Genomic DNA, 56,774 nt, shown 5'->3' on the forward strand with positions numbered 1-56,774 from the left:
TCTCAGCCGGGCAGGTCGCACATCGACGCCCCAGACGACGTCACTGCTGGTGACCTGGACCGGTGCTCCCGGCTTCAGTCCCGACATGCTTCTCGACCGGTTCCTCCTCAGCCTCCACGACACCGGCATGCCAACCGGCTCCCTCGGGTCCCGACATGTCCTCGACCACGCCACCGCCGTCCTCCGCGGCGCGGCGCTCACCGCGGACAACGGCATCACCTTCTCCGTGGTTCGCACGGGCCGCTGGCTGGAGCAGTCCGCCGTCGTCGAGCACGGCCTCGAGCTCGTCGCGTTCGACGCTCGAGTGCCGCGCGCGGAACTCGACGGCCGGCTGCCAGCCGAGAGAGGCGTCCCTGCCACGCCAGGCTCGACTGCCAGTACTGGAACCGAGCCGGCCCATCTCCGCTCGGCTGACCAGTCCGCACCGGTCAGGGACGAGGTCACGCCACGCGAGCCCGTTGCGCCGTCGGTGTCGAGCAGCACAACTGGACGAGCTGGGTCTGAGCATCGCGCGGCGCGGCTGCTGCGGCGGCGTATCGGCTCTACCAACGCACACGATCCGCGAGGTACATCGTGACCGGAACACAGCGACTCCCGGCCCTGTGCGGAGACGCGCTCGGCCGATGGCGACGGGCTACGGCACGCACCCAGCAGCAACGATCGCGACTCCAGGTTCGCAGGCGCGCAGACGGCCGCATCGTGCGGCCCGTCCGATTCCGCGGCGACACGTACTACCAGGTTCTGCGCGGAGCCGACAAGTCTGGAGCCAACGGGTCTCGGCAATACCCGTGATCGGACCACCGCACCCCTTGTCCGGCGGAGGATCGGGCTTCGACCCGCGCCGCGGGCACAGCATCAGCGACACCACGCCTGTTCAATACCCTGAGGGGGTATGACACTTTGGGGTCCTGCCGTATCTCCTTGGAGATAGGACTGTGTCTCGATCAGCTGCAGTGCGGTGACCCCGCTGTCGGGATCGACGCTGAGCGCCACGAGCTCGCCGCTGCCCGGAGTGGGGGAGACGACCTGCGCGGGGCGGCCCAGCACGGTGGGGAAGATCAGGGTGTCCAGGGCGCACCAGGTGTAGAGCGCCTGGCCAGCGACGGTGAACTGGTGCGGGGTCTCGCGCAGGGTGATGCCGTGCCCGACCACCGCGCCGTGCTCGTCGTACTCGGTGTCCGAGAGCCCGGCCAGTCCGTCGCGGACCTCCCCGGCGCCGCGCCCGGTGGTGTGGGCGAGGTCGTCGACGGTGACCGGATGCCCGCGGGCCAGCTCACGCAGCAGCGCCGGCCACAGCCAGCCCATCGCGTCCCCGGCGGCGCCGGGAGTGGAGCAGATGGTCTCGCTGAGCCGGGTGGCGAGATGCTCGGCGTCGATGCTCATGACAGAAACGTCCCTTCCGACGAGGGGATCGGGGAGGGGTGGGCTGGGGGTCAGGCGCAGCAGGAGGTGGGCATCTGGTTGCGGAACTGTCCGGCGGCGATGCGCAGGCCCTCGGCCATGGTCAGGTACGGCGCCCAGGTGTCGGCGACGTCGTCGACGGTCATGCCGGCGGTGATCGCGTAGGTGGCGGCGAGCATGATCTCCCCGGCCGCCTCGGCGGCCGCGTGCACCCCAAGCATCCGCCCGCTCTCGGCGTCGGCCACCACCTTGATCACCCCGCGGGTGTCGCGGTTGGCCAGCGCCCGGGGCACATCGGCCAGGTCCAGCACCCGGCAGTCGCAGCGGTACCCGGCGGCCAGCGCCTGGGTCTCGCTGAGCCCGGCGGAGGCCAGCTGGGGACGAGTGAACACGACCGCGGGCAGCCCGGTGTAGTCGACGATGGCCGGGCGGGGCCCGGCGGCGTCAGTGGCGTTGAGCGCCGCCACGCGTCCGGTGGCGGCGGCAACGTAGACGTACTGCGGCGCCCCGGACACGTCCCCGGCGGCGAACACCCGCGGGTTGGAGCTGCGCTGGGCCTCGTCGACGGCGACGAAACCCCGCTCGTCGGTCTGCACCCCCGCCGCGTCCAGGCCCAGCCCGTTGGTGCGCGGGGTGCGCCCGGTCGCGACCAGCAGCCGGGCCCCGCTGGCGCGCTGCCTGCCTCCGGTCACCACCGTCGCCTCGCCGGTACCGACGTCGACCTGCACCGCCCGGTCCTCGATGACGGTGATCGAGTCGTCGGCGAACACCCGGCGCAGCGTGTCAGCGAGTTCGGGCTCAGCCGTCGGCGCGAGGCGTCCCACGAGGGTGACCTGGGCGCCGAGGTGGGCGAACAGCTGGGCCTGCTCCATCCCCACATAGCCTCCGCCGATGACCACCAGCGACTCGGGCAGCTCGGTCTGCTCCATCGCCGTGGTCGAGCTCAACCAGTCCACCTCGTCTAGGCCGGGCAGCGGCGGGCGGGAGGGCTCGGACCCGGTGGCGATCAGGTAGGCGTGCGCAGCCAGCGGTTCATCGTCCACGAGCAGGGTGTCGGGGTCGGCGAAGCGGGCGTGCCCGGGGCGGACCTCGAAGCCGTGGGCGGCGGCTACGTCGGCGTACTTGGCCTGGCGCAGCCGTCCGGTCAGCTCGTCCTTCTGCTCCACCAACGCGCCCAGGTCCACCGGCCCGGACGAGGTCGGGGCACCGGGAAACGGGTTGCCCAGCGCGCCGTGCCGCGCCCCGGCCGCGGCCAGCAACGTCTTCGACGGCACACACCCCACGTTGACGCAGGTCCCGCCCAGGGTTGCGTGCTCGACCAGCACCACGGTCTTGCCGGCGCCGCGGGCGGCAATCGCGGCGGCCATCGCCGCCCCACCCGAGCCGATCACCACCAGGTCCAGCGCTGCGGTGTCCTCCACGTCGTCGTCCACGTCGGGGCCTCCTGACCTCCGTTGAGCTCGTCTGAACCGTCCAATCCGGCTAGACGAATACATGCTAGCGTAGTGGCATCCGTCAAGGCGGATGCATGACACGATGGAGGGAGCGCAGCGGATGGTCACCAGCTCGAGGACGGCACCAGGCCCGCCGACCGAGCCGGCCGCGCAGACAGGCGGCGAGGTCCCAGCACCGGTGGCGGGCGCCGAGGTGTCGGCGCCCCCGCTGCTCGGGCAGGCCGGCGAGCAGGCGGGGGTGGTGGCGAAGTTCTTCCGCGCGTTGGGTGACCCGACCCGGCTGCGGCTGTTGGAGTTCCTGCTCGCCGGCGAGCACACCGTCAGCGAGTGCGTCGCGCACGTCGGGCTGGCCCAGGGGCGGGTGTCGACGCACCTGGCGTGTCTGGCCGACTGTGGCTACGTCGCGGTGCGCCGCGAGGGCCGGTTCTCCCACTACCGGGTGGCCGACCCGCGAGTGGCCGACCTGGTGGTGCTGGCCCGCTCGCTGGCCGCGGACAACTGCTCCGCGCTCTCGGCGTGCGCGCGCATCGACCCCCGCCCCTGACTCGATCCCGCCCTGACCTCGCTGGGGACCAGGATCCTTCATACCTGCCGACCGACCCGACCGCGGCCCCACCAGCGGCTCCGACACCGAACGCGCCGACACCGAACACACCGAGGTCGAGCGCGCTGGCGGGGCCCGCGGCGTTTGGGTGTCGCCGCCCTGCTCGTGCGGCTGGTGATGTTGCTGCGCGGGGCCGGCGTTGCTCGCCGCCGGGGCGCTAGGAGCGGCCGGCTCCGAGCTCGCCAATCCCTGGCTGATCGGCGCTGGCGTCGTGCTACTGCTGGTTGCGCTAGACCGGGCCCTGCCGGATCGACCGCCGCAGTCGTGACGGCCGCGACCATGGGATGTCTGACTCTCGGGAAGTCGACGGGCCTTGCGGTGTCGGATGCGGTGACCCCGCGACCCCGCGGTCAGCCGTTGCCGGGGTCGGCCAGGTCAATGAGTTGCCACGGCCGGGCCAGGTTGTCCTCCAGCCCCTGCGGAGACGAAACGCGCGCGCCGCACCGCGTGCCGCTCCCGGGAACGCGTCCTCACCGACCGCGAGGACGGCCTGGCCCTCAATTTATCGCCGGTCCAGTCGTTGCGGGTCGAGGATATCGAGTGCGCCGGACCTTCGGGCAGCACTACCCAAACATATCGATGGCCGTTAGAATGTTTGTATGGCCATGGATGACGCATGTGACCTGCTCTGTCTCGATCTTCCGCACGCCGAACGGATCCGTGCCGCACTGCCGGACAGCACTCGTGTCGAACCGGCGGCCGGTATGGCCCGCGGGCTCGGGGATTCCACCCGGCTGCGGATCGCGGCCGCCCTTCTCCAGGGTGCCGAGCTGTGCGTGTGCGACACCGCCTGGGTCGTCGGTGCGTCGCAGGCCCTGGTGTCACATCACCTGCGCCAGCTGCGCACGGTCGGGGTTGTGACCTCGCGCCGGGACGGCCGGATGGTGATGTACCAGCTCTCCGACCGGGGACGCGCCGTCCTGTCGGTGCTGGTCGAGGTCGACAACGGCACAGCCGTCGACACCGATGGCGACGGCGACGCGGTGCTGGAAGGAGCGGATCGTGTCTGAGTCCGGCACTGCACCCGCACCCGCGAACGACAGCGCTGCCGGGGGCGACGAGGGGCCCGGCCGTATCTGGCAGGTCCGTGAGCTGCAGCTCGCCGCGGTCGCTGCGGTGCTACTCGCCGCCGCCTGGGTGATCGATCTCGTCGCCGGTGGGCCGGCGCTGCTGATCGGCGGGGTCGAGTTGGTCGCGGCCGTGGTCGCGGCGTCGACGTTCGTGCCCGACGCGCTACGCAATCTGCGCCACGGCCGGATCGGTGTCGGCACCCTGATGACGATCGCCGTGATCGGCGCCGTCGCACTCGGACAGATCGCCGAGGCCGCCCTGCTCGGGATCCTGTTCTCCATCGCCGAAGGGCTCGAGCACCATGCTGTGACCCGGACCCGCCGCGGCCTGCGTGCCCTGCTCGGGCTGGTCCCCCCGACCGCCTCGGTGCTGCGTGACGGCGACGAGGTCACCGTCTCCCCTGACGACCTCGTCGTCGGCGACGTCCTGATCGTGCGCCCCGGCGAGCGGGCCGCGACCGACGGCACCATCCGGACCGGGCGGACCAGCCTGGACACCTCCGCGATCACCGGTGAGTCGGTCCCGATCGAGGCGGGACCGGGTGACGACCTCTACGCCGGGACGATCAACGGCGGTGGCGCGATCGAGGTCGTGGTCAGCGCCCCGGCCTCGGACAGCTCGCTGGCGCGGATCGTGCACATCGTCGAGCAGGCCCAGGAGCGCAAGGGCTCCGGTCAGCGCCTCGCCGACCGGATCGCTCGCCCGCTGGTTCCTGCGATCATGGTCCTGGCCGTTCTGATCGCCGGGCTGGGCGCGCTGTTCGGCGACCCGGTGCTCTGGCTCGAACGAGCCCTGGTCGTGCTCGTGGCTGCGTCACCGTGCGCGCTGGCGATCTCGGTACCGCTGACCGTGGTCGCCGCGATCGGCGCGTCGAGCCGGCACGGCGCGCTGGTCAAGGGTGGTGCGGCGCTGGAGGAGCTCGGCCGGATCCGCGCCGTCGCCCTCGACAAGACCGGCACCCTGACCCGCAACAGTCCCGAGGTGGTCGAGGTTCTCGCCGCGCCCGGCGAGGACCGCACCGACGTGCTGGCCACCGCCGCCGCGCTGGAATCCCGGAGCGAGCACCCGCTGGCCCGGGCGGTCCTCACCGCCGCCGAGGCGGCACCGTGGTCGGTCGCGGTACGGCCCGCCGACGACGTCACCGCCGTGCCCGGGCACGGCCTGATCGGCGTCCGCGACGGGGTCGAGCTGCGGCTGGGCAGGCCCGGCTGGGTCGACGCCGGCCTGTTGGCCGAGGACGTCGCGCGGTTGCAGGACCAGGGGGCGACGGTCGTACTCCTCGAGCGCGGCGGCACGCTGCTCGGCGCCGTCGCCGTCCGGGACGAGCTGCGCCCCGAAGCCGTCGAAGCCGTTCGCCGCATGCGCGCGCTCGGGATTGACGTCGCCATGCTCACCGGCGACAACCGGCGCACCGCGGCCATGCTCGGCCAGCAGGCTGGGATCGGCGTCGTGCACGCGGAACTGCGCCCGGAGGACAAGGCTCGTCTGCTGCCCGAGATCGCCCGGGGTCGCCGGATCGCGATGGTCGGTGACGGCGTCAACGACGCCCCGGCGCTGGCCACCGCCGATGTCGGCATCGCGATGGGCGCCATGGGCACTGACGTCGCCATCGAGACCGCCGACGTCGCGCTGATGGGTGAGGACCTGCGCCACCTCCCGCAGAACCTCGCCCACGCCCGCCACGCGCGCACGATCATGCTGCAGAACGTCGGCTTCTCACTGCTGATCATCGGCACGCTGATCCCGCTCGCCGCGTTCGGCGTCCTGGGCCTGGCCACCGTCGTCGTGATCCACGAGGCCGCCGAAGTGCTGGTTATCCTCAACGCCGTCCGCGCCGCGCGGACACGGCCCCTGCCCGGTCTGACCGCCGCTCCGGCCACCTCGGGGCGACACCACATCGCGGTCGAGCCCGCGCCGGAACCGGACGACCCCTGCTGCGCGCCGGCACCCCGACCGGCCACACCCCACACGGTGGCCACCGGACCGTCGCCGCTCGACGCCGATCCGGGATCCGCTCCGGCACAGCCGCCGCACCAGAGCGGTTGTGCGGACGGATGCGCATGCTGCAGCCCCGAACCGTCCGCTGCTGAACAAGAGATACAGGCACACCAGAGGTCTCACCCATGACCACGGCCGACCGGGCGGCACGGCTGGCCAACACCGTCCTCACGGTTGCCGTGATCCCGCTTCTTCACCGGATGCAGAACGAGCTCGACCGCAACGGAACCCTGCGGCGGGGAACCCAGATGATGATGTGGGCTGCCTACGCGACGTTCGGAGTCCTGCTCACCGAGTCCCTCGCCCGCCACCGCGACGTGCCGACCGGCCGCCGCGGGACGACTCTCGCAGGAGCCGGCATGACGCCGTTCGACAGCCCGCAGTAGCTCAACGGCGGCGAGACCGGTGAGCTGATCACCAGTGGGATCTACCACTACAGCCGCAACCCCCGGTACACGGGCTTCGTGGCCGCCACGGCCGGGCTCGCCGTCGCCCGAGGCTCACCGCGGCCGCGCTGCTGGCCATCGAACTGACCGTAGTGATGCGCGCCTGGGTAGCGGTCGAGGAAAGCCACCTCCGGCGACAGTTCGGAACGGCCTACGGGCGCCTGTGCAGCCAGGTTCCGCGTTGGATCGGCGTTCGGTCATAGGGGCGGGGTCTCGCGTCCCGCCCTTGGGCTCTGAACATGTGACCAGGGGGTCAGCACCATGCTGGTACAGCATCTACGGGCGATACTGCTCGGTCCGGTAACGGTCACGATCACGATCACGATCATCATTCCACTGGTGATCGTAACGATCATGGGTTCCGCTCCGGGTCGATCTCAGTCCGGTACTCGGCTACCTGGCCCTGACTGCCGGCGCCCTGCTGATCGCGGGCGGTGTCGCGATGCTCGCCTGGACGATCAGGCTCTTCGCCCGGGAGGGCGAGGGAACATTGTCGCCACAGGACCCACCGCGCACCCTGGTAGTGCACGGGCCCTATCGACACGTGCGCCACCCGATGTTCAGTGGAGTCCTGGCCATCCTCGTCGGCGAGACGATCGCAACGCGGTCCCTGAGCCTCCTGGCATGGCTTGTCGTGTTCGCGCTCTTCGTCACCATCATGGTCCCCCGTGTTGAGGAACCGCGGCTAGCCCGCGGCTAGCCCACCGGTTCGGCGACGACCACGCGCGCTATCGGGACAACGTCCCGCGCTGGATACCCCGCTTACAGCCCTGGGACCCCTCACCGCCGCGAAAGCCAACCGAATGATCCGGGAACGTCTGCTCACGTTGCCGGCGCGCTAGGGCGTGTCTCCGAAATAGGTGGGTCGGGGTGCGCGATGCTGTAGCGGTGTCGCGCACTGCGGTCCTGACCGACGTTCAGTGGGCCCGGCTGGCCCCGCTCCTGCCCTCGTCGGAGGGTCGTCGCGGGCGCCCGTTTCGAGACAACCGTCGAGTACTCGAGGGCATCATCTACCGATACCGGTGCGGCCTGGCCTGGCGGGATGTCCCGTCCGAGTTCGGGCCGTGGCAGACGTTGTGGAAGCGGCACCGCCGCTACTCCGGCCCATGAGGAACAACGGAACGGGTTCCATCGGTAGCGCTGGCGCGGTCGCTACTGGGCCCGGCACTCCGCGAAGCTGACCCGAGGGGCAGAGCAGGACGTCAGGACGCGGACGGTGCAGCTGGGCGTGCGCGCTCGATCGCCCGGTAGACGGTGGAGCGGGCGACGGAGAACAGCTCCGCGAGCTCGGCGCTGGTATGCGCGCCGGCGTGGTGCAGCTCGACGAGGTGGGACTCCTGGCGCGGGCTGAGCTTGGGCTTCTTGCCACGCAGCCGGCCCTTGGCGCGGGCGACCTTCATGCCCTCCCGGGTCCTCATCTTGATCAGGTCTGACTCGAACTCGGCGACCATGGCCAGCACGTTGAACAACAATCTGCCGACCGGGTCGGTCGGGTCGTGGACCGACCCGCCGAGGCTGAGCTTGACCTCGCGGGCGGTGAGCTCGGCGACGATGTCGCGGGCGTCGGGCAGCGACCGGGCGAGCCGGTCGAGTTTGGTCACGACCAGCACGTCGCCGCCGCGGCACGCGGCCATCGCCTCGCGCAGCCCGGGCCGGGCCCGGTTGGTTCCGGTCAGGCCGTGATCGACGTAGATCCGCTCGGGCGCAACGCCGAGGGTGGTGAGGGCGTCGCGTTGGGCGGTGAGGTCTTGTTCGTCGGTGGAGACCCGGGCGTAGCCGATCAGTAGTCCGCTCACCGTGCGAGTGTCCCAGTAAGCGCCCCTTCATCGGGCATTTCATCGGGCGGGTCTTACGGGAATCGCCGAGCAGCAGCGATCTTCGGTTCGCGGGCGGGGCCGGGGTGTCCCGGTGGGGGTTCGGTCTACGAGACGAGGTCGCGATCCGTGCGCCGCGACGCCTGCGTCGTCGACCGGAGAGAAGATCGTGAGAGGGTACGGCCGAGCAGCCGACAGCGCATGGTCGGTCGACGCCACGTGTGGCGTGGTCAGCCCGGTGTGTCGGCCAGCGGTTGAACCAGTCGGTACTTGCCGCCGGTGGCGGGTGGGGGGAGCTGCTCGGCGCGTCGAACGGTGATCTGGGCGAGGCCGTGGGCGGCGAGCAGGTCGGTGAGTTCGCGGTGCACGTGGGCCCAGGCCTGCTGCGGGGTGGCGCCGGGTGCGGGCTGGATTCGCACCGAGAGCTCGGTCGGGGAGATCTGCAGGATCTGGAACAGCGCCACGGAGGGCAGCCGGTCCAGGCGGGTCGAGAGGGTCAGCGGGGTGAGTGTCACGGTGGTGCCGTGGGTGGTGGGGAGGGTGAGTAGGTCCGCGGTGCGGCCCTGCACCCGGATCGCGGGCAGTGGGCTGCCGCAGTCGCAGGGGTCGGGGCGGGCCAGGACGCTGTCGCCGAGGTCGTAGCGCAGGATCGACTGGGCCCGGTTGGCCAGGTTGGTCAGCAGCACGGTGTGGGACTGCTGGCCGGGCGGGGTGGGCCGGTGGTCGGCGTCGACGGGTTCGAGGATGGCCCAGTCGGCGTTGACGTGCAGCCAGCCGTGGTGGCAGCTGTAGGACAGGAACGGGCACTCGGTCGCGGCGTAGGAGTTGCCCACCGCGGAGCCGAACGCGGTGGCGATCCGCGCGATCTCTGGGTCGGGCAGGCCTTCGGCGGCGAGCGCGACCAGGGCGGGGCGGATCCGCAGCCGCCCGGCCTGTTGTTCGGTGGCCAGCAGCGCCGCGGTGGTGGCGTAGGGGGCGAGCACGGCGGGTGGGAACGCGTTGAGCTGGGTCACCAGTTCCGGCAGCGGGGTGTGTACCGACAGCGCCTGGACCCGGCGGCGGCCGCGTCTGGTGCGGCGCAGGCGGGCGGCCGCGGCGGTGGAGGCGAAGTGCCCGCCGGTGGCGGTGACCATCGCCAGTCGTCCCCGCCCGGCGATCAGCCGGGGCAGCGCGCTCGCGTTCAGCCAGGTGCTGAGCATGCGCGAGCTCAGCGCGGTGGTCACCGCGAGTGCCCGCTCGTCGAGCAGGAACATCCCCCGCGTGCCGGTGGTACCCGACGTGGTCGCCACCGTGTAGCCGGCTCGGGAACCGCCGCGGTAGCCGGGTGGGATGGCGAGGAACGGCTGGCCGATCTGGGCGGGGTCGGCCACGAACGCCTGCACCCGCTCCCTGCTCGCGCGCGGGTCGGTGACCCAGTCGTCGAACCGTGCCATCAGTGCCGCCTTGCTGGTGACCGGCAGCAGGCGCGGGTCCTCCACCCGGCCGGGCAGGTCCTGGTAGAGCTCGCGGTACACGCTGCCGTGGCCGCGGGCGAAGTCCACGAGCTCGGCCAGGCGGGCGCGTTGGCGGGCGTCGATCGCCTCCGGGCCGTGTCGGTAGGTCCGGCGGGCGTCGAGCAGCAGCCGCAACGCCCCGTCCTCGCCGGCGGGGCTCACCGCGGTGCGGCGTCGCTGTACGGGCGCTGGGCCACCCCGAGCAGGTAGTGCCCGCGAACCCGGGTGCGCCACCGGGACCCGACCTGCAGTCCCTGGCGCTCCAGTTCGGCGACGAACTCGCTCGCGGTGAACCGGTCCTCGGTGGGGTGGTCGAACAGCCACCGGTAGCCGCGGGTGGCCAGCGCGGCGGCGGTGACCTCGTCGAAGTAGAACCGCCCGCCCGGCTTGAGCACCCGAACGATCTCCGCCAGCGCCGCTCGCCAGTCCGGGACGTGGTGCACGATCGCGAAGTCGAACACCGCGTCGTAGCTGTTGTCCTCGGCGTCCAGGGCGGTGCGCAGGTCGGTCATGTCGCCGGTGGCCAGCCGCACCCGCTCCCCGTAACCAGCCAGCCGGCGCTTCGCCCGAGTGACCATGGCCGGGTCCAGGTCGATCGCGTCCACACGAGCCGCGGCGAACCGGCGCAGGATCAGCTCGGTGCCGTACCCCGCCCCGCACCCCACCTCGAGCACCCGCGCGTCCGGGGATAGTGCCCCGCCCAGCCGCAGCAGCGTCGGGGTCTCGTAGAACCGCTGCAACGCGCGCCGCGGCGGGCTGTTCACCAGGGCCGTTTCCACCCGGTTCATCAACACGACAGACCTCCCAGTTATCGACGATATGCGGTTACATCGTTGGCTAGCGATGGATACCAGAGGTGTCGCGGCGGTGTCCAGGGCTGCGACGATCGAGGGCGTCGAAAAGCTGGCGCCGAACATGGGCCACATGCGTTATCATCGCCGCATGACGATGCCAGATGCGGTGGCGGTGTCCCCGCGCCAGGAGTTGATGCCGGCTGCGGCGTTGTTCCACAGCCTGTCCGACCCGACCCGGCTCGCGATCGTGCAGCACCTCGCCCGGGGCGAGGCGCGGGTGGTGGATCTGACCGAGCGGCTCGGGTCGGCGCAGTCGACGGTGTCGGCGCACCTGGCGTGCCTGCGCGACTGCGGCCTGGTGATGGGCCGTCCGGAGGGCCGGCAGATGTTCTACTCGCTGACCCGCCCGGAGCTGCTGGACCTGCTCGCCGCCGCGGAGAGGTTGTTGGGGGCGACCGGGTCGGCCGTGGCGCTGTGCCCGAACTTCGGTACCGGCACCGTGGGGGTGCGCGGTGAGTGACGCGTGCGGGTGCGGCCCCGATGAGCCCCGCGTCGACGCCGAGACCGGTGAGGTCGTGGCGGAGCGGGAGCCGGAGCGGTTGTGGGAGGTCTCCGAGCTGCGCGCCGCCGCGGTGGCCGGGGTGCTGCTCGGCGCGTCGCTGGTCGTGGGCTGGTCCGGTGGGCCGGCGCCGGTGGAGCTCGCCCTGCAGGTCCTCGCGCTAGCGGTGGGGGCGTGGACGTTCGTGCCGTCCACACTGCGCCGCCTGGCCAAGGGCAAGATCGGGGTAGGCACCCTGATGACCATCGCCGCGGTCGGCGCCGTCGCGCTCGGCGAGGTCGGCGAGGCCGCGATGCTGGCGTTCCTGTTCTCCATCAGCGAGGGCCTGGAGGAGTACTCGATCGCCCGGACCCGCCGCGGCCTGCGCGCGCTGCTCTCGCTGGTCCCCGAGCAGGCCACCGTGCTGCGCGGCGGCCTGGAGATCGTGGTCGCTCCGGGCGAGCTGCGGGTCGGGGACACCATGCTGGTGCGCCCCGGGGAGCGCCTGGCCACCGACGGGACCGTCGGGACCGGGCGGACCGCGCTGGACGTCTCGGCGATCACCGGGGAGTCGGTGCCGGTCGAGGCCGGCCCCGGCGACGAGGTGTACGCCGGGTCGATCAACGGCACCGGCGTGCTGGAGGTGCAGGTCACCAGCACCGCCGCGGACAACTCGCTGGCCCGGATCGTGGCGATCGTGGAGGCCGAGCAGTCCCGCAAGGGCGCCGCGCAGCGCCTCGCCGACCGGATCGCGCGTCCACTGGTCCCGGGCGTGCTGGTCGCCGCCGCACTGATCGCCGTGGTGGGCAGCGTGTTCGGTGACCCGCTGGTGTGGATCGAACGCGCGCTGGTCGTGCTGGTCGCCGCGTCACCGTGCGCGCTGGCGATCTCGATCCCGGTGACCGTGGTCGCCGCGGTCGGCGCGGCGAGCAAGATGGGGGTGCTGGTCAAGGGCGGCGCCGCGCTCGAGGCCCTGGGCGCCGTGCGCCAGGTCGCCCTGGACAAGACCGGCACCCTGACCCGCAACCGGCCCGTCGTGATCGAGGTCGCCACCACCGGTGGCGCCACCCGCGAGCAGGTCCTCGCGCTGGCCGCCGCGCTGGAGGCGCGCAGCGAGCACCCCCTGGCCCGCGCGATCCTGGCCGCGGTCGACCAGCCCACCCCGGCCGCCGACGTCGAGGCCGTGCCCGGCGCCGGGCTCACCGGCCGCCTGGACGGGCGTGCGCTGCGGCTGGGCCGGCCGGGCTGGATCGACCCCGGTGACCTGGCCGGGCCGGTGCGCGGCATGCAGGAGGCCGGGGCGACCGCGGTGCTCGTCGAAGCCGACGGGACGGTCCTCGGCGCGGTCGCCGTGCGCGACGAGCTGCGGCCCGAGGCCGCCGAGGTCGTCGCCCACCTGCAGCGCGACGGCTACCGGGTCGCGATGCTCACCGGGGACAACCACGCCACCGCCGCCGCGCTCGCCGCGCAGGCCGGCATCCGTGACGTGCACGCCGAGCTGCGACCTGAGGACAAGGCTGCACTCATCGCGACGATGCGCGCCGAACGGCCCACCGCGATGGTCGGCGACGGCGTCAACGACGCCCCCGCGCTGGCCACCGCGGATCTGGGCATCGCCATGGGCGCGATGGGCACCGACGTGGCCATCGAAACCGCCGACGTCGCCCTGATGGGTGAGGACCTGCGCCACCTGCCCCAGGCCCTCGACCACGCCCGACGAGCCCGGCGGATCATGCTGCAGAACGTCGGGCTGTCGCTGGCCATCATCGTCGGACTGATGCCGCTGGCCCTGCTCGGCGTGCTCGGCCTGGCCGCGGTCGTCGCCGTGCACGAGCTCGCCGAGATCCTGGTCATCGCCAACGGGGTGCGCGCCGGCCGCACCCGCGCGCTGTCTCCCACCGCCGCCACGGTGCTCCCGCCGTCGGCGCCGACGCGCCCGCAACCGCTCGACGCCGCACATCGCGGCTGATGCCGGTGAACACCGGACGGATTCCCGAGGTTGAGGGGTAGGTGCAGGACGTGGTGAGGGACCAGACGCTGCAGCTGCTCCGTCAGGGGTACCGCTGGGCCGGCGGGCTGCGGCCAGACCCCCCGACGGCCCCGTGGGCGGTACCGACCCGGCTGCTGGGCCGCCGCGCGGTGCTGATCGACGGCCCGGCCGGGGTGCGTCGCTTCTACGATCCGCGGCTACGCCGCCGCGGGTCGCTGCCGGCCCCATTGAAGCTGGTGCTGTTCGGCCGGGACACGGTGCACGGCCTCGACAATGCCGAGCACCACCACCGCAAGGCGCTGTACCTGCGGGTGCTCACCGCCGACGCGGTGGCCGACCTCGGTCGGTGTGCCGAGCAGGAGTGGCAGGCGGTCACCCGGCGCTGGGCGGGCGGGGCGCCGGTGCGGCTGTTCGACGAGGCCGTGCAGGTCCTGGGCGCGGCCGTGCTGCCGTGGGCCGGGATCCCGATGGCGTCCGCGGAGCTGCCCCGGCGGGCGCGGCAGCTCGCCGACATCGTCGACGGGTTCGGCACGCCGGGGCGGCCCTTCGCCCGGGCCGCCCTCGCCCGCGCGCGGCTGGGCCGGTGGGCGGCCGGGCTCGTCCGCCGGGCCCGCCTCGGACAGATCCACCCGGCGCCCGGTACCGCGCTGCACGCGGTCGCGACGGCCCGGGACCTGCGCGGGCGGCCGTTGCCCGCCCGCGTCGCCGGCGTCGCACTGCTCAACTTCGTGCGCCCAACCGTGGCCGCGGCCTGGTACGTGGCCTTCGCCGGCATGGCCCTGCACGAGCACCCCGAATGGCGCCACCGCCTCGCCGACACCGAGCCCGACCAGGGCGCTGTCGCCGCGTTCGCCCAGGAGGTGCGCCGGCGCTACCCGTTCGTGCCGGTGCTCGCCGCCGTGGCCCGCGAGGACCAGGACGTCCTCGGCGTCCCGGTCCCGCGCGGCGGGCTGGTGGTGCTCGACGTGCACGGCACCGACCACGACCCGACGCACTGGCCCGACCCCGACCGCTTCGACCCCGACCGCTTTCTCGCCGGCCCGGTCGACCCGGACACCCTGGTACCGCAGGGCGGTGGCGACGTGGCCACCGGGCACCGCTGCCCCGGCGAGGACGTCGTGCTCACCATGATCGCCGTCGCCACCCGCACGCTCGCCCGGCTGGACTACACGCTGCCACCCCAGGACCTCGAGGTCGACCTGTCCCGGGTCCCGACCCGCCCCCGCAGCGGCGTGCTCCTCACCCCCACCGCCCGCTGACGCATCGCACCCGGCCCGCGCATCACCCTGGTCGCCGCAGTGTCGGCGGCTGGTTCGGGTGCGCGGTCGCCAGGGCCGCCGCTCACGAGGTGCCGTGGGGTTCACGAGGTGCCGTCCGAGGGGGGCCGCCCTGGTCTGCCGATTCCTGCTCCGTGGCGTGTCCTGCGACGCTGCGGTTCTCGGTGCGCCACGACGCCCACAGCAGGGCGAGCACCCCGAGGGTGATCGCGGTGTCGGCCAGGTTGAACGTCGGGAACCAGCCCAGCCACAGGAAGTCGGTGACCGCGCCGTCCCCGGCCCGGTCCACGATGTTGGCCATCGCACCGCCCAGCACGAGGCCCGCCGGCACCGGCGGGCGCAGCCAGCCGGCGACGATCGCGACCAGCACGCCACTGGTGATCACCCCGGCCAGCGCGAGCACGGCCCAGGTCGGCAGCCCGTCGCCCAGACTGAACGCCACCCCGGTGTTGTAGCTGAGCTGTAGGCGCCCGATCCCGAGGTCTACCGGCGCGCCGGGCAGTCGGGTATCGGCCAGCCACTTGGTCACCACATCGACCAGGACAGCGACCGCCGCCGTGACACCGGCCGTGGCGACCGAGCGTGATCTCGGCCAGGCACTCATCGGCGCGACTCCGCCCGATCGCTCGGGTCCCCGTCCGACCTCGCACCAGCGACAGCAATCGGCATAAGGCGATGATAAACGGCGGAGCCGATGACAGCGCACCGGCTCCGTCTCGCCGCGGAGAGGCGGTGCCGCCAGCAGTACGCGGATGCGCCGCCTCAACAGACCGCAGCCGCGGCACGCCGGCACCTACAGGCCGAAGGCGCCGCCCTCGACCAGGATGACGATGCCCAGACCGATCAGCACGATCGGGAACAGCACCTGCTCCCAGCGCTCCAGCACCTCGGCGATCGGTTTGCGGGTGGCGACGAAGCGCGCCGCGGCGACCAGCACGGCGACCAGGGCGAGGAACACGATCGAGTAGGCGATGATGCCGCCGGTGCCGACGGTGGCGAAGACCGGTACGTAGACGCCGATGTTGTCCCCGCCGTTGGCGAAGGTGATCGCGGCGATGGCGGGCACGCTGAGCGCCTTGCCGCTGAGCTTGCCCTCGTCGTCATCGTCGTCACCGTCACACCAGGACCGCCAGGACCGCCAGGCCGCGAGCAGGCCCAGGACCAGCGGGATCAGGCCGAAGTACGGGATGACCTCCTCGGGCAGGAAACTGCGCGCGCCCAGGGCGACGAGCACCGCCGCGGCCAGGATGGCGCCGAAACCGAGGTACTGACCACCGAGGATCCTGGCCGTGGTCCCCGGGACGCCGGCACCTCGGGCATAGAACAGCGACAGCACGATGACGTCGTCGATGTTGGTGACCATGAACAGGCCGATGGCCTGCAGGGTCCACGTGAGGGGTTCCATGGCTGCTGCCTTCTTGGTGGTCGCCGACATCGTTCGGTCGGCGAGAGTCGGCCGCCGGGGAGCGGGCGGTACGGCGGTTCGGGCACGCCGCTCCAGCGGAGCGTGGTCCCGGTGAGCTACGACATGACATGCCGACCGAGCGGTGGGGCACCGCGAGCGGGGTGAGGACCGCTACGGCGGCGCCGGCGCTCGCGCGCGGTCCGACACGCTGTCAGCGTTCCGGGCACGTGACGCAGCGCGGGCGTGCTCGTGTGACCCAGAAACGGCAGACGAGCCGTGAATACGCTGAAGACGCTTGGTCGGGCACGCAGCATCGTCATACGACGATGCTATCATCGTCCGCCGCTGTCATAGTCAATAGCCGATGCAAATTCTCGCCGCGCTTTGCCGGCGTCGACCGGCCGCCGGGTACCTCGCGCTGCAGCGTGGACAGCGGCGTGACAGGTCAAGGCGCGATCGTAGGTCGGCGCCTGCGGACCACCGTCACCGAGAACCGGTGACGGTCGGTCACAGCGGTTTAGTGTCCTCCGGTGCACAGCACGATCAGCAGCATGAGCGGCGGCGACGATGTGGACCTGGGGTCGACCTGCCGGAGCCGCCATCACGTCAGCACTGCGCGGCGCGATGTCGGCGGCTCGACGCCCGGTAGAGCGGCGGTCAACGGTCCTCGTCCTCGTCGCCGGTGTCGGGATCGCGCAGCGTACGGCGGGCCCCGGCGAGGTCGGGGAGCTGGAACGAGTAGTGCCCGTGCACGTTGAGGTGACGGCGCATGTAGGGCGAGAGCCGTACAACGTCCTCGCCGCGCACTGGGCAGCCCTCCTGGCGCAGTTGGGCGAGGGCGGCATCGAGGTAGACGGTGTTCCACAGCGTGATGCAGTTCAGGACCAGCCCGAGCGCGCCGAGCTGGTCCTCCATGCCCTCGTGGTAGGCGCGGCGCAGATCGCCGCGGCGGCCGTGGAAGACGTGCCGGGCCAGGTCGTGGCGGCCTTCTTGCAGGTTGCGCATGCCCTTGATCTCCGCCCGGTACGGGGCTTGATCGACATACGACAGCACGTGCAGGGTCTTGAAGATCCGCCCGTAGTGGGCCAGGGCCTCACCGAGCTGGGTCGGGTTGCCGCCGTGGGCGAGCATCCGCAGCACGTCGTGCGCGCTGACCGCGCCGGTGTGGATGGACCCGGCCAAGCGCAACAGGTCGGGCCAGTGCGCCCTGACCCGACCGAGGTCGATCTTCCCGCGGGCGGCGGTGGCGAGCGGGCCATAGTCCGCGCCCGGGTTGATCCGCCACAGCTTCGCGTCGGGCAGGTCGGCCAGCTGGGGGCGGTAGTCGAACCCGAGCAGCCGCATCAGCCCGCACACCATGTCGCTGTACGAGCCGGTGTCGCTGATGATGACCTCCGGGCGGCGGCCGCCGTCCTGGCGGTAGATCAGGTCGATCACGTGCAGCGAGTCACGCGGGGTGCCCGACACGACCAGCCCGGCCAGCCCGACGGCCTGGTCGTTGACCAGATTGAGCAGCGTCACCCCGCGCCTGCGCCCGAAGTAGCGCGGGTTGGGACGGGCGTCGATGCTGCGCACCGGCACCACGAACCGGACACCGTCCACCGCCGCGAGCAGCCCACCACCCCACGCCTGGGCCAGCGGAATGTCGGCCTGAGCGGTGATGAGCGGGGCGTTCGCTGCGGCGTAGGTCTCCGCGCGCAGGTAGTTCTGGTCGACGTGGCTGATCCGGTGCCGGGTCAGCGCCGCCACTCCGGGGCTGAGGACCGGCGTGAACCCGACGTTGAGCGCGTGCGCGGTCAGCGCGGCCGCCACGCTCACCGACAGGTCGTCCAGGCGGGCCTGGCCGCCCGAGGCCGGAGTGAACGCCGCCGCGAACTCCGGGTGCCAGGACATCACCTCCAGCACCACCTCGCCGATGTCGACCCGCGGGAGCATCGCCTCGCACCGGCGCCGCAGGTCGGTCAGGCTCGGCGGATCGGAGACGGCGTCGATCTTCCCGGCGTGCAACCGGCCTTGCTCGTCGATGGAGACCTCGGTGTTGGCGATCAGGCGCCCCGCGACGTGGCGCAGCGCGGCGTCGAGGTCGCTCGCGTGCTCGGCCAGCAGCGGGTCGGAATCGTGCGGGAGCTGCAGGGCGTTGAGCACCGGGCCGCGGGCGGCCTCCCACGCCGGGCCGTCCAGCAGCTGCGCGCGCGGGTCGGCCCAGCGACCGGAGGCAAGCGCGAAGATGTCGCGGCGGCGCAGCCGATGGTGAAATAGCTCTAGTACGCAGAATACGTAGCCGGCCCGGTTCACCGTGGTCTCCGGTCGCCCGGGGGTGAACACCACCCGCGCCCAGCCTGGCGGGACCAGGTCCACCGCGACCTTGCGGGCGTCGAGGTACCCCGCCGGTACCCGCGCCGTCGGGCGGGCATCGAGCAGGTCCGGCAGGGCGCGCAGCGCGTCGAGGACGGGGGTGGCCTCGGCGGTGGCGTCGAACCGAATGGCCGTGCACAGCATCGGCAGGAACGGGCGCACCACCGCATAGCGGTCGGCCAGGGTCGCCCGCCACTCCGTGTCGGGATCTGTGCCCGGGGCCGGCACGACGTCGGTGATGTTCGCGACCGCGGTGCGCAGCTCGGCCCGGGAGACCACGTTCTCGATCGCGTCCCAGACCAGCTCCAGCGTGATCTCCGGGCCCCATGTCGTGGCCTCGAGTAGTACCCCGACCGCGGCGGCCAACTTCCCGGCGTCGCGGCTGACCCGCGGATACCGCCGGGCCTGCTCGTCACGGGTCTGGCGTTGCGCACGGGCCAACAGCTCCGTGGTCATCAGCACGTCGAACAGCTCCACCGCATCGTCGGTGGCCCTAGCCTGCAGCCCCACCACCGTGGCCAGCAGCGTCGCCAGCCGGCGGGCGTAAGGGTGGCGGCGCAACGCCGGCGCCTTCCCCGCCATGCCGTAGCGGGCCAGCTCGATCACCCGCCGCCGTGGGACCGCCCCCAGCTCGATCTGACCGACGCCGATCGCGGACAGCTCGCTGACCCGATCCAACGCCGCTGCCATCGCGCGGCCCGACGCCCGGGTCGGGCCCCGGCGCAGCCGTTCCAGCTCCGAGGTTCGTGCCCCGTCAGGGATCTCCAACAACAGATCCAACGCAGCGGCCTGCGACGCAGTCAGCGGGGCGGCCAGGGTGTCCCACAGCCGCGCCATCGCCGCGTCCCGGACCCGGGCCACCAACCGAGCCAGGGTGGACACCCCGGGCAGCAGCACCCGGTGCTCCCGAAGCCAGACCACCGCGCCGTCGAACAGCGCCTTCGGGCCATCCCCGGTGGTCCACGCCCGGTCATCCACCCACCGCGCAAGCTCCTCGGCCGCCGCGGTGAAGTCGACGAACCCGTACGCCTCGCGGATCTGCGCTGCGTGCTCGAGCCGGGTCATCTCCCGGACCCGGTAGTCCTTCACACACGACGGATCAACGATGTCGAGCTGCTCGGCCAGGTAGTCCACGACCTCGGTCGGAACATCGGTCGGATCGGCCAGGAACCGGCCGATGAACAACAACGTCGTGAGCTGCACCGCGAACCCCAGCCGGGTGTGCGGCAGCCGCTTCGCCTCGACCAGAGCGCGGGCCTTGTCATCGAGCAGGAAGCAGCGGTCCAGCTCCGCCGTCGACGGCGGTCTCGCGTAGCAGCCGTACGTCGCGGCCTGCGCGTCGGTGAGGAACTCGACGGGCACGGAGAACCCCCAGCACGCCACGGACTCGAACGTCGAGCCCAGACCGTTCCCCGAACGCGGCGACGCTACCGCGAGCCCCGGGCTGGCGCCGCTCTACCGATGGATCCCGTTCCGTTGTTCCTCACGGGCCACTCCGGCGATGGCACCTGGGACCACGTTCTCGCGGCTCTGCTGACCGACGCCGACACCGCCGGGATCGTGGACTGGGCGGTCAGTGTGGACTCCACGATCCTCCGCGCCCACCAACACGCCGCGACCCTGGCCCGCGACACAGGGGCAGGATCGAATTACACGAATCTGCTCGCCGAGCCCGGCGATCACGCCTTGGGTCGGTCTCGCGGCGGGCTGTCGACGAAGATCCACCAGCTCGTCGATGGTCACGGCCGGCCGCTGGTGGTCCTGCTCGGACCGGGCCAAGGCGGGGACTCGCCGATGTTCCCGCACCTGATGGCGCATCTGAGCATCGCGCGAGCGGGCCCGGGACGTCCCCGAACACGGCCGGAACGACTGCGCGCTGACAAGGCCTACTCCTCGCGCGCGATCCGCCGCCATCTACGCGAGCGGCGGATCGTCGCCGTCATTCCCGAGCCCGCCGACCAGCAAGGACACCGCAAACGGCGAGGGGCACGCGGCGGCCGCCCGCCCGCGTTCGACCGCGCCGATTACCGCAATCGCAACGTCGTCGAACGCGGGTTCTGCCACGTCAAGCAGTGGCGCGGGCTGGCCACCCGTTACGACAAGCTCGCGCTGACCTTCCGCGGCGGCGCCGTCCTGAAGGCGATCGTCACCTGGCTCCGCGCTTTAGGAGACACGCCCTAGTGGTGTCGGCGCTGGGGCCAGGGACCGTGACCGGCACGCTGCTATCCGCCGCTTGCGCTGGAGCCGCCGGCTGGCAGCTCACCAGTCCGACATGGGCGGCAGGATCTCGCACCGCTAACCCCCACAAGCGACACGAACGGCCCCGGCGCGCCGCCGGGACCGTTCGTGTCGTCAACGGGTTCAGGCCGCCGGTCGTGCCACGCCCGCGGCCACCACCACCAGGATCGTGCAGAACATCGACACCGCGGCAGTGGCCACCGAGCTGATGGCGGTCAGCACTCGGTCGAGCAGCTGCGCACTCCGACACTGCCGCTCCGGGTGCCGCGACCACACCGCGGTCAGCACCACCAGCACCACCAGCACGGTCATCAGCAAACCCGTGATCGGGACGACGTTGTGCAGCACCCCCGCGGCGAGCTCCGCCGCCGTCGGCAACATGATGATCATCTTCGCTCCTCCGGATCGAACCGGCGAGTGAACCTCCTGGTCACACCCGGTACGAGACGAAGAGTGCCGAGGAGCGCGACCCCCCTGCAACGCCGGCTCGACACGGGATAGACTGCCCCCTTAACGCGCATCGCACCTGGAGCGAAGCGTCAAACGAGCAGTCAATCGCGTACAGGCAATCGCTCAAAAGTCGGATTTGAGATAGTAGGTCTCATGGCGCGGACGGTCGACGATCGGTTGTCGAAGCGCCTCGACCTCCTGGCCCGCCTGCAGTACGGGACGGGCCGCGAGGGCTCCGCCGACGCCGTTGCCCGAGCTGTCAGGCAGCGCCTCTGGGCGCAGCGCCCGCAGTCGGCCCCACCGGTCGTCCGCCTCCGGGCACGTCTTGTACTGCGCGGAGGCCGGGAGATCAGCCCGCTGCGGGAGCTCGCCACATCGAAGGGGGTGGCGGTGCAGATGCTGCTCGTCGCGCTGTTCGTCGAGCAGTGCCGCAAGCCGACCAACACCATCGGCACACCGACCCCGATCCCGCTGGCGTACCCGGTGGTGGCCGGCGACCCCTGCTGGCGGCACCTGATCGCGCTCCCGACCGAACGCCGGCCGGGGCGCCGTACGGGCACGTCTCGCGGCCTGGCGAACAGCCAGCTCGACCAACTACGCGCCGCGCTGGACAGGCTCCACGACTTCGGCAAGGTCGATCTAAAGGAATCCCGTCCGCGGTACGAGGAGTTCACGGTGCGCGACGAGAGCGTCCTGCGTGGTGCTCCGATCCAGCCTTACAAGGTCCCGGCGCCGGCGCGCGAGCTGGTGATCGACGTGCCTCCAGAGTTCTTCACCTGCGGGTGGGTTCATGCCCTCGGCCCGGACGAGACGGTCGCGTACTTGTTCCTGCTCTACCGGAACCAGTTGAGCCAGGAGAGCAACGACGACGGGCTGAGCGTGAACGACGACCTGTGGGGACTGGCCTTCGAGCGGCCCCGAGCGCAGCGGGAGGCCTACCGACGGCTGCACCGGATGGGCCTGATCAGCGCCGATCGCAGCGATCTTCGCAACCAGGACGGCACGATGCCCGACGGGGCGGACAACACCCTGGGAGTACGGCCGGTCAACGAGATGACCTTCCGCGTCGATCTGGAGCGCCTCACCGACGACGGCGTCAGCGCGGCGATCGACGCACTACGGCGGCAACTCGACGGCGAAGGGCTCGATGACGCGTCCCTCGCCTCATGGACCGAGCGCCACGGAGGCGTCTGAGGTGGCTGGGGCTCCGAAGCCCAATGCCGTCCGCGAGGCGATCGCGGACTCCATCGCGGCGAACCTGAAGTCCTACAACGTGGCCGCGTTCTGCGAGCGGCTCGGGCTGGCGGCTCAGGGCAAGGATGACGATCCGTCCCGCAGCAAACGGCTCTACGTCCAGGCCCGCCTGCAGGGCCACGGCCTGCCGGAGCTGCTGCCGGTCGCTCGCGTGGTGCTGTCGGAGTGGGACGACCCGCAGTTGCAGGCAACCGTCGATCTGCTCGGCGTGACCGGTGTCGCGGGTGAGCTGAAGAATCTGATCTTCGCCTCAACCGGTCCGAAACCCGAGATCGTCCTGCGGGACGCGTTGAACAACACCATCGAGATCACCAAGGGCGCCGGGACGTGCCTGGTCTACGACCGCCCCCTGCCTGACGACGGGCTCACCTGGGGAGCCCTCGTGGAGTGGTGGGCCACCGAGATCCTGCACGAGACCAACCTCGACGTCGCCGGCCGCCACCTCTACCGGCGACTCGCGCAGTCGACCGCCACCAGCAGCAGCCCTCCGGAAAGCCTCCTGCTGCGCGCCTACGCACACCGCTACACCGATCGGTCTGTCCCCGCGCTGCTGCCGCAGGTGTACCTGCACTACGACCCGTACCTTCGGCCGGATCCGCTGCTGCGCCCCGGCTCGGTGGTCCGTCAGCGGATGGATTTCCTGCTGCTGCTGCCCGGACGGCGGCGCGTCGTGCTCGAGGTGGACGGCCAGCACCACTACGCCACCGACGACGGACGCCCGAGCCCCAGGCGCTATGCCGTCATGGCTGCAGAAGACCGCCGCCTGCGCCTGGCCGGCTACGAGGTCTATCGCTTTGGCGGCGCCGAGCTCGCTGATCCCCAGCGCGGCCGGACTGTGCTGGACGACTTCTTCTCCAAGCTGCTCGACGACTCTCCAGCAGAGCTCTGACCGGGCACGGCCGCGAGGAGGCGGCTCGGTCGAGCGCATCATCGACCGCCCCAGCGCCAGTCATCCGCTCGCGGACGACGATGCTCAGGTGGCTTACCGAACTGGATCCCGTCGATGCTCGCCACGGCCGGCGCACGCCGACCGGTGGGTCTACGCCCCTCCGCGATCAGGCAACCGCCCTGAGGCCGGATGGTGCCCTGTCCGGCCTAGCCGATAACGAATTATGACAGTTCACTCAGGAGTCGGGTCGGAAGCCGTGGAGAACGGGACACTAAGGTCTGCTCATGTGGTCTTTTGTTGTCGACTTGTCCCAGGTTGTCGGAGCTGCACTAAGCCTAGTCGCCCTCATCGTCGCACTCTACGCTCTGTATAAGTCGAACCTAGATCTAACCCGCGAACGCACCAACCTTCACGAGTTAGAAATCTTGCGTCAGATCGGGAGTCGCCTACACCCAAAAGCTGACCCACTTGAAACTGCCGCACTAATAGTGCTACTTCCAGATACGGATTTCCCGTTGGCTAGAGCGGGCCTCACGCACGACGGAACCGAAAAGGGACAACGCGCATTCGATGTGGGGTTTCAGCAGTACATGACCGAGACAGATGATTCAAACCAGGACGAAAAAGCCGAGTGGCGATACCTCGGTCGCCGGGTTTGGGGGTCCGCAGATTCACGTTCAATCCTGCGACGAGAGTTTGATGACGCCGTCTCCCGCAGAGTAAAGAACCCCAACAGGTAGCACGCCCTCATCCCCACACAGCCTGATCTCCACCGGTCCACGGGACTACCTCATACCGTTGAGCACCGGCGATAGTCGTAGGGACGTACCCAGTGCCAGCGGTGACCCCGAGCGTGCGCATAGCACCTGCCTGGGTCGCGATCAGGCCGCCGGCCGCGACGTCCCATAGGTGCAGGGTCTCGGTGTGCGCATCCAGGCGCACCACGACCCGGCACCGGCCCAATCGGCCGCGGTGAGCGGCTACCTGATGAGGCGTCCGCGCCGCGGATGCAGGGGCGCGCGCATCACCGGTGTGCGTGAAACGCTGAAACCGGATTCCTCGTACATTCGACGACCGTCATCGGTGGCGAGCAACTCCGCGCGGCCCGCATCAACGGTGTGACTCCAAGCGAGCACGGCGTCGAAGGCTGCGCGGCCGTGACCCCGACCCCGAGCCCCAGGATCAGTGCATACGTTGCTGATCAGCACATCGCCCTCGGTCGAGTGCGGTGATGGGGGCGCTTCTCGGAGTGTGCCCAAGGCGGTCGCGACGACCGCGCCATCCACCTCGACGACCACGATGCAGAAGCGTGGGTCCTCCAGCCGCCGCGTGAACCACTCCGTCGCCGCGGCCTGCCAATCGGCGGAGCCATGCTGCGGGACCCCCATCGCCCGGAACATCTCGACACGAAGCCGTACAACGGCCTCAACGTCGTGTGCCCTCGCCCTACGGACACGCCGGGTCGTCACGACCTCGAGCGTAACGATCACCGGGCGACCATCTCCTGTGTCGGCACCGGCTGACCCGGGTTCGCCGTCGGCGCCCCCCGCTACGGTCTGAGGTGTGTCCCAGACCGAGCCGGAGATCACCGAGGGCCTGGTCCGCGAGCTGCTGCAGGACCAGCACCCAGACCTGGCAGGGCTGCCCCTCAGCGAGGTCGAGGGCGGCTGGGGTAACCAGATGTGGCGCCTCGGGGACGAACTCGCGGTGCGGATCCAACGCATGGACACCACCCCGGAGCCACAGCTCAAAGAGAGGCGTTGGCTACCCCAGCTCGCGCCACGACTGCCGTTACCGATCCCCGTCCCGGTCCGCGCCGGCACACCGTGCGAGCGCTTCGGGAAGCTGTGGACCGTCATGACCTGGGTGCCCGGTTGCCCGCTGGACCACGGGGTGATCGCCCGGCCCGAGCACGCCGCCGACACCCTCGCCGCGTTCCTCCAGGCCCTGCACGTCCCAGCACCGGGCGACGCACCCGGTGATGACATGGGAATCGGAGCCCACCCTCGCGAGAGCACCGGAGGCTTCGAGCACTTCCTGGGCTCGATCGACACAGCCGCGTTCGATGTCGATACCGCCGGAGCTCGCGCGGTCTGGCAGGACGCCGTCGCCACCCCCGGGTGGGCCGGGCCGCGGATGTGGGTGCACGGCGACCTGCACCCCGCGAACGTCGTCATCGCGGACGGGACGCTGGCCGGGGTGGTCGATTTCGGGGCCCTGTTCGCCGGCGCCCCCGCGGTGGATCTCGCGGCCGCCTGGGTGGTGCTCCCAGCGGGCATGGCCGAGCACTTCTTCTCCGCCTACGCAGAGGTCGACGAGGCGACGATGCGGCGTGCTCGGGGGCTGGCTCTGCTCAAGAGCCTGTTCCTGATGCTGATGGGCCAGAACGGCGACCGGGGCCTACCCGGCGGCAAACCGGCCTGGGGACCGGCCGGCCGGAAGGCACTGGACCGGGTCCTGAACCATGAGTGACCCGGCGAATCGATCGACGACCGATCGTGCGAGTCCGGCGCCTGCCGCATCACCGCCCCGGGACGCCGCCGGTGCCGGCTACGGCCGGGAGTGGGCGTTGTTCTGCGACTACGCCGCCGCGACCGGGCAACCAGCTCTGCCGACCACGGTGCCCACACTGGTCGGGTTCTTCGCCGCGCTGCCGGCCCGCCCGGCCACCCAGGCTCGGCGGGTGCGCGCGATCGCCGCCGTTCACCGCCAGACCGGGTATCTACTCCCTCGCCCCGAGACCGGGCCCGCCGCGCTTCCGCGGCCGCGGGCTGCTCGCGCGGGCGTCCCTGATCCGGGCGAGATGATCGCTGCCTGCGCGACCCGCGGCTGGCCCCACGGGCTCCACGGCCGCCGCGACGCCTTCCTCGTCGTCGCCACCGTGGTCCTGGACCTGCCGCAGGCACGGGTGCGGGAGCTGGTCCCCGCCGCGGTCATCGTCGACGACGAGGGCGTGCGGGTCGGGGCACAGCCGGTGCCTGTCGACGTCGACCCGCGGCGCTGCCCGACGTGTGCCGTCGTGCGCTGGCTGGAGCTCCTCGGCGTCCTCGACGGGCTGGGCCGCGGATCGGCCCGCATGGACCTCACCCGCGCCCACGCCCCGACCGCCACCGGCCCGCACCGTCACCAGTGCCGGGCCCCCCAGCGGTGGTGCGCCGCCGCCACACTCCTGCCGGCCATCGACCGCTACGGCTGGCACGACGACTACCGCCCCATCACCGCGCGCACCATCCGTACCCGGCTCGCACTCACCGCCGCCCGCGCATCACAGCCCGGCGAGCACGACTCGCCGCCGGACGTCCCCACCGTGCGCACCCGGGCGGCCGCGGGGCGAGAAACACCCAGTCTGGACCAGGTCCTCACCCTCCTCGACAGCATCGCCGACGACGCCGACGCGCTCAACGACCGGATCATCGCGCTGCTCGAGGGAAACCCGTGAGATCCCTACGCCCTCGCCGGCCACTCTTCGCACACCCCCAGTACAGGAAGGCAGCCATGACCAGAACCGCACCCAGTACGGTCACCGCTCGCCCCACCCCGCGCCTCATGATCACCATGGCCGGGCCCCAGGCGGTGTGGACCGCGGTCGAGGACCCCACCGCGCACCGAGGGCGACGGTCGTGACCGGCCCGCAGGCGGGTGATCCTCGGATCGAGGAGCTGCTCGAAGCGGTGACCGCACTGCGCGCCACACTGCGCGCTCACGACGAACGCCACTCCTACACCGAGCGCAGACTCGGCGAGCTCGATCAATACAGCCGGGAGCAGGCCGCGGTCCTGGCAGAGCTCGCACCCCAGATCGACGAACTCGCGGCCGCGACTGCCCCAGGCCCGCCCGACCGCGACGGGGCCGGGCCAGTGGTGTGGGCGCGACTGTCCGCCCAGGAGGCTGCAGCCGCGTGGGACGAGCTGGCCCGCTGGATGGACACCATCGCCATCCCTACTCTCGCCCCGACCTGCCGCCAGATCCCGCCTTGCTGGCCCATGCACCACTGGGGCCGCGAAACCCTGTCCTGGCTCCACCAGACCCACGTCCATGCCTACGGCCCCGAAGGCTCCCCGGTCCTGGTCGCGGACTGGCACACCCGTTGGGTCCCGACCGCCTACGCCATGATCGACACCAAACACGCCGCCCGCGCCGGCTACTGCTCCACCAGTGAGCATCGCTGCGACCGGGTCGAGAACGCCGAACCGTTGCGTACCCAGGACTGGGCGCCCTGGCTCATCCAGGCCCGTAACGACGACATGGCGGTGCGGGCCACCCCGCACGCACACCGAGACAAGTCGCCGCCCACCCCGCCCAGCCCAGCGGAGGGAGCCCGGCATGACTCGCGCTCCAAGGACGCCTCGCCCACCGGTAGCGGCGACGACTAGGAAGGTCGGTGGCGCACGCTGGGTGACACTCCTGACGGGGCCGCGGCCCGGGCTCGCGCTGCGGTCCCGGCCGTGCTCACCGATCCCGGCACCGGGACGGTCGGGCGGGACGTTGGTGGGGCGTTGTGACCGAAGACGCCGTTCACGGTGTGGCCGCGCCGTCGCGATCGGACTGACGCTCGATGATCCGGTCGGTGAGTTCGATGGTGGCCAAGTACCACCAGAACATCCAGTTGAGGAACGCCGGGTCGTAGTCGCTGTGCTGACCTCGACGCTGATGACGGACGGAGAACTCGTTGGCCAACTGGAACAGGGCCCCTTCGTCCTTGCGACCGAGGTCGGTGCGGATGAGGTCTCGTCGTTCCTCGAGAAGACCGGCCAGGGTGATGACCGCGGAGCGCTTGTCGTGCTCGGTAGCAGTCCGGCCCCGGAATGAAGCGATGGCGTGCTCGACCCGCCCGACGGCCCCGGCGTCCGGAGTGGCGAGCACCCGCTCGACGAGATCGGTCCGGGAGTCGTCGGTGACACGCACGAGCCGGCCGGCATCCGGACCTGTCTCCGCCAGCTGCAGCCCGAGTGCGCCGGCGGCGAGGACCTGGGTGTTGATCTGCCACCGGTAGAGCGCGCGACCGGTGTCGCTGGAGAACTCCCCGAAGTGCCAGCCGCAGTTGCCGTAGTCGTGCCACCAGCGGGCGCGCGGGCGGGCGACGAGGTCGTGCAGGACCTCGATCAGCGCCAAGAAAGTGTCCTGGTCCCAGGTGTGGGGCAGCAGCGGCCACAGGTCAGCGATGTGGAGGCGATCGGCGATCAGGGCGCTCAGCTCGGCTGTGGGTTGTTCATCCGGGCAGTCCTGCGCACCGGTCTCGCGTTGGAAGAACCCGACGCCATGCAGGCGGTCGGCCACCTTGACGAACCGGTCTCGTACCTGGTGCTCGTCAAGCTGGAGCCGGGCGGTTGCGCCGCGACGGGGCCAGTAGGGCTTCGGCTCGTGGAACAGACGCAGCTGGTCCAGGTTGGCGACCAGTCGGTCCAAAAAGGTCAGCTCGGTCGAGCTGCCCCAGGAGTCCGGGGCCCGCCCGAACTGAGGTCGAATCCCGGAGCGGGTAAACGCCTCGGCGACGGCCGACCCGACGAAGGCGTCCTCGAGTAACCACCGGATCCGGTCTGCGCGCTGCTGCGAGTCGGATTCGGTACGCAGCGCGGCGAGCTCCCGGGCGACCGTGCGCGGCCAGCGCAGCTCGCAGTCGGCAGAATCGAACATCGGGTCGAGCACGGGGAGCAGGCTACCGGTCATCGGTAGCGCGGCCAGTTCGGTGCTGGCCTGCTCGCTGACCGGTTCGGCGCCACACCGGCATTTGTCATCGCCCGATCGCTGCTGCACTCGCCCTGGCTGCGTCGTTCGCGAACACCCGCACCTTTAGCGGCTGTCTACCCGAGCAGGAGGCGACCACCTCGACCCACGCTTTCGAAGTCCACTCCGGGCATGGGGAGGTCGGCTGCGCCTGCACGGCGCGGCGGCATTCAACGGCCCTCACAGCGGCGATCGAACAAGCTCCACCCACAGCGCAGGCTATGCATGGCAAGGCTGAACCAGCCAGCGAGGCCACCAATCCCCTGCCCGCTGGCAGTCCCAGTCGAGAGCCCCGAACGCCTGTCTAGCGATGGACCGAAGGTCGTCCTCAATGCCAGGCTCCACGTCAGCACATGTGCATCGCAGGAAAGAACGTTCCACGACTGCCTCAGGCCGGCCTGGCGGAACTCATCGCCAGGAAAGATGACTGGCGCAGCTGACTCGATGAATGTCGCAACTTGCAGGTCTGTGTTCGAGCTTCGGGCCGCCCGCACGGCCTCCTCGCGGGATTTGACCCACTTGATCTGCTCGCGCGATCGCTCCTGATCTTCTGGCGACAGCTGAAGCTGCCTGGCTTGCCGAAGGGTCAGCTCGTGGTATTTTCGCAGTTGAACGTAGGTTTCGGTGATCACGATGAGCCCGCGTTCGCGCCTAGTCGCCGGATCTTCGGGGGCTAGGACCCAGACGGCCTGGGTTGCACCGACGATGGCGGCGCGCGCCGCGCTGTACTGGCTCATAGCGTAAATGTTCTTGCACTTCAAGCCGTCGCAGATTAAGCGTAGATGTTCTCCCGCAGAGATTAAGCTGATGCGCACGGTTTCGCTGATCGGTTGATGCGGGAAAGCCGCATCGTCTACGGCGAGCTCGCTGTCGGGTTGAGGCCGCTCTACCTTCTGGGCCCGCAGCCGCCAACGATCGAGGTCAGTTGAAGCCTCGTCGAAGGTCTCGAGATTCGCTTGGAAAGCCTTGAGTTCGTCCTCCACACGTGCTGTTTTACTGCATCGGCAGGTCGCTTAGGTATCGGGCGTCGAAGCGCACCGCATGCGGCGCGCCACCGCACATGCACCGCCGGTGTCTGAGCTGCTGGCGCATGGTTACTCCGCAGTTCATTGATTACTTACGTGTATCTCTGCGCAGTCACTCCGGCGCCGGGCCTAAGAGCGTGTTTGAGAAGATCAAGTCGCGGGTGTGAAGACGTACTTCTGTTGGCGGGCGGCCGGCTTGCCGCGGGCGATGCGGCGGGTGATGGTGTTGATCGCGGCCCAGCGGATCATGGCCTCGGAGACGGCGGGGTGGCGTTCGTAGTCGCGGGCCAGACGGCGGTGTGCGGTCAGCCAGGCCAGTGTCCGCTCGACCACCCAGCGGCGCGGGAGGACGGCGAACCCGCGCTGCTCAGGCGGTTTGCGCACGACCTCGACGCTGGTGCGCAGGATCGTGTTCGCCCACTCCAGCAGGCGTCCGGCGAACCCGGCGTCGGCGTAGACGAACCGCACCCTGGTGCGCAGGTACAGGTCGAGCAGGATCGACTTCGCCCCGTCGCGGTCCTGCACCGACGCCGAGCACACCACAGTGGTCAACAGCAGGCCCAGGGTGTCGGTCACGATGAACCGCTTCCGGCCGTTGATCTTCTTCCCTGCGTCGAAGCCGCGCGAGTCCTGCCCGACGGTGTCGGCACCCTTCACCGACTGCGAGTCGATGATCCCCGCGCTCGGTTCAGGGTCCCGCCCCTCGTCGGCACGTAGCTGACGGCGCACGACCGGGAGGATCTTCTCGGTGACCTTCTGCTGTTCCCACCGGTTGAAATACCAGTAGACGGTCTGCCAGGGCGGGAAGTCCGCTGGTAGAGCCCGCCAAGCGCACCCCGCCCGCACGACGTAGAGGATCGCGTCGACCACGTCCCGGCGCGGGTGCTTCTCCGGACGCCCACCCGCCCCGGCCTCGGGCAACAGCGGTTCGATCAACGCCCACTGCTCATCGCTGGTGTCCGAGGGATACCGCCGCTGACGCCGAGCCACCCGTCCACGATGGACCAGAGCGCGGCCCGCGCGGCGCAGACACGCCGACCCTTCTCAAACACGGTCTAAGGAACGGTTCGAGGTGCGGCACCGTGCTCGCCTGTCGGTGACGGTCAGGACGGCTGCGAAGGCGGTCTGGACGACGAGGTAGCCAAGGACGAAGGGCAGCATGACCAGCGCGGGGTGTGTCGTTGCCGGGTCCGGCAGCGGCGCGAGTGAGGCGATGGCCACGACCAGCCCGCAGTTGAGCAGCGACAGGCGGGCGTAGCCGGTGCCGTCGCCGTCGGCCTGGCGTCGAGCCAGCTCGAAGACCACGACGAGCCGGAACAGCACACCGACCATGAGCGCGGCGATGATCGGCGCACCGACGGTGTAGCCGGGTCCCAGGACCCGCAGGACCGGCCAGCCCAGGGCCGCTCCCAGGGCGAGGAGCGGGACGAACAGCACCAGCATGCGGCGTCGTGTCCGGCTGGCGAGCTCGACGGCGCGGTGGGGCTCGCGCGCGGTCTGCACGGCGAGGGAGTTGGTGAAGAACACCGCGGCGGTGTCGATGACGACGGTGGCCTGCCAGGCGATGAAGAACACCGCGCCGATCGCGTTGCCCATCCGGAAGTTCGCCAGCAGCGGGATCTGGTTGTAGAGCAGCACCGCCCCGAGCTGGGCCACCGCGGTCGGGGCGAGGAACCCGGCCATGGTGGCCCGGCTGGGCAGGACACCGGGCCCGCCCGCGGCGGCGAATCTGCGGACCAGGAACCACAGCACGATGGTGCCGACCCCGATCCACACCACGACTGGAATTACCCAGGACAGCACCATGCCCTGCGATGCCAGGCCTGCCCCGAGCACGGCGAGCAGGCCGATCCGGGCCACGGCGAAGGTCCCGCTGCGCCAGACCGCCAGCCAGGGCCGGCCCGCGGCGACCATGACGAAGTCGTGCACGACGAACACGCCCCACCCGGCACAGCCCAGCACCAGCAGTAACAGGCCGAACCCGAAGGGGCCCTCGCCGGCGGCGACCAACGCCACCCGCGGGACGAGCAGCCCGTAGACCAGCCCGGCCAGCCCGGACAACGGCATGATCAGCAACAGGCTGCCGAACACCAGCCGCACGGACTTGCGGCCTGCCCCGGGAAGCCACCTCATGATGCCGATACCGAGATTGAGCTGAGCCGCGCCGCCGATCAGCTGCATGGCCGAGACGAACTCCGTCGCCCGACCGACCTCCTCCTGGGGCATCACCCACGCCGCGATCAGAAACCCCAGCAGGCCGGCGACGGAGTTGAAGACCGAGGTGAGCGTCAGGGCCAGCGAGTCTCCCAGCTCACGGCGCCCCCTACTGGTCGAGGAGACGGAGGTGGAAGGAGGCATCGCCGCGACGCTACGGCAGCCCCACGCGAGCCCCTCGGGATCCGCCTGCGCCTGGAGATCTGGTCTCGCGGCGGTGTCGAGACCGTCGTCGACAGCGCAGCTGGCTCGATGGCGGCGGGGCCTGCCGCGGAGATGATGAGGCCCCCGCCGCAGGGGTGCTGTGGCGGGGGCCTCGGTTGCGCGCCGTGTCGTTGTGCGTGACTACCCCGGCTTTCGGCGCGCAGCTCGGGGGATGGAGGTCAGTTCGTCCAGGTGATCGGGTCGGAGAAGCTGAACGAGGGCGCGTACTTGACCGCGTTGACGTCGGTGGTCTGCTGGTCGCCGCAGATCATCCCCGAGGTGGTGCCGCCCGGGGCGAGCTGACCGGAGTTCAGCGCCTTCGCCCCGGCGTTGAACGGGATCGACGCGGACGCCTCGACCCCGGCCGGGGTGGTGAACTTCCAGTCGAACGGGTTGAACGACGCCGGGCTGGACCCGTTGTTCTTGTAGGTGACCGTCGAGCACGCCTGCGTCATGCCGAACTCGGTGACCTGCTCGGGTGCGGACGCCGAGATGGCCAGGTCTCCGGAGGTGGCCTCCTGACCGAACTTCACCGACTGGTCCCCGCTCGCGGCGGCACCGGCGGCCGCAGGGGCGGCGTTCGCGTCTCCTGAGGCGGCGGCCGGGGCCTGCTCGTCGCCGCCACCGCCGGTGGCGATCGCGATGACGACGATCGCGACCAGGATCCCGAGGGTCACCTTGAGCCCGGTGCGCTTCTTCTTCGGCGCGGGCGGCGGGATCTGCGGGGCCTGGTTGTACTGCGGGGGCGGGCCCCACTGCTGAGGCTGTCCCTGCGGGGGCGGGTAGCCCTGCGGCGGGTACTGGCCGCCCTGCTGGGGCGGGTACTGACCGTAGTAGGGCTGCTGCTGAGGGTGGCCCTGGTAGGGGCTCTGCGGCGTAGTCACGTACCGCTTATCGGCCGCGTCACCCCCTCATTAGCGCTCGGACCTGCGGATCATCAAGGTTGTTGAACTACTCTTTACCCAGGCAATCCGCGGGCTCCACCCCACTCGCCGGGAGGGTTGTGGAGACGGACGCCAACCTCCTCGCACAACATCTCGCGTAGCCAGTCGCTGGTCCCAGTCGACCGAGCCGCACTGCGACGGTCGCACGCAATCCGTTGCCTGCCGGGTTCACCGCCCTAGCGAGGCGACGCGGGCGCCAAGGGGTCGTTGGCGGCTGCAGGGGCGGCGAGTCGCCTCCGTCGGATCACGGGAAGACCCGCGACCGTCAACTCACGCTCCTACCGCTGCGCGCAGCGACGACAGGTCGGCGGGTTGGACGTAGAACGCCTCTGCCGCGACCCCGCTGCCGTAGTCGACGTAGAGAGGCCCCGGCGTCACCGCGGGAAAATCTCCCTCGACCACGAGCGCGGCCACAGCACGGTCGATCGGCTTGCGGAACCCGTTGAGTCGGCCATCGGCGGAACGCCCGAGGAAGGCGAACACCTGGTCCCGAGTCACCCGACCGTCATCCTTCTCCGCTGCGGCGCGCAGGACCTGTGCCTGGGCGCAGTCACCGAGTTGGGCCAGCAGTCGCTCGAACTGCTCGGGCCGCAGCGAACTCTCGCCGAGCTCGTCACGTCCCTGCAGCTCGACGGTTAGGGCGTCCCGGAGCTTGTGCAGTTCGGGCGTAGCGAGCCGGCGCAGGTCGAGCATCGCGGTGATGGGCAGGAACATGACAACTCCAAGATTCAGTGGACCAACTGAACAAAGAGTCTCACGAGACAGTTCAAGAGTCAAACTGAACATTGAAGTCGGTCAGTCGGACGGCCCCGCGCAGGATCGGTCCGCGCTGCGCCCGGGTCCTGGGCTTGGTGATCGTCCTGTTCACCAGTAGACGTAGTCGGCGATCCATCGCCGGGTTCGGACGACGGGACCGGAGTCGGGACCGGTCCAGGGTTGAACGGCGAGATCGGTGGCGTCCACGAGGAACTCCCGCTCATCGTGGAGGTATCCCAGGACTCGACTCGGTTCCACGACCGCGACCCACACCCGTCCTAAGCCGACCTCGGCGGGCACCTGCCGATGCTCAGCGAACCATCGGGCGATGGCCGGATTCGTGGTCCACGACATGCCCTGCCGCCGCTGAGGGACCGCCCCCCGGAACAGTCGGTGGCGCCGCCTCGGGCGCCGACCGGGCCGGCCCCCCTCTGGCCCCCAACAGAAGTACCCAGCATGCTCGACCATGGCCTGCCAGGCCACAGGGCCGTGCAGAGGATCGCGATCAGAACGGAACCGCCAGATCGGCGGCAGCTCGACCGCCATCTCCGCCGGGGTGACGTCACCGGCGCAGAAGCGTCGGTAGAGGCTGATGGCGGCCGCGTCCCACTGGCTGACGGTCATGTTCGCCTCCTACCGGCGTCGGCCAGGATCCCCGAACTAGACGTTGGCAACGAACATGTCGCCCCGCAAGATCGGGACGAGTGAGCTGGAGTCCAGTTCACTCGCGGTTTGGACGTCGTCCTCATATCCGCTGTCGATCAGTTCCCGTCCGCTGGCGCATTCACGGAGTAGCTGAGTGATCTGAGCCGAGGCGGTCTCAAACGACGTTGCTGCGACAAAAGCCTCCGGCGAAAGGCCAGTCCAGCCGAAGCTGTGCAATGCAGAGATCAGTGCGCCTGCTCCCCATAGATCTTCCACGGCAGGGCGGAGGCTCCGGTCTGGCCACTTCTCGCCGGCCGGGATGATTGCGACGCGAATGTCTGGGGCGGCGGCGCGGCGGGCCTGGATCCAACTTGCCACGGCGGCGCGGTTGCGCAGGCTGCAACCGAGCACGTCTGCCTGCGACCTAGCGAGCTCGAAGCTGATCGAAGACCCGTTAGGAGACGGAAGTACGAGACGCTCTAACGATTGAGCGTTCCGGATGCTGGCCGGCGACAAGCTGACCTGACCTGCTCGGGCTTCCGATCTGCCAACGGCGAGTGTCGCAGCACGGGCAGCAGCGAAAGTGGCGGCCGCATCCTTTCGCCAGGGCAGCGGATAGACGACGACGCCTCGATCGGCGGCCACGGTCAACGTCGTGGTGAAGCTCAGGACGTCGACGACTACGGCGATATCGCAGTCCGGAACCACAGCAGCGGCTCCGGCGAGACCCCACTCCATGCGGAGCGAATACGCGCTCTGCCCATGAGCAGTCGACCCTGATATCACGCGGTGAACAGTACTTCGATCAGCGATGCAGCGGATGATCACAGTCACCCGAAGACTAGTCCATGACGCGCGGCTCCTCGTCGCACCGGCGAAGACTGTCTTCTCCGTGCAGATAAGTTCCGGGAGGGCAACGGGCGCACCCAACGGGCGTTCCTGGCCCAGCTCGTCCACCACGCGGGATACGAGCTGCGCTGGACCGGGATGGACCCGGCCGAGAACACCGAGCGTCCGCGCTCTCGTTGGCCGATGACAGCTCCGCCCTGCACCGGGTCAGACTCCCTCGTGACCAGTAGCCGGGACTAGATCTGGAGTAGGGGAGCCCCTGAGACCGTGTTTGAGAAGGGTCGGCGTGTCTGCGCCGCGCGGGCCGCGCTCTGGTCCATCGTGGACGGGTGGCTCGGCGTCAGCGGCGGTATCCCTCGGACACCAGCGATGAGCAGTGGGCGTTGATCGAACCGCTGTTGCCCGAGGCCGGGGCGGGTGGGCGTCCGGAGAAGCACCCGCGCCGGGACGTGGTCGACGCGATCCTCTACGTCGTGCGGGCGGGGTGCGCTTGGCGGGCTCTACCAGCGGACTTCCCGCCCTGGCAGACCGTCTACTGGTATTTCAACCGGTGGGAACAGCAGAAGGTCACCGAGAAGATCCTCCCGGTCGTGCGCCGTCAGCTACGTGCCGACGAGGGGCGGGACCCTGAACCGAGCGCGGGGATCATCGACTCGCAGTCGGTGAAGGGTGCCGACACCGTCGGGCAGGACTCGCGCGGCTTCGACGCAGGGAAGAAGATCAACGGCCGGAAGCGGTTCATCGTGACCGACACCCTGGGCCTGCTGTTGACCACTGTGGTGTGCTCGGCGTCGGTGCAGGACCGCGACGGGGCGAAGTCGATCCTGCTCGACCTGTACCTGCGCACCAGGGTGCGGTTCGTCTACGCCGACGCCGGGTTCGCCGGACGCCTGCTGGAGTGGGCGAACACGATCCTGCGCACCAGCGTCGAGGTCGTGCGCAAACCGCCTGAGCAGCGCGGGTTCGCCGTCCTCCCGCGCCGCTGGGTGGTCGAGCGGACACTGGCCTGGCTGACCGCACACCGCCGTCTGGCCCGCGACTACGAACGCCACCCCGCCGTCTCCGAGGCCATGATCCGCTGGGCCGCGATCAACACCATCACCCGCCGCATCGCCCGCGGCAAGCCGGCCGCCCGCCAACAGAAGTACGTCTTCACACCCGCGACTTGATCTTCTCAAACACGCTCTGAGCGCGATTGGGCGGGCTCCCGGATCGCTGTCGTCATGCCTTCTCGCCGGTCGTACTGCTACGAGCCCGTGAATCCGTTGCTCTACCTGAGTCACCCGACTCCGCAACCCTGCGCTCGACACCACGAACGTTTCCGGTGGGACTAGGGCGTGTCTCCGAAATAGGTGGGTCGGGGTGCGCGATGCTGTAGCGGTGTCGCGCACTGCGGTCCTGACCGACGTTCAGTGGGCCCGGCTGGCCCCGCTCCTGCCCTCGTCGGAGGGTCGTCGCGGGCGCCCGTTTCGAGACAACCGTCGAGTACTCGAGGGCATCATCTACCGATACCGGTGCGGCCTGGCCTGGCGGGATGTCCCGTCCGAGTTCGGGCCGTGGCAGACGTTGTGGAAGCGGCACCGCCGCTACTCCGGCGATGGCACCTGGGACCACGTTCTCGCGGCTCTGCTGACCGACGCCGACACCGCCGGGATCGTGGACTGGGCGGTCAGTGTGGACTCCACGATCCTCCGCGCCCACCAACACGCCGCGACCCTGGCCCGCGACACAGGGGGCAGGATCGAATTACACGAATCTGCTCGCCGAGCCCGGCGATCACGCCTTGGGTCGGTCTCGCGGCGGGCTGTCGACGAAGATCCACCAGCTCGTCGATGGTCACGGCCGGCCGCTGGTGGTCCTGCTCGGACCGGGCCAAGGCGGGGACTCGCCGATGTTCCCGCACCTGATGGCGCATCTGAGCATCGCGCGAGCGGGCCCGGGACGTCCCCGAACACGGCCGGAACGACTGCGCGCTGACAAGGCCTACTCCTCGCGCGCGATCCGCCGCCATCTACGCGAGCGGCGGATCGTCGCCGTCATTCCCGAGCCCGCCGACCAGCAAGGACACCGCAAACGGCGAGGGGCACGCGGCGGCCGCCCGCCCGCGTTCGACCGCGCCGATTACCGCAATCGCAACGTCGTCGAACGCGGGTTCTGCCACGTCAAGCAGTGGCGCGGGCTGGCCACCCGTTACGACAAGCTCGCGCTGACCTTCCGCGGCGGCGCCGTCCTGAAGGCGATCGTCACCTGGCTCCGCGCTTTAGGAGACACGCCCTAGATCTGCGCTGTGCTGCACTGTGGACGACTATGGGTAACTACGACCTGCGCGCGGTGCTCGACTGCGCCGTGTCAGCTGCGCGGACCGCCGGGCGGGAGATCGCCCGCGCGGCGCAGGCGGACGGCGGGCCGGTACTGCAGATGAAGGACGGCGTCGAGCCGGTCACGGACTCCGACCTGCGCTCGGACCGGATCATCCGGGGCGTACTCGGCAGCTGCATCCCAAGCGTCCCAGTGCTGAGCGAGGAGTCCGGTGACCTGCCCGTCGTCGGCGAGGGACCGTTGTGGATCGTCGACCCGATCGATGGGACGGCGAACTTCGCACGCGGGCACCGCTACGTCGCCGTCTCGATCGCCTTTGCCATCGACGGCGTCGTCCAGGCTGGCGTGGTACACGCTCCCCTGCTGGACGAGACGTTCACCGCGATCCTCGGGCGGGGAGCCGCTCTGGACGGAGCCCCGATCGGGGTGACCGACCGGGGCTCGCTCGCCGACGCGATCGTCAGCACCGGGTTCCCGCACGTCCGCCCCGACATCGACGCGCTCGTCGAACGCATCCGCCGGCTGATCACGCACTGCCAGGACATCCGCCGGGCGTCCTCGCCCGCTCTCGACCTCGCCTGGCTTGCCGCCGGACGCCTGGATGCGCACACCGAGACCCTGCACCCATGGGACGTCGCGGCAGGTGGCCTGATCGCGACCGAGGCCGGCGCTGTGCGCACACTCCTGCCGGGACCTGCCCGGACGCTGCCGCCGGACCTGGACGGCGCCGAGGTGCTCTTTGCGGTGCCGGGCATCAGTGACCTGCTCGAGCACCTGCTGAGCGAGTAGCTGGACCAGCCGCGGAGGGGCATCGTGAGCGATCGGGACGTAAGGGCCGCAGGAACGTAGGCATCGTGTGAGCCGGTTGCTGCCGAACCGGACACCGCGGTAGTTTCTGGAACCGACCTACCTGATCCGCAGGGGAGTCAGCGCGCTGCCGCGCGTCTCCAGCCAGGAGGTCGCACCTATGAACGTCGACCAGCCCGATCTGTGGCGATCGCAGGGCAGCCCCGCGCCGATTGTGCTGTGGGACATGCTTGACGGTCCGATGCCGCGAGGGCTTCTCGGTGTCGGTGACCCGAACATCCACCTCGTCGACGACCGGTGGACCCTGTTCGTCGGCGGCTTCACCACCACGTTCCGCAACCGCCTGTTCCGCGCGCACCTGGTCGACGAGGCGAGTGGGCCCAGCGGTCCGTGGCGGGTCGACCGCGACCCTCGGGGCCGGGCCCGACCGCTGGCCGCCGACCCGCCGAAGGGCAGTTGGGACGCTGCCGGCATGCACACCCCGAGCTACGTCCCGCCGGCTGCGGGCAACGGCGCTCGGATCTATTACTCGGGCCGGGCGAACGCCAAGCTTTACGGGCCCGGGAGCAGGTATGCGATCGGCGTGCTGGAGCACGTCGACGGCCAGTGGCGGCGGCGCGGAGCGCCGGTGCCGGAGGGCAGCGGCCCGCGGTGGAGCGTGCTCGAACCGCGCGTCGTTCATTCCGGGGGTCGCTACCGGATGTGGTATCAGGCCAACCCGCACGAGATCGGTCCCGGCGAGCACCCCGACTACGAGCTGCGATGCGTCGAGAGCGAGGACGGCCTGACCGGTTGGACGCCGCCGCGTGTGTTCGCCGGGCCGGGCGAGGGCTTCTTCGACATCGCGATCGCGCCGCGCGGCGACGGGTGGGTGATGCTGCTGGCACGCGGGTCCGACCTGCACGACACGGGCGGTCTTCCGCCGCAGGGCCTCTGGTGGAGCACGGCGGCGCGTCCCAGCGCCGACCGCGCGGACTGGTCGCGACCGCGGCGGTTCCTCGACACCGATGCGCCGGGTACTCCAATCTGGATGGCCCGCGGAACCTACGGACCGGGGCTCGCCTTCGATCCTTCCAATCCCGCTCGCGCCACGGTGCTGCTGACGGGCGTCCGGGACACCCCGCGATGGCCCCGCCTGATGCTCGGGCGGGTCGCCCGGCTGCGTCGCCCGCCGGTGCCCGCACCGTTCTACCTGTCGGTGGCTTCTCTGATGCTTGATCTGCCGACCTGCTGATCGATGCCGCTTACACGGCCGGAGTCCAGATCGACGTAGGGCTCAGCGTGCGGGACCCCGACGGCGCGGCCGCGCCGGGATCGCGTCCACCACGTCACGACGCGGATGCTTCTGTGGCCGCTCACCAGCCTTCACCGGCGATAGCAACGACGCGATCGGCGTGCTGGTGCACACCGACGGCCGGCCCGCGGGCAGGTGTTGGAGCTGGCCCTGCAGCCTGGGGGTGGCCGCACTCGTCGGAGACCACCCGCACTCCGGCTCTGCATGCCTCGTGGACAGGGACCGTGAAGCGATGGGTCGACGGTCGCGGTGGTCGACGCCTACGGTCGTTGTCGTGGATCTTCGGCGGCGCATCTCGGAACGTCACGGCGAATTCCTGCTCTTCGCCGTGACCCCGCCCCGGAAGTCGACCTCGCCGCAGCGGGCTCAGGAGATCGCCGACGCCACGATGGCCCGGTTGCGCCCACTGGGTCTGGATGGCCTCGTGCTCTACGACATCGACGACGAGAGCGATCGCAATGCCGAACAGCGGCCGTTCCCGTTCGTGTCGACGTTGGACCCGGCCGACTACCTCGCGCGGTACCTCACCAGCTGGACCGCACCCGCGGTGATCTACCGGGTGGTGGGCAAGTATCCCGAAGCCGAACTGCGGCCATGGCTCGACGCCCAGGATCCCGAGCAGGTGCTCTCGGTATTCGTCGGCGCCTCCTCGCGGGACAAGGAGGTCGCGCTGTCGCTGAAGCAAGCCCACGCACTGCGGGCTCAGACCAGCCCGGAGCTCGCGGTCGGTGGAGTCGCCATCCCGGAACGACACACCCGCAGCGGCGACGAACACCTACGGCTGCTCGCGAAACAGGACGCCGGATGCAGGTTCTTCATCACCCAGGTCGTCTACGACGTGAACGCGGCCAAGAACGTCGTCTCCGACTACCGCCTCGAGTGCATCGCCCGCGGCGTCGAGCCGGTGCCGATCGTGTTCACCTTCACCGTCGTGGGCTCGACGAAGACCCTGGAGTTCCTGACCTGGCTCGGGGTGGAGGTACCGCGCTGGATCCAGAACGATCTGATCCACTCCGACGACGTGCTCTCCACCTCCTACGAGCAGTCTTTGTCCTGTGCCCTCGACCTCATCACCTTCTGCCGGCGGCTCGGCGTCCCGTTCGGGCTCAACATCGAGAGCGTGTCCAGCCGCCGCGCCGAGATCGAGCAGGCCGTCCAGCTCGCCGCCCGGCTGGGGCAGGAACTACACCGCCCGCGCCGATGACTCAGTGGTCATCGTCGGCTGCACCGCCTGCCTGCTCTGGTGCCCGGCATCATGACCGGCCGGCGGACTGGCACAGGGTCTGGGCTGGTTGCTGCGACAACGAGCCTCCCGCCCCGGGCTGCGCCCCAATCGCGAAGCCGCGCGGTCCTTTGTCCGAGGGCGCCACGCTGAGAAGCCAGTGCACGAGGAAGCGCTGGGGTCAGTCAGGGTGAGCGGCGATGGTCAGTGCGGTGACGTAGGGCTCGTCCAGCCCGCCGTCGGGAAACGTAGCGCGCAGGGATCTGACCTCGTCGGCAAGGAAGCGCTCCCGCTCGTCGTCGGGCATCGCGACGACATAAGACTGAGTGGCGAGGTTCGCCACGTGCCGGTCGGGGCTTGAAGGGCGGGTCCAACGAAACGAGTGGTGCTCCGCCACGAGGCCGAACGGAGCTTCACCAAGCCGCTCACCGAGGTCGGAGCCAGCGAAACCGTGGTAGCGGGGCGCCGCTTGTCGGAGGCGGTCCCGCTGCTCAGACACCCAGCCAACGGTGAAGTCGGGGACGTTCCACCACACAGCGAGACGCCCGCCTGGTCGCAGCACTCGCATCGCCTCGGGCACGGACCGCTGGGGGTCAGTCCAGTGCAGCGCCTGAGCGTAGGTCACCAAGTCGAACGAGTCGTCACTGAAGGGAAGCTTGTCGCCCGATGACTGCACGGTATCGACGCCGGGCAACGCCTCCCTCAGCTGGGCCAGCATGTTGTCCGCCGGGTCGACCGCCACCACCGAAGCGCAACAGGCGTGCAGCACGGCTGTCGCGATACCCGTGCCCGCTCCGATGTCTGCGGCGAACACTTCGTCGAGCGGTGTCGCGAGCGCATCGGCGATCCGCTCGTACACCTGTGCGGGGTAGATCGGGCGGTGGCCTGCGTATGCACTGGCCACCTTGTCGAATAGCTCGCTGGCACGCTCCTGCCTGGCACCACCGTCCGTCATGTCCCTGCATCTCCTTCGAATGACTCATTCGACTAGTTGACGTGCTCGCTCGACGTCTGGTCGGCGACTTGACCGTGAAGCTTCGCAAGTCGTTTCTCCCTGCTCGCTTGCCGCCGGGCAGACCGCGTTTGCCGTTCTGACTCATCAGTATGAGGAACGGGCTCTTGGACACGGCAAGTCCTCGGGCGCGCCGGATTGTCGCTTCGTCGATGTCGCCGTAGGCGGATAAGAAGGGCCCGGCGCTGCCGCCCGGAAGCAGTACCCAGGCGGCGGCGAGGTCGGCTGCGGGGTCGCCGGCGGCCAGCGCGCGTCGCCTACGGACGTCGGCGCGGTCAGGATGCGCGTCGGTGACCTGGCCGGCCTTCGCAGTGGCCCTCAACGACTCCACGGCGCGTACTCGACTGTGTACGCGTTCGGGTACGCTCAATGGTGTGTGGGTGCCTGAGGTGTTGTCGTTTCGTGAGTTCCGTACGGCGTTGGCGGCGACGTTGAAGCGGGTGCAGGAGCCCGAGGCCGAGCCGGTGTTCGTCGGTGCTCATCGCAAGCCCGAGGCGGTGGTGATGTCGGTGGCCCGCTACGAACAGCTCATCGGGGCCGCGCAGCGCCGCGCCGATGTCGACGAGGCACTCGCCTCGGTCCGCGCCGAGGGCCTGGAGCCGAGCGCGGAGGGTCTGGCGTTGCTCGACGGTGTCGCTGCCGGCTCGGTCAGCACCGGCGAGGCTCGTGAGCGTGTCCTGGCCCGCTACCGCCGTTGACCGGCCCGGACCCCTACCTCGACCTCGCCACCGGCGTTCTGCGGAACCGGCTGGGGATCACCGATCCGGGAGAGCTCGCCCAGGCCGAGGCCGAGCTCACCGCGCTACGCCTGATCGAGCTGCGCCAGGCGCCGCTGCCCGGGCGCTACGACCTGGACCACCTGCAGGACTTCCACCACCACATCTTCAGCGACCTCTACGACTGGGCCGGGCAGCTGCGCACCGTGTCCATCGGCAAGGGACAGCTGTTCTGCCTGCCCCAGCACCTTGAGACCTTCGCCGCCGACATCTTCGGTCGCCTCCACTCCGAGCAGGTGCTGCGCGGGCGTGACCTTGACGGCTTCGTCACCGGCCTGGCCGAGCTGTTGGGCGACGTCAACGCCCTGCACCCGTTCCGGGAGGGCAACGGGCGCACCCAGCGGGCGTTCCTGGCCCAGCTCGCCCACGACGCCGGCTACGAGCTGCGCTGGACCGCGATGGACCCCGCCGAGAACAACCGAGCGTCCGCGCTCTCGCTGGCCGGTGACACCGCCGCCCTGCACACCATGCTCGCCCGCCTCATCAGGCCACTCCGTCAGCTACCCCAATCGCGGCCGGCATCCACCGACAGCTGAGCAGCGCCTCCGCCTCGGCCTCGGCCTCGGTCCGATTCTCGAGGGGGCGTGTGCCGCTTGTGCCGGGTCGGCAACGCGTTCCTGCCGGTTTGTTCGCCGCGCCTGGCTTGGCGGGCCCACAGAATTGTCGGCCCCCTGTCGCACACTGAGCCTTATCCCCGGTGCTGTGCGAGAGGACCGTGATGTCAGACCCCGTCATCGTGGCAGGAACCGCCCTGTCCCGTGAGCTTCAGTCAGCGTTCCGCAACGCATGCGACGCCCGCCGGAGCGAGTGGGTCGAGCGGGAGAACGAGGCACTGACCGCCCTACGGATCCTGGCCACCTACCTCGCCTACCACCCGGGAAGCGCCACCGCCCGGGCCATCACGACAACACTGGCCCGCACTATCGCTAATCCGGGGGAAGGCATGTCTCCCGCAGAGCATCCACTACCCTCGGCGCCGAGCATCAATACAGCAGAGGGTGACACAGTGGCGCGAATTGAAACGGTACAGCTGATCGACGACCTCGACGGCGCGGCAGCTGATGAGACCGTCGCCTTCACCCTCGACGGAAAGCAGTTCGAGATTGTTGGCGGACACGAGATCCTCCCCAGTGGCGGCCAGCTGATCTCCCCGCTGGCGGCCACGAAACTTCCCCACTGATGGCCGTGGTTTCTCCCCACTGAGCCGTGTCGCCGCCGGTTGGCGGCGGCGTCGTCCGGCTTGCTGTGCCTCGACAGTGATCGTCGGGAGCTGCAGGGAGCCGGGTTTGAAGACCAGCGAGGAGATCATGGAGATCCTGGAGGCATACGACCTCACCGGCGGGTTGCGGGCGGCCGCAGCCCTGGCCGGGTGTGATCACAAGACCGTGGCCCACTACGTCGCGCTGCGCGAGGCCGGTCACGCCCCGGGCCGGCGCCCGCGGCGGGCGATGAGCCTGGACGAGTTCTTGCCGAAGATTGAGGAGTGGGTGGACCGGTCGAAGGGTCGGATCCGCGCGGATCGGGTGCACGACAAGTTGACCGCGATGGGTTTCGCCGGTTCCGAGCGCACCACGCGGCGCGCGGTCGCCGAGGCGAAGGCCAGCTGGCGGGCCGGGCACCGGCGGGTGTTCCGGCCCTGGTTGCCCGAGCCGGGGCTGTGGCTGCAGTTCGACTGGGGCACCGGCCCACGGGTCGAGGGACGCGACACGCTGCTGTTCTGCGCGTGGTTGGCTTGGTCGCGGTTCCGGGTCGTGCTCCCGGTCCGCGACCGCACCCTGCCGTCGCTGCTGGGGTGTCTGGACGCCACGCTGCGCCGGATCGGTGGGGCCCCGACCTACGCGCTGACCGACAACGAGAAGACGGTGACCGTCGAACACATCGCCCGGGTCCCGGTCCGCCATCCCGACGTGGTCACCGCCGGGCGGCACTACGGGATGACCATCCGCACCTGCATGCCCGCAGACCCGCAGACCAAGGGCGGCTCGGAGGCCACCGTCCGGATCGCGAAGGCCGACCTGGTCCCCACCGACACCAACCTCGGTGAAGGTTATGGCGACTTCGCCGAGCTCGAGGCGGCGTGTCGAGCGTTCTGCGAGCGGGTCAACACGCGCCCGCACCGGGCGACCGGGCGGGCCCCGGCCGAGATGCTGGCCGAAGAGACCACTCGGCTGCACACGTTGCCGGTCGCGGCGGTGACCACCGCGTTCGGCGAGACCCGACGGGTCGGCTGGGACGCCACGATCTCGGTCGGCGGGGTCCGTTACTCGGTGCCCTGCGAGTTGGTTGATCAGCGGGTCTGGGCCCGGCTGGCCGGCGACGAGCTGGTGGTCACCGTCGTCGACACCGACGGGCCCCGCGAGGTCGCCCGGCACCGGCGTGGGCGGCGAGGGACACCGCAGATCCGCGACGAGCACTACCCCGACACCCATCCGTCGCGGCGCACCGTCCCCGGTGACCGCACCCCGCGGGCGGGCAGCGCCTCGGAGGAGGCGTTCCTGGCGATCGGGCCCGGGGCCGGTGACTGGTTGACCGAGGCCGCCGCGGCCGGGACGTCGCGGATGCGGTCGAAGATGGCCGAGGCGGTGTCGTTGGCCAAGCTGCACAGCATGGCCGCGGTCGATCAGGCCCTCGGCGCGGCGGCGCTGGCCGGCCGGTTCGCCGACGACGACCTGCCCGCGATCCTGGCTCATCAACGCAGCGGCCCACCTGCCGCGCCACCGGCGCGGGCCACGGAAGCACACAGCCTGCAGACCGGCACGAGCGCCTGGGCCCTGTTCGGCACGTCAGCCACGGTCTCGGCAACCGGTCAGGAGACCGCGTCATGATCGCCACCAGCACCAAGCAGGCCACCAGCCCGGACACCGCCACCTCCCCGGGCCCAGGCCCGGCACCGGCGTCCGGGCAGACCATGGACGAGATGCTGCGCCTGGCCCGCCGGCTGCGGATGCCCTACCTGCGCCAACACGCCCCCGACGTCCTCGCGACCGCGCGGGCGCAACGCTGGGACCCCGCCGAAGTGCTGCGCGTGTTGCTGGCCGAGGAGATCACCGGCCGCGACGAGGCCACCATCCGGCTGCGCCGCAAGAAGGCAGGCTTCCCCGCCGGGAAGACGTTCGAGGCCTGGGACGCCCACGCCTCCTCGATCCCGGCGGCCTCGCAGCAGGCGCTGCGCACTCTGGAATGGGTCGACCGGCACGAGAACCTATGTGTCTGCGGCCCGTCGGGCACCGGCAAGAGCCACTTCTGCGAGGCACTCGGGCAGGCCGCGATCGACAGCGGCCGCACCGTGGCCTGGTTCGCCATCGACGAGCTCGGCGCCCTGGTCCGGCGCCACCGCGCCGACGACTCGATCACCAAAGCCATCGCCCGGCTGACCCGGGTCGATCTGGTCGTCGTCGACGACATCGGCATGCTCCCGATCGGCCAGGACGCCGCCGAAGGGTTCTATCGGCTGGTCGATGCCGCCTACGAGCACCGCTCGCTGGCGGTCAGCTCGAACCTGCACCCCTCCGGGTTCGACGAGCTGATGCCCAAGACGCTGGCCACCGCCACGGTCGACCGGCTGCTGCACCACTCCCACATCTGCCTCACCGAAGGCGAGTCGTTCCGACTCGCCCAGGCCACCACTGGGAAAGGGGTGAAGCCGCTACCCACCTGAACAACCGGGGAGAACCCCTGGCCACCAGTGGGGACAAACCGTGTCCGCCAGCGGGGAGCAACCCTGGCCGCCGTTGGGGAGATCTTCATGGCCGTTGACAGAGATTGACCTCAATGCGGCCAACGCCGCGACGCTCCGGGACAAACTCGCCCCGTTCGTGTCCGCCGCGCGAACCGCAGGAGGCAGCCGGCGCGCACGCCGTCGCGAGGCTGTCGCGGGGGCGGGCTCGACCGAGGCTCGGCGCCACAACCATGCGGTGCGTGTGTGGGCGCGGGAGAACGGATATTCCGTCTCCGAGCGGGGTCGTATTCCTGCCGAGGTCGTCGAGGCCTACCGTGACCGCGACTCGAGCACCGCACCGTCCGCGCCGGAGAAGGCCGCGCCGACGACGCGGCCACAGCCCGCCCAGTTCAGCGGATAGCCCCGCGCGCCGCCCTACATCGACGGCGGGTCATCAACCAGGTCCTAGGTGGCTGAGCCTCCGCGCCGCGGGTGGTGCAACGCGTTCGGCGGGGACAGCAGATGAGCCCACGAGGCCGTCGCGCAGACCGCTCCGTCGGTGTAGATCGCGGCGGCGAACGGGTGGCACCGGTCGACGACGACCGCGTACCCGCCGATTGCACGCGCAGCGCCGACCGCGAGTTCCGAGCGCCCCGCAGCAGGTCTCGTCTTCATCACCTGAGACGGTGGTGGTCGATCAGCGCCTGTTGGTCGGGATGGACCGTGTCGGCCCAGGGCAGTGGCAGACGGGCGTCCCCGGCCAGGTCCGCTTGTTCGTGGAGATCGGAGACGGACAGCCGCTGTGAGGGGTCGAAGCCGTATGTCTGCGGTGTGCTGACAGTTCGCAACGCGATGGTGTCCGGCTCGACGTCGACGGCGACGAGCTTGACCCCGGCCACCCCGACGTCGCAGATGAAACCGGCCCAGCCCCAGGCGTAGCGGCGGTGGGACAAGACCTTATCCCGTCCGTCGACCTCGCACGGGACGGTGCGCCATTCCCGCCACCTCTGGGAGGACTCGTAGATGTGGTCGATCTGGGCTTTGTTGAAGCCCTCGGGTAACTCGACGGCGGTTCGGTCTGGGCGCATGCGCTCGGACAACGTGAAGAGGCTGCCGAAGGCGAGCTCCTCGCCCAGTTCAATTCCGCCGGGTCGGTAGGTGTTCGTGCCCACGGAGATGTGGGCGCGGCTGTTCTCGACTCGGTGCCCGAGCCAGAGGGTGGTCATCGGGTGGCCGAGCGCGCCTTCGTAGAACTCGACCCAGGTCGGGCCCGTCCACGGGGAGACCCCGAAGAACGGGAAGTCGATCGGAGGGTGGCCGGGATCGTGGGGTGGAGCTGGTCCCATCGTCTGAGTCTGACAGCTGAGACGACTGCAACGCGATCGCCGTCGGGCCGTGCGCGGCCTCGCTGCCTGGTAGTAGGTTCGGCGTCATGTGGCTTCCGCTCGCGCAGCGTCCCCGCACCGCCTGACGGCGGTGCACCCCGCCGCCCGACCCTGTCTCTGAGGGGTTCGGCGGCCTCTGACCCGTGCCGACCTGGGCTCGTCGTCCAGACGTGACACCGCCGCGTCCCCACCCGCTGTTAGGGAAAACGCGATCGTGGACACCCCACCCCTGGCTGGCCGCTGCGCCGACACCACCCAGCACCGCTACTCCTCAGATGACGCCAGCCGCGCACTCGACACGGTCGCGACGTGGCTGACCTGCCCGCACTGCGCCAGCCCATTGACCCGCGCTAGCCGCACCATGCGGTGCCCGTCCGGGCATGCGTTCGACATCGCCCGGACCGGGCATCTGTCACTGCTGCCCGGGCGCCGGCGCCACCGCGGCGACACCGCAGCGATGGTCGACGCCCGCGAGGCCTTTCTGACCGGCGACCATTACCGGCCGCTGCGCTCCACCATCACCGCTCTCACCGCCGAATACGCCCCCGCGACGACCAGGCTGGTTGTCGACCTCGCCGGCGGCACCGGTCACTACCTCGCCCCAGTGCTCGACGCTCTCCCGGCCGCACACGGGATGACAGTGAGCCTTTGCCAACCTGATCAAGTGTTGGCGATCATGAGGGTCTGAACTGCGGCGATGAGCGCTGCGGCCTGGTTCGGGCTGGAGCGGATCTTGCGCAGGACCTTCCAGGTCTTCAGCTCGGCGTTGACCCGCTCGCCCGGCCCGCGACGGCGGGCGTGCGCGGCGTTGACCGCCTTCTGGTTCACCGACAAGGGTCGGTAACGACCGGTGTCGGGGTCGAGGCGCCGACGGCGCTGCGGGACCGCGACCGTAGGCCCGGCACCCTGGTAGGCGGTGTCGCCGGCGGCCGGGATCGCGTACTCGGTGAGCGCGTCGATGATGCCGTGCTCGCGGGCTGCGCCCATGTCGTGACGGGCCCCGGGCAGCGGCGGGGAGATCCACACCAACCGGCCGACCGGGTCAGCGATGACCTGCACGTTCAGCCCGTGGCATTTGTGCTTGCCCGAGTAGAACCCCCGGTCATAGCCGCTCGCCATGCCGACCCGGTCGATGCGCAGCAGGGTCCCGTCGATGATCACGAACGCTTTGCGCGCCGCGACCTGCATCGCTTGCTCCAGGGTCGGGGCCATCGCAGCGAGCAGGTCGATGGCCTCGCGCAGGTAGCGGTACACCGTGGAGGTCCCGACCTTGAATCCGCAGGCCAGCTGGGCGTAGGTGTCACCGGTGCGCAGGTGCGCCACGACCAGCAGGGCTTGACGGCCCGGGGTGAGCCTGCGCCAGCGGGTCGCGCGTTCGCGGCGGTGACGACGCAGCAGCGTGCTGACCATCTTCAGCGTGTGGGTGGACACGGTCATCCCGGACGGGTAGGACAGCACCTTGAAGCTCCTGGTCGGACGGATTGGTCTCAGCAACCGCTCGTCTACCAGGAGCTTCACCCCTTCGAGGTCACGCCACGCCGCACACGCTCTGACCTGCCCGTCCGTCAGGTTGGCAAAGGCTCAGTGGATGTGTCAACCGCGGCGCTGCGCCGCGCTGCGCGTGCCCATCCCCGTGCGGCTGCGATCGCCGCCGACGTCTGGGCCCCGTTGCCGATCGCCACCGGCTCTGCTGAGGTCGTCCTCAGCGTGTTCGGCCCCCGCAACCCCGGCGAGGTCGATCGCATCCTCGCCGGCGATGGGATCCTGCTCGTCGCTTCCGCCCGCCGCGAGCATCTGCTCGAGCTCCGTGCCCGCCTCGGTGGGGTCGGGGTCGACCCTCGCAAGGCCGCTCGGCACCGCGCCGCTTTCACTGGGTTCGTCCCCGTGGCCCGCCAGGTGGTGCAGTGGCGGCTCGCTCTGCACCGTGACGAGGCGAGCACGCTGGCATGGATGGGTCCCAACGCCCACCACCTCGCCGCCGACACAGACAGCGAGGATGCGCTGTCGAGACTGCCCGATCTGATCGGGGTCACCGCAGCGATGGACGTGGTGGCCTACCGGAGACGCTGACCGGCGCGGGTCGGTCCGAGGCCAGTAAGGACGTTGACGACGGGGTGGAACCGGATTGAGGCCGTCTCCGGAAGGCGGACCGAGAGCTGCAGGATTAAGGTCAAGCGCGAATCCGACGACCTGGGGCGAACCTGAAGCGCCCCGGGTCTGGTGGAGGTTCTGAAGCCACGGGAAGGTGGTCTTCGTGCCGGCACCGAGGAAGTTCAACGACGAGATGCGTGAGCGGGCCAAGCGCATGGTCCGGGAAGCACGACAGCAGGAGCCCGGCCTGTCGGTCAACGCCGCCTGCAAGCGGATCGGGCCGCAGCTGGGGATCCTGCCCGATACGCTGCGGGGCTGGTGCAAGCAGGCCGATATCGACGACGGGCTGGCGCCTGGGACGTCGCCGACGCCGTCGACGTCACGGATCGATCCGACTATTCGGATATCGCCACCGACACAGCCATCCTGCGGGACAGGTCCAGCATTCCGATCGATGCTCGCGGCTACCAGTCGATTCACCCCGCATAGGCGCGCTCGACTGGTATCGGGGGCTGACAGGGTGGAGTGCGGCTCGATCACCCTGACGAGATCAATCGTACATATGTTCGTCGAATGTATGTTCGATGTTTCCAGCGGCGCGCGGAGGACGCCCCACCTGCACAAAGGCGTGGGCAGGGTCTGCCACGATGGAGGGGATCCGAAGTACCACCTGCCAGGTGGGAAGCAGACGGAGGGATTACTCCATGGCTCGCGTACATGTGGTTGCAAATCAGAAGGGCGGCGTCGGGAAGACGACCGTCACGGTCAACTTGGCCGCGGTCGTCGCGGACACCCTGGGCGGGACCGCAGAGTCGTCGCCGGTTCTGGGTGTTTCCACTGACCCACAGGCCTCGATGCTGGAGTGGGCCCAGCGGGTCGGGGACGACCTGCCGTTCGACTTCGAGCAGTGCCACGACAATCCGCAGTTGCTCGGCAAGTTGCGGGAGATCAAGCAGTACTCACACATCTTCGTCGACACCCCGGGGAGCCTGGAAGACGAGTCGATTCTACAGACCGTCCTGACACAGGCCGATGATGTCATCGTCCCGCTGGAGCCCGAACCAATGTCGTTCTCGCCGGCGACGCGCTCCATCCAGCGGGTCATCGAGCCCGCGGGGGTCCCGTGGCGCGTGCTGCTCAACAACTGGGATCCCCGCGACGGGACGGGCGACCTCGACCAGACCCGCGACTATGTGGCCGCGAAGAAGTGGCCCGTGTTCAACACGGTCATCCGACACTACAAACTCCACACACGTGCCTCAGCCGAGGGCGTCACCGTGGTCCAGTACGCCAAGAACCGCGTGGCCCTCGAAGCGCGTCAGGACTTCTTCAAACTCGCCCTGGAGGTCCTCGGCACTGGTGGTGAAGGGCCGCGACACGCGAGCGGTGTAAACGACGTTTACACCCCTGGTGAGGGCTGAGCCGTGGGTAAGCGCGTCAACCTGGCGGAGCTCGCACGGGAAGAGGTGCCCGAGGACTACTCGGCCCGCACGCCAGTCGAAGCATCAGCCGCCCCGGCGCCACCGCCGCCGACCGCCCCCCAACCTGTCGTGGAAGCGGATCCCGGTCCGGCCACGTCGATGCTCCCGGTCGGGGACATCGTGTCCAACCCGCTCAACCAACGCGCTGCCGCGGACGAAGAGGATGCCGAGTTCTACGAGCTCGTCGCGACGATTGGCAATCACGGGGTCTTGCAGCCCATCGTCGTCTGCTCGGCTGCTGCTTTCGTCGATCGGTACCCCGAGCAGCAGGCCGCTGTGGGCAGCGCCCGTTGGGTAGCGCTGATCGGCAATCGCCGGCTTCGCGCCGCTGGGGTGGCTGGGCTGCAACAGATCCCGGCTCTGGTCAACGACGACCGGGTCGCCTCGATGTACGAGGTCATGCTGGTGGAGAACAGCCACCGCAAGGCCCTTGGTCCACTCCATGAGGCAGAGGCGATGAAGCGCCTCCTCGAAGAGGCGAACATCAGCCGGCGGGCTTTGTCGACACGGATCGGACGCACTCCGATGTATGTCAGCCAACGGATGGCCCTGCTCGACCTGATTCCTCCGCTGCGGGATGCACTCGAGACCGGGACGCTCAAGCTCGAGCAGGCCCGCCAGTTCGGCACTCTGCCGATATCGGAGCAGGAAGCCATCGCCGCAGCCGGCCCCCCGTATCGGCGGCGGCCGGCGGGAGGCGCCCTGGGTAACTCCGAGTTGCCGAAGCGCACGCGCCGCAGCATCGCGGTGTCGAGCCCGGCTCGCGCCGCTGCGTCGATCCGGGAAGTGTTCACCGAGACCGAACGGGCCGAGCTCGTCCGTCTGCTCCTCGAGTCCACCACCGCGCCTGACGCCAGTCCTGCGGAGTGACGGCGTAGGACGAGCCAGATCCTCTGGCTCCGAAGTGCAGCGGCACCTGCACATGGTCTGGGTGTAAACGACGTTTACACCCAGGCCTTTCGCTGCCCATTCGATCCTCTGATGATCCACCGCCGCGGGTGTCGGCACACACGCGATCGGTTGGTGCCGACAGCTCGCACCAACGTTGTGCAGGTCCGCGATAGGGCGACCACGGCCCTGTCAAGCCCCACCAGTGAACCGCCCCGGCATGGCCGGAGACTTGATCTTCTGAGGAGATGGAGCCAGGACACGTCGTCGTTCCCAGGGGCACTACCCACCGAAGTTGCGGGAGCGGGCGGGCGGTGCGCATGGTCGCCGAGATCGCGGGTGACTACGACTCGCAATGGCCGGCGATGCGCGCGGTCGCGGAGTACTTGGGGGTCGGCTCGGTGGGACGGTCCGCAAATAGGTCCAAGCCGAGCTCGACACCGATGACCGGCCGGAACCCACGACCGAGGAGTCCGAGGAGCTCAAGCGCCTGCGGCGGGAGAACACCGAACTTAGACGGGCCAACGAGATCCTGGGGACGGCGTCGGCCTTTCTTCGCGGCCGGGATCTACCGGGCACAGAGGCGCTGGTGAGGTTCATCGACCAGCACGTCGCCCACACCACCGCGGGCCGGCGGTGGGTCGACCTGTGCCCAGCTCGCCGAGGTGGGTGCGGCGATCCTCCCGCCGACTTACTACGCCGCCCGGGCCGCAGCGCCGACTCGCCAACAGCAGCGCGACCGGGGGGCTGACCGCCCAGATCCGGCGGGTGCACGCCGAGAACTAGGGCGTCTATCGGGAGCGGAGGGTGTGGGCTCAGCTATACCGCGAGGGAGCCGAGATCGCTCGCTGCACGGTCGAGCGGCTGGTGCGCGAAGCCGGGCTAGTCGGGGTGCGCCGCGACCGCCGGATCCGGACCACGATCGCCAGTGCCCGGGCCCCGGGCGGCGGACTTAGAGGTCGTTGCAGAAGTCGGGGTGTGTCGGTCCTATGTAGATGGATCTGGTCGGGTGATGCTCGGGGTCGATGGCAAGGGCATCGACGGTCGAACGACTGGTCACCGACGAGCTGTGGGAGCTGGTTGAGCCGCTGCTTCCCCGGCCTCGGCCACGTCGGCGAGGCGCGCGGACGGGCCGGCCACCGGTACCGGACCGGGCCGCGCTGGCGGGGATCGTGTTCGTGCTGGCCACGGGGATCGGCTGGAACGACCTGCCGCCCGAGTTGGGCTGTGGATCAGGGACCACCTGCTGGCGACGGCTACGCGACTGGCAGCGGGCGGGGGTCTGGGGTGAGCTGCACCGAGTGGTCCTTGATCGGCTCGGCCAGGCTGGGGTTCTGGACTGGTCGCGAGCTGCGGTGGACTCGGTCAGCGTGCGCGCCAAGCGCCGCGGCGAACAGACAGGGCCCTCGCCGACCGACCGTGGGAAGGCCGGGTCGAAGTACCACGTGCTCTGCGACCGCAACGGCCTGCCGCTGCACGCGGTCGTGTCCGGCGCGAACACCCACGACAGCCGGATGCTGGCCGAGCTGCTCGACACCAATCCCGGCGTCCGCGAACGGTGCGGCCAGGCCGGACGCCCGCGGCGGCGTCCCGGCAAGCTGCACGCCGACAAGGGCTACGACTACCCACGGTGTCGGCGCTACCTCTCCGGGCGCGGGATCGGGGTGCGGATCGCTCGCCGCGGAGTCGAAGACTCGGCCCGGCTCGGCCGGGTCCGGTGGGTCGTGGAGCGCACGATGGCCTGGCTGCTGTCGTTCCGGCGGCTCGGGCTGCGCTACGAACGCTCCCGCACCAGCATCGAGGCCTTGCTGAAGCTGGCGTGCGCGTTGATCTGCTTGCGCCGTCTGCCCTGAACGACCCCTCGCGGTGGATCAGGACCGCGCCGTCGCGCTCGACCCGGCCAGCGGCGACCAGGCCAACCGCTCCAGCGCTCGGTCGGTGCCGGCGAGGTCGAAATGGTGCGGATCGAACTGGTCCGAGCCCCACCACTCGACCCGCTCGGCGTGCTCAGCATGATCGGGATCGGCGAGCGCGTCGACGAACTCCGGGTAGCCGAACACCCCGCCCACGTCCTCGGGTGGACATGCACCCTGCCCCTCGACACAGCGCGGGTAGCGCACCCCAGGCTCTGGAGTGGTGACTGCGTCGACGGTCAGGACGTGGTGCCAGTTGTCGCCGAAGTCGTAGACATAGCCCGCGTCCTGCCCGGCGGCCAGCACCCGGAACAGCTTCGTCTTGGCCTCGTCGAGCGTGCCGGAGTCCCAGTCCGGATCAGGCATCCCATAGCGCACAGCGTCGATCTCGAACTCGTGCAGGTGGGAGTTGGTCCAGCCCATCGCGTCCTGCACGACCTCGTGCAGGACCGCGAGACTGGCCTCACCCGGGACCTCGACCACCCGCCGCACGGTCGGTTCGACATCGACCAGCACGATCTCGATCCGGAAGATCTTCGTCTTCGTCGTCACCCGAGGCCTCGCCATGCCCGCGATGCTCCCACCGCCCCTGGGAGCGCCCGGTACCCGCTCCCGGACTTCTGCAATGACCTCTTAGTCGGGCGCCCGTGCGACCGGCAGCGCCCGACCGGTTGCCGATCGCTGACTTCACCTACGTCCCCACCCTGGTCCGGGATGGTCTACGTCGCGTTCGTCATCGACGCGTACTCGCGACGGATCCTAGGCTGGCGCGCAGGCACCTCGACGCGCACCGAGCTTGTGCTCGACGCACTCGAGCAAGCGGTATGGATCCGCGCACAGGACAGCCACGACGACCTGCCTGGGATCATCGCCCACTCCGACGCCGGGTCTCAACACCGGTCCATCGCCTACACCGAACGCCGCGCCGCGGCTGGAGCGGCACCCTCGGTCGGGTCGGTCGGCGACGCCTACGACAACGCCGTGGCTGAGTCCACGATCAAGCTGATCGAGACCGAACTGATCAAGCCATGTCGATCGGAACTAAGATCCCGTCTCTGCAATGGTGGGCGCAGGGACAAGGACGACCGCCCCCAGACCAGCGCCGACAGCTGATCGAGTCAGTGTCGGCTTCGCAGCCCGAGGCCTGTAAACGGCGTTTACCCCATCCTGCACGGTCGCGACTTCGCCCCGAGCCGAGATTCCTGGAGCGGCGACGGCTTCGAGGGCGAGCTAGATGCTGCAGCCCGACCCTCCCGCTTCGACAGCGGTGCAGACCTGACCGAGGTCCGGCATCGGTCAGGTGAAAGGACCTCCATCCCTGATGACTATTTACTGCCAGCCCTACCACTGTTGCAACGACTCCCCGCCGTGCTCTTAGCGCGCTGACCGTAGGTCTCATGCTCTGCACTTCCCCCGCCCGCTGGCGGCGCCAGCTGCACACCCCGCTCAGCTGCAAGCCTCGCTGGATCTTGGCGCAACCGCTCGACCCACCACCTGGACCAGGCTATTTGCGATAGCCTGTCACTTTAGTGACTATCGAGCCTTTCCGGCTAAAAGCCCAACCAACTGGCTGGTGCAGAACTCTGACCGAAGAACTTCCCTTAGGCTAAGGGAGGGCCCCACCTGCACTTGCAGCGACATCGGGACCAGGGGCGGGGTAGGAGGCCAGGATGATTCGTGGTCGTTTTGGCGATACCCATGTCGCACCGGCACCGCTCCTCGATGTCGGTGACGCCCATGCGTCGCCGCCAGCTGACTCACATGAGGTGCAGTTCCGCATTCCTCTCTCGCTCTCGGCGATGCTCGACGGCATGGCCAGAGCCGGCTTGGACGAGGACGTCGCGGCGTGGGGGACGGCCTACACCCAGCTGGTGCAGGACCAGGTTCTGCGCCGTGTGCAGGAGGCGTGTGGCTACGCGGCTGATCCCGCGAGACCGGATGTCGGTCGCCCGGCGCGTCTGGAGTTGGCGGCCGTGGTGGAGGCTGCGGTGCCGGGGATCGACGCGACGCGGTGGCACTGTCACGTCTACATAGGGTCTACAGCGTGCGTGCTGGCCACAGGGGAGCGGTTCCCTGTCTATGTGCCGAAGATCCAG

General features: G+C 70.1%; 53 protein-coding genes and 7 pseudogenes (2 of these 60 only partly in view). 37 read left to right on the top strand and 23 right to left on the bottom strand.

Annotation, left to right across the window (positions count from 1 at the left end):
• Nucleotides 1-577, top strand: the 3' portion of a protein-coding gene (locus AC0GKK_RS27220) for a hypothetical protein (RefSeq protein WP_179763230.1). The gene continues 98 nt to the left of window position 1, outside the view; 577 of the gene's 675 nt are visible here — the last part of the coding sequence; the start codon falls outside the window, past its left edge; it ends in the stop codon at nt 575-577.
• A gap of 278 nt (nt 578-855) precedes the next feature.
• Here AC0GKK_RS27220 and merB read toward each other — a convergent pair whose 3' ends face one another.
• Both merB and merA read right to left on the bottom strand, forming a co-directional pair.
• Nucleotides 856-1,383 carry an organomercurial lyase gene (gene merB, locus AC0GKK_RS27225; RefSeq protein ID WP_179763229.1) on the bottom strand — a complete coding sequence of 176 codons (528 nt, stop codon included), beginning with the start codon at nt 1,381-1,383 and terminating at the stop codon, nt 856-858.
• Between the two features lie 50 nt (nt 1,384-1,433).
• Nucleotides 1,434-2,768: a mercury(II) reductase gene (gene merA / locus AC0GKK_RS27230; RefSeq protein ID WP_246354029.1), complete on the bottom strand. Its 1,335-nt coding sequence runs from the start codon at nt 2,766-2,768 to the stop codon at nt 1,434-1,436.
• A gap of 280 nt (nt 2,769-3,048) precedes the next feature.
• Here merA and AC0GKK_RS27235 point away from each other — a divergent pair, with 280 nt between their 5' ends.
• From AC0GKK_RS27235 to AC0GKK_RS27270, 8 genes and pseudogenes are all read left to right on the top strand, one after another.
• Complete coding sequence (locus AC0GKK_RS27235; protein WP_489884169.1) at nt 3,049-3,399, top strand: ArsR/SmtB family transcription factor; 351 nt, start codon at nt 3,049-3,051, stop codon at nt 3,397-3,399.
• 199 nt (nt 3,400-3,598) lie between these two features.
• A complete protein-coding gene (locus tag AC0GKK_RS27240; protein ID WP_489884122.1) occupies nt 3,599-3,727 on the top strand; it encodes a hypothetical protein in 129 nt (42 codons plus the stop codon).
• A 331-nt stretch (nt 3,728-4,058) separates the two neighbouring features.
• Complete coding sequence (locus AC0GKK_RS27245; protein WP_179763226.1) at nt 4,059-4,469, top strand: ArsR/SmtB family transcription factor; 411 nt, start codon at nt 4,059-4,061, stop codon at nt 4,467-4,469.
• The gene (locus AC0GKK_RS27250; protein WP_308292794.1) at nt 4,462-6,657 is read left to right on the top strand and encodes a heavy metal translocating P-type ATPase; all 2,196 of its coding nucleotides are present in this window, start codon (nt 4,462-4,464) and stop codon (nt 6,655-6,657) included. Before AC0GKK_RS27245 ends, AC0GKK_RS27250 begins: the two co-directional genes overlap by 8 nt.
• Nucleotides 6,654-6,914, top strand: a complete 261-nt coding sequence (locus AC0GKK_RS27255; protein WP_179763224.1) for a hypothetical protein — start codon at nt 6,654-6,656, stop codon at nt 6,912-6,914. The genes AC0GKK_RS27250 and AC0GKK_RS27255 overlap by 4 nt, the downstream gene beginning before the upstream one ends.
• A 24-nt stretch (nt 6,915-6,938) precedes the next feature.
• Nucleotides 6,939-7,061 (top strand): methyltransferase, encoded by a 123-nt coding sequence (locus AC0GKK_RS27260; protein ID WP_179763282.1) that lies wholly within the window; start codon nt 6,939-6,941, stop codon nt 7,059-7,061.
• Between the two features lie 316 nt (nt 7,062-7,377).
• A complete protein-coding gene (locus AC0GKK_RS27265; protein WP_357440417.1) occupies nt 7,378-7,674 on the top strand; it encodes a methyltransferase family protein in 297 nt (98 codons plus the stop codon).
• A gap of 188 nt (nt 7,675-7,862) precedes the next feature.
• Nucleotides 7,863-8,075, top strand: a pseudogene (locus AC0GKK_RS27270) (transposase); the annotation flags it as partial.
• A 101-nt stretch (nt 8,076-8,176) separates the two neighbouring features.
• On the opposite strand, the gene AC0GKK_RS27275 reads toward AC0GKK_RS27270, so the two are convergent.
• The 3 genes from AC0GKK_RS27275 to AC0GKK_RS27285 form a co-directional block, all read right to left on the bottom strand.
• Complete coding sequence (locus AC0GKK_RS27275; protein WP_179763221.1) at nt 8,177-8,770, bottom strand: recombinase family protein; 594 nt, start codon at nt 8,768-8,770, stop codon at nt 8,177-8,179.
• A gap of 248 nt (nt 8,771-9,018) precedes the next feature.
• Nucleotides 9,019-10,443 carry a phenylacetate--CoA ligase family protein gene (locus AC0GKK_RS27280; protein WP_489884123.1) on the bottom strand — a complete coding sequence of 475 codons (1,425 nt, stop codon included), beginning with the start codon at nt 10,441-10,443 and terminating at the stop codon, nt 9,019-9,021.
• Nucleotides 10,440-11,069 (bottom strand): class I SAM-dependent methyltransferase, encoded by a 630-nt coding sequence (locus tag AC0GKK_RS27285; RefSeq protein ID WP_100877393.1) that lies wholly within the window; start codon nt 11,067-11,069, stop codon nt 10,440-10,442. The genes AC0GKK_RS27280 and AC0GKK_RS27285 overlap by 4 nt, the downstream gene beginning before the upstream one ends.
• 154 nt (nt 11,070-11,223) lie before the next feature.
• Here AC0GKK_RS27285 and AC0GKK_RS27290 point away from each other — a divergent pair, with 154 nt between their 5' ends.
• The 3 genes from AC0GKK_RS27290 to AC0GKK_RS27300 are packed head-to-tail and all read left to right on the top strand — an operon-like array spanning nt 11,224 to nt 14,862.
• Nucleotides 11,224-11,595, top strand: a complete 372-nt coding sequence (locus AC0GKK_RS27290; protein WP_208622880.1) for an ArsR/SmtB family transcription factor — start codon at nt 11,224-11,226, stop codon at nt 11,593-11,595.
• A complete protein-coding gene (locus tag AC0GKK_RS27295; RefSeq protein ID WP_100877370.1) occupies nt 11,588-13,582 on the top strand; it encodes a heavy metal translocating P-type ATPase in 1,995 nt (664 codons plus the stop codon). The genes AC0GKK_RS27290 and AC0GKK_RS27295 overlap by 8 nt, the downstream gene beginning before the upstream one ends.
• A 50-nt stretch (nt 13,583-13,632) precedes the next feature.
• On the top strand, nt 13,633-14,862 hold the full coding sequence (locus AC0GKK_RS27300; RefSeq protein ID WP_489884124.1) for a cytochrome P450: 1,230 nt from the start codon (nt 13,633-13,635) through the stop codon (nt 14,860-14,862).
• Between the two features lie 82 nt (nt 14,863-14,944).
• Here the strand turns inward: AC0GKK_RS27300 and AC0GKK_RS27305 are convergent, their stop codons facing one another.
• From AC0GKK_RS27305 to AC0GKK_RS27315, 3 genes are all read right to left on the bottom strand, one after another.
• Nucleotides 14,945-15,484: a signal peptidase II gene (locus AC0GKK_RS27305; RefSeq protein WP_489884125.1), complete on the bottom strand. Its 540-nt coding sequence runs from the start codon at nt 15,482-15,484 to the stop codon at nt 14,945-14,947.
• Between the two features lie 189 nt (nt 15,485-15,673).
• Complete coding sequence (locus tag AC0GKK_RS27310) at nt 15,674-16,285, bottom strand: cadmium resistance transporter (protein ID WP_100877368.1); 612 nt, start codon at nt 16,283-16,285, stop codon at nt 15,674-15,676.
• 657 nt (nt 16,286-16,942) lie between these two features.
• Entirely contained in the window at nt 16,943-20,002 is a 3,060-nt protein-coding gene (locus AC0GKK_RS27315; RefSeq protein WP_489884126.1) for a Tn3 family transposase, read from the bottom strand.
• Nucleotides 20,003-20,140: 138 nt separating this feature from the next.
• Here AC0GKK_RS27315 and AC0GKK_RS27320 point away from each other — a divergent pair.
• A pseudogene (locus AC0GKK_RS27320) lies at nt 20,141-20,821 on the top strand (IS5 family transposase); the annotation flags it as partial.
• Nucleotides 20,822-21,001: 180 nt separating this feature from the next.
• On the opposite strand, the gene AC0GKK_RS27325 reads toward AC0GKK_RS27320, so the two are convergent.
• Complete coding sequence (locus AC0GKK_RS27325) at nt 21,002-21,268, bottom strand: hypothetical protein (RefSeq protein ID WP_253066744.1); 267 nt, start codon at nt 21,266-21,268, stop codon at nt 21,002-21,004.
• A gap of 213 nt (nt 21,269-21,481) precedes the next feature.
• Here AC0GKK_RS27325 and AC0GKK_RS27330 point away from each other — a divergent pair, with 213 nt between their 5' ends.
• Both AC0GKK_RS27330 and AC0GKK_RS27335 read left to right on the top strand, forming a co-directional pair.
• The gene (locus AC0GKK_RS27330) at nt 21,482-22,522 is read left to right on the top strand and encodes a hypothetical protein (RefSeq protein ID WP_253066743.1); all 1,041 of its coding nucleotides are present in this window, start codon (nt 21,482-21,484) and stop codon (nt 22,520-22,522) included.
• Between the two features lies 1 nt (nt 22,523).
• The gene (locus AC0GKK_RS27335) at nt 22,524-23,471 is read left to right on the top strand and encodes a hypothetical protein (protein ID WP_253066742.1); all 948 of its coding nucleotides are present in this window, start codon (nt 22,524-22,526) and stop codon (nt 23,469-23,471) included.
• 980 nt (nt 23,472-24,451) lie between these two features.
• Here AC0GKK_RS27335 and AC0GKK_RS27340 read toward each other — a convergent pair.
• A complete protein-coding gene (locus tag AC0GKK_RS27340) occupies nt 24,452-24,871 on the bottom strand; it encodes a GNAT family N-acetyltransferase (RefSeq protein WP_281010839.1) in 420 nt (139 codons plus the stop codon).
• A 163-nt stretch (nt 24,872-25,034) separates the two neighbouring features.
• On the opposite strand from AC0GKK_RS27340, the gene AC0GKK_RS27345 reads away from it, so the two are divergent.
• The 3 genes from AC0GKK_RS27345 to AC0GKK_RS27355 all read left to right on the top strand — a co-directional run bounded on the left by AC0GKK_RS27345 (nt 25,035) and on the right by AC0GKK_RS27355 (nt 27,844).
• The gene (locus tag AC0GKK_RS27345; protein ID WP_281010838.1) at nt 25,035-25,943 is read left to right on the top strand and encodes an aminoglycoside phosphotransferase family protein; all 909 of its coding nucleotides are present in this window, start codon (nt 25,035-25,037) and stop codon (nt 25,941-25,943) included.
• A gap of 331 nt (nt 25,944-26,274) precedes the next feature.
• A complete protein-coding gene (locus AC0GKK_RS27350) occupies nt 26,275-26,910 on the top strand; it encodes a hypothetical protein (RefSeq protein ID WP_405422021.1) in 636 nt (211 codons plus the stop codon).
• Between the two features lie 181 nt (nt 26,911-27,091).
• On the top strand, nt 27,092-27,844 hold the full coding sequence (locus AC0GKK_RS27355; RefSeq protein ID WP_379674417.1) for a hypothetical protein: 753 nt from the start codon (nt 27,092-27,094) through the stop codon (nt 27,842-27,844).
• Nucleotides 27,845-27,986: 142 nt separating this feature from the next.
• Here AC0GKK_RS27355 and AC0GKK_RS27360 read toward each other — a convergent pair whose 3' ends face one another.
• The 8 genes and pseudogenes from AC0GKK_RS27360 to AC0GKK_RS27395 form a co-directional block, all read right to left on the bottom strand.
• Nucleotides 27,987-29,117 (bottom strand): hypothetical protein, encoded by a 1,131-nt coding sequence (locus tag AC0GKK_RS27360; protein ID WP_489884127.1) that lies wholly within the window; start codon nt 29,115-29,117, stop codon nt 27,987-27,989.
• Nucleotides 29,118-29,365: 248 nt separating this feature from the next.
• On the bottom strand, nt 29,366-30,178 hold the full coding sequence (locus tag AC0GKK_RS27365) for a hypothetical protein (RefSeq protein ID WP_489884128.1): 813 nt from the start codon (nt 30,176-30,178) through the stop codon (nt 29,366-29,368).
• A 134-nt stretch (nt 30,179-30,312) separates the two neighbouring features.
• A pseudogene (locus tag AC0GKK_RS27370) lies at nt 30,313-31,249 on the bottom strand (IS5 family transposase).
• A 15-nt stretch (nt 31,250-31,264) separates the two neighbouring features.
• A complete protein-coding gene (locus tag AC0GKK_RS27375) occupies nt 31,265-32,578 on the bottom strand; it encodes a lipopolysaccharide biosynthesis protein (RefSeq protein WP_489884129.1) in 1,314 nt (437 codons plus the stop codon).
• A gap of 239 nt (nt 32,579-32,817) precedes the next feature.
• Nucleotides 32,818-33,522 (bottom strand): DUF4352 domain-containing protein, encoded by a 705-nt coding sequence (locus AC0GKK_RS27380; RefSeq protein ID WP_281010810.1) that lies wholly within the window; start codon nt 33,520-33,522, stop codon nt 32,818-32,820.
• Nucleotides 33,523-33,852: 330 nt separating this feature from the next.
• Nucleotides 33,853-34,296 (bottom strand): hypothetical protein, encoded by a 444-nt coding sequence (locus AC0GKK_RS27385; protein ID WP_281010811.1) that lies wholly within the window; start codon nt 34,294-34,296, stop codon nt 33,853-33,855.
• A gap of 150 nt (nt 34,297-34,446) precedes the next feature.
• Nucleotides 34,447-34,962: a hypothetical protein gene (locus tag AC0GKK_RS27390; protein ID WP_281010812.1), complete on the bottom strand. Its 516-nt coding sequence runs from the start codon at nt 34,960-34,962 to the stop codon at nt 34,447-34,449.
• A gap of 36 nt (nt 34,963-34,998) precedes the next feature.
• Nucleotides 34,999-35,721 carry a 2-phosphosulfolactate phosphatase gene (locus tag AC0GKK_RS27395; RefSeq protein WP_489884170.1) on the bottom strand — a complete coding sequence of 241 codons (723 nt, stop codon included), beginning with the start codon at nt 35,719-35,721 and terminating at the stop codon, nt 34,999-35,001.
• Between the two features lie 401 nt (nt 35,722-36,122).
• Here AC0GKK_RS27395 and AC0GKK_RS27400 point away from each other — a divergent pair.
• From AC0GKK_RS27400 to AC0GKK_RS27420, 5 genes and pseudogenes are all read left to right on the top strand, one after another.
• A pseudogene (locus AC0GKK_RS27400) lies at nt 36,123-36,987 on the top strand (IS5 family transposase); the annotation flags it as partial.
• A gap of 225 nt (nt 36,988-37,212) precedes the next feature.
• Nucleotides 37,213-38,110 (top strand): IS5 family transposase gene (locus tag AC0GKK_RS27405; RefSeq protein WP_281010934.1). Its coding sequence is split into 2 segments (ribosomal slippage): nt 37,213-37,563 and nt 37,565-38,110, totalling 897 coding nucleotides; the frame shifts between segments, so codons are not numbered across the junction.
• A 29-nt stretch (nt 38,111-38,139) separates the two neighbouring features.
• Entirely contained in the window at nt 38,140-38,940 is an 801-nt protein-coding gene (locus tag AC0GKK_RS27410; RefSeq protein WP_179763181.1) for an inositol monophosphatase family protein, read from the top strand.
• A gap of 178 nt (nt 38,941-39,118) precedes the next feature.
• Nucleotides 39,119-40,192 (top strand): glycoside hydrolase family protein, encoded by a 1,074-nt coding sequence (locus AC0GKK_RS27415; RefSeq protein WP_489884130.1) that lies wholly within the window; start codon nt 39,119-39,121, stop codon nt 40,190-40,192.
• Between the two features lie 334 nt (nt 40,193-40,526).
• The gene (locus tag AC0GKK_RS27420) at nt 40,527-41,456 is read left to right on the top strand and encodes a methylenetetrahydrofolate reductase (RefSeq protein WP_489884131.1); all 930 of its coding nucleotides are present in this window, start codon (nt 40,527-40,529) and stop codon (nt 41,454-41,456) included.
• Nucleotides 41,457-41,655: 199 nt separating this feature from the next.
• Here AC0GKK_RS27420 and AC0GKK_RS27425 read toward each other — a convergent pair whose 3' ends face one another.
• On the bottom strand, nt 41,656-42,429 hold the full coding sequence (locus tag AC0GKK_RS27425) for a class I SAM-dependent methyltransferase (RefSeq protein WP_253069337.1): 774 nt from the start codon (nt 42,427-42,429) through the stop codon (nt 41,656-41,658).
• A gap of 106 nt (nt 42,430-42,535) precedes the next feature.
• Nucleotides 42,536-42,733: pseudogene (locus AC0GKK_RS27430) on the bottom strand (aminoglycoside phosphotransferase); the annotation flags it as partial.
• Between the two features lie 133 nt (nt 42,734-42,866).
• Here AC0GKK_RS27430 and AC0GKK_RS27435 point away from each other — a divergent pair.
• The 6 genes from AC0GKK_RS27435 to AC0GKK_RS27460 all read left to right on the top strand — a co-directional run bounded on the left by AC0GKK_RS27435 (nt 42,867) and on the right by AC0GKK_RS27460 (nt 47,341).
• Nucleotides 42,867-43,184 (top strand): antitoxin VbhA family protein, encoded by a 318-nt coding sequence (locus AC0GKK_RS27435; RefSeq protein WP_337832927.1) that lies wholly within the window; start codon nt 42,867-42,869, stop codon nt 43,182-43,184.
• Entirely contained in the window at nt 43,181-43,798 is a 618-nt protein-coding gene (locus tag AC0GKK_RS27440) for a Fic/DOC family protein (RefSeq protein ID WP_489884132.1), read from the top strand. The genes AC0GKK_RS27435 and AC0GKK_RS27440 overlap by 4 nt, the downstream gene beginning before the upstream one ends.
• Nucleotides 43,799-43,980: 182 nt before the next feature.
• Nucleotides 43,981-44,442 (top strand): Lsr2 dimerization domain-containing protein, encoded by a 462-nt coding sequence (locus AC0GKK_RS27445; protein WP_489884133.1) that lies wholly within the window; start codon nt 43,981-43,983, stop codon nt 44,440-44,442.
• A gap of 106 nt (nt 44,443-44,548) precedes the next feature.
• Complete coding sequence (gene istA, locus AC0GKK_RS27450; RefSeq protein WP_489884134.1) at nt 44,549-46,087, top strand: IS21 family transposase; 1,539 nt, start codon at nt 44,549-44,551, stop codon at nt 46,085-46,087.
• Between the two features lie 83 nt (nt 46,088-46,170).
• A complete protein-coding gene (gene istB, locus AC0GKK_RS27455; protein WP_489884171.1) occupies nt 46,171-46,920 on the top strand; it encodes an IS21-like element helper ATPase IstB in 750 nt (249 codons plus the stop codon).
• Nucleotides 46,921-46,960: 40 nt separating this feature from the next.
• Nucleotides 46,961-47,341, top strand: coding sequence for a histone-like nucleoid-structuring protein Lsr2 (locus tag AC0GKK_RS27460; protein WP_489884135.1), 381 nt, complete (start codon nt 46,961-46,963; stop codon nt 47,339-47,341).
• A 253-nt stretch (nt 47,342-47,594) separates the two neighbouring features.
• Here the strand turns inward: AC0GKK_RS27460 and AC0GKK_RS27465 are convergent, their stop codons facing one another.
• The gene (locus tag AC0GKK_RS27465) at nt 47,595-48,266 is read right to left on the bottom strand and encodes a hypothetical protein (RefSeq protein WP_379674617.1); all 672 of its coding nucleotides are present in this window, start codon (nt 48,264-48,266) and stop codon (nt 47,595-47,597) included.
• Between the two features lie 253 nt (nt 48,267-48,519).
• Here AC0GKK_RS27465 and AC0GKK_RS27470 point away from each other — a divergent pair, with 253 nt between their 5' ends.
• Nucleotides 48,520-48,993 (top strand): putative RNA methyltransferase, encoded by a 474-nt coding sequence (locus tag AC0GKK_RS27470; RefSeq protein WP_489884136.1) that lies wholly within the window; start codon nt 48,520-48,522, stop codon nt 48,991-48,993.
• Here the strand turns inward: AC0GKK_RS27470 and AC0GKK_RS27475 are convergent.
• On the bottom strand, nt 48,966-49,763 hold the full coding sequence (locus AC0GKK_RS27475) for a transposase family protein (RefSeq protein WP_161152599.1): 798 nt from the start codon (nt 49,761-49,763) through the stop codon (nt 48,966-48,968). The two genes, AC0GKK_RS27470 and AC0GKK_RS27475, sit on opposite strands and share 28 nt — an antisense overlap.
• Nucleotides 49,764-49,895: 132 nt before the next feature.
• Here AC0GKK_RS27475 and AC0GKK_RS27480 point away from each other — a divergent pair, with 132 nt between their 5' ends.
• From AC0GKK_RS27480 to AC0GKK_RS27500, 5 genes and pseudogenes are all read left to right on the top strand, one after another.
• Nucleotides 49,896-50,375, top strand: coding sequence for a class I SAM-dependent methyltransferase (locus tag AC0GKK_RS27480; RefSeq protein WP_489884137.1), 480 nt, complete (start codon nt 49,896-49,898; stop codon nt 50,373-50,375).
• Nucleotides 50,376-51,100: 725 nt separating this feature from the next.
• The gene (locus AC0GKK_RS27485; RefSeq protein ID WP_253068802.1) at nt 51,101-51,817 is read left to right on the top strand and encodes a ParA family protein; all 717 of its coding nucleotides are present in this window, start codon (nt 51,101-51,103) and stop codon (nt 51,815-51,817) included.
• A gap of 3 nt (nt 51,818-51,820) precedes the next feature.
• Nucleotides 51,821-52,747: a ParB/RepB/Spo0J family partition protein gene (locus AC0GKK_RS27490; RefSeq protein ID WP_253068801.1), complete on the top strand. Its 927-nt coding sequence runs from the start codon at nt 51,821-51,823 to the stop codon at nt 52,745-52,747.
• A gap of 825 nt (nt 52,748-53,572) precedes the next feature.
• Nucleotides 53,573-53,662 (top strand): annotated as a pseudogene (locus AC0GKK_RS27495) (IS3 family transposase); the annotation flags it as partial.
• A 128-nt stretch (nt 53,663-53,790) separates the two neighbouring features.
• Nucleotides 53,791-54,618, top strand: coding sequence for an IS5 family transposase (locus tag AC0GKK_RS27500; RefSeq protein WP_337826785.1), 828 nt, complete (start codon nt 53,791-53,793; stop codon nt 54,616-54,618).
• Between the two features lie 18 nt (nt 54,619-54,636).
• Here AC0GKK_RS27500 and AC0GKK_RS27505 read toward each other — a convergent pair whose 3' ends face one another.
• Nucleotides 54,637-55,230, bottom strand: coding sequence for a plasmid pRiA4b ORF-3 family protein (locus tag AC0GKK_RS27505; protein WP_337826784.1), 594 nt, complete (start codon nt 55,228-55,230; stop codon nt 54,637-54,639).
• A gap of 107 nt (nt 55,231-55,337) precedes the next feature.
• On the opposite strand from AC0GKK_RS27505, the pseudogene AC0GKK_RS27510 reads away from it, so the two are divergent.
• Both AC0GKK_RS27510 and AC0GKK_RS27515 read left to right on the top strand, forming a co-directional pair.
• Nucleotides 55,338-55,704: pseudogene (locus AC0GKK_RS27510) on the top strand (DDE-type integrase/transposase/recombinase); the annotation flags it as partial.
• A gap of 740 nt (nt 55,705-56,444) precedes the next feature.
• A protein-coding gene (locus tag AC0GKK_RS27515; RefSeq protein ID WP_489884138.1) for a hypothetical protein crosses the window boundary here: on the top strand, nt 56,445-56,774 show its beginning. 366 nt of this gene lie beyond the right edge of the window; only the first 330 of its 696 coding nucleotides appear in the window; the start codon lies at nt 56,445-56,447; its stop codon lies off the right edge, out of view.

The sequence above is a fragment of the Pseudonocardia sp. P-1 genome, from assembly GCF_058111925.1.

Excerpts from the sequence above, each read along its gene's own strand:
- AC0GKK_RS27255 (WP_179763224.1), top strand. The coding sequence starts at position 6,654 with ATGACCACGGCCGACCGGGCGGCACGGCTGGCCAACACCGTCCTCACG.
- istB (WP_489884171.1), top strand. The coding sequence starts at position 46,171 with ATGGACGAGATGCTGCGCCTGGCCCGCCGGCTGCGGATGCCCTACCTG.
- AC0GKK_RS27395 (WP_489884170.1), bottom strand. The coding sequence starts at position 35,721 with ATGGAGTGGGGTCTCGCCGGAGCCGCTGCTGTGGTTCCGGACTGCGAT.
- AC0GKK_RS27245 (WP_179763226.1), top strand. The coding sequence starts at position 4,059 with ATGGCCATGGATGACGCATGTGACCTGCTCTGTCTCGATCTTCCGCAC.
- AC0GKK_RS27500 (WP_337826785.1), top strand. The coding sequence starts at position 53,791 with ATGGCAAGGGCATCGACGGTCGAACGACTGGTCACCGACGAGCTGTGG.
- AC0GKK_RS27445 (WP_489884133.1), top strand. The coding sequence starts at position 43,981 with ATGTCAGACCCCGTCATCGTGGCAGGAACCGCCCTGTCCCGTGAGCTT.
- AC0GKK_RS27340 (WP_281010839.1), bottom strand. The coding sequence starts at position 24,871 with ATGTTCCGGGCGATGGGGGTCCCGCAGCATGGCTCCGCCGATTGGCAG.
- AC0GKK_RS27325 (WP_253066744.1), bottom strand. The coding sequence starts at position 21,268 with ATGATCATCATGTTGCCGACGGCGGCGGAGCTCGCCGCGGGGGTGCTG.
- AC0GKK_RS27330 (WP_253066743.1), top strand. The coding sequence starts at position 21,482 with ATGGCGCGGACGGTCGACGATCGGTTGTCGAAGCGCCTCGACCTCCTG.
- AC0GKK_RS27465 (WP_379674617.1), bottom strand. The coding sequence starts at position 48,266 with ATGGGACCAGCTCCACCCCACGATCCCGGCCACCCTCCGATCGACTTC.
- AC0GKK_RS27415 (WP_489884130.1), top strand. The coding sequence starts at position 39,119 with ATGAACGTCGACCAGCCCGATCTGTGGCGATCGCAGGGCAGCCCCGCG.
- AC0GKK_RS27385 (WP_281010811.1), bottom strand. The coding sequence starts at position 34,296 with ATGTTCCTGCCCATCACCGCGATGCTCGACCTGCGCCGGCTCGCTACG.
- AC0GKK_RS27375 (WP_489884129.1), bottom strand. The coding sequence starts at position 32,578 with ATGCCTCCTTCCACCTCCGTCTCCTCGACCAGTAGGGGGCGCCGTGAG.
- AC0GKK_RS27410 (WP_179763181.1), top strand. The coding sequence starts at position 38,140 with ATGGGTAACTACGACCTGCGCGCGGTGCTCGACTGCGCCGTGTCAGCT.
- AC0GKK_RS27390 (WP_281010812.1), bottom strand. The coding sequence starts at position 34,962 with ATGACCGTCAGCCAGTGGGACGCGGCCGCCATCAGCCTCTACCGACGC.
- AC0GKK_RS27290 (WP_208622880.1), top strand. The coding sequence starts at position 11,224 with ATGACGATGCCAGATGCGGTGGCGGTGTCCCCGCGCCAGGAGTTGATG.
- merB (WP_179763229.1), bottom strand. The coding sequence starts at position 1,383 with ATGAGCATCGACGCCGAGCATCTCGCCACCCGGCTCAGCGAGACCATC.
- merA (WP_246354029.1), bottom strand. The coding sequence starts at position 2,768 with ATGGCCGCCGCGATTGCCGCCCGCGGCGCCGGCAAGACCGTGGTGCTG.
- AC0GKK_RS27350 (WP_405422021.1), top strand. The coding sequence starts at position 26,275 with ATGATCGCTGCCTGCGCGACCCGCGGCTGGCCCCACGGGCTCCACGGC.
- AC0GKK_RS27285 (WP_100877393.1), bottom strand. The coding sequence starts at position 11,069 with ATGAACCGGGTGGAAACGGCCCTGGTGAACAGCCCGCCGCGGCGCGCG.
- AC0GKK_RS27310 (WP_100877368.1), bottom strand. The coding sequence starts at position 16,285 with ATGGAACCCCTCACGTGGACCCTGCAGGCCATCGGCCTGTTCATGGTC.
- AC0GKK_RS27425 (WP_253069337.1), bottom strand. The coding sequence starts at position 42,429 with ATGACGGACGGTGGTGCCAGGCAGGAGCGTGCCAGCGAGCTATTCGAC.
- AC0GKK_RS27485 (WP_253068802.1), top strand. The coding sequence starts at position 51,101 with ATGGCTCGCGTACATGTGGTTGCAAATCAGAAGGGCGGCGTCGGGAAG.
- AC0GKK_RS27305 (WP_489884125.1), bottom strand. The coding sequence starts at position 15,484 with ATGAGTGCCTGGCCGAGATCACGCTCGGTCGCCACGGCCGGTGTCACG.